This window comes from Plantibacter sp. lyk4-40-MEA-4 (assembly GCF_030209415.1).
Taxonomy (GTDB): Bacteria; Actinomycetota; Actinomycetes; order Actinomycetales; family Microbacteriaceae; genus Plantibacter; species Plantibacter flavus_A.
This window is the reverse complement of sequence record NZ_JARVSA010000004.1, coordinates 287,144-343,839: the sequence shown is the minus strand read 5'-3', so window position 1 is coordinate 343,839 and position 56,696 is coordinate 287,144. Positions and strand designations below refer to the sequence as shown.

Genomic DNA, 56,696 nt, shown 5'->3' with positions numbered 1-56,696 from the left:
CGAGCTTCGTCTCGCTGAGCGTCGAGAGGTCGTCGCCGGCGAGGGAGATGCTGCCGGCGGTCGGTCGGTCCAGCGCGCCGAGCATCTGGAGGAGCGTCGACTTGCCGCCGCCGGTCGGGCCCTGGATGGCGACGAGCTGTCCATCGGGGATCTCGAGGTCGACGCCGTCGAGCGCCGTGACGGAGCGCTTCGCCTGGCGGTACTGCTTGGTGAGGCCGGTGATCGTGTACATGGGGTCCTTCGTTCTGCTGGTCGGAGTGAGAAGTCGGACCGCCGGGTGGTCGCGGGGGAGACCGCCACCCGGCGGCGTCTGGTGCGTCGTCTAGGCGACGGAGCGGAGTGCCTCGGCCGGGCGCAGTCGTGAGGCGCGCCACCCGCCGATCGCACCGGCGAGCAGCCCGCCGAGGATGGCGATCCCGACGGCGATGACGATGATCCACGCGGTCACGGGAGCCTGGAGGACGATGTCGGTGGTGGTCGCGGCCGCAGCGCCCGGGGCACCGCCGAACCCACCGGCCGCTCCCGCCGCCGCATCCGACGGCATGCCCGCGGCACCGCCGGGGCCGCCGAGTCCGCCGCCGGCGGATGTCGTCGCCGCTGCACTGAGGGTCGGAGCGACGAGGTTCACCACGAGGATGCCGATGAGGCCGACCGCGACACCGACGGCGCCGCCGATGAGCGACTGGACGACGGACTCACCCGCGACCTGGCCGACGATGCGCCGGTCGCTCCAGCCGATCGCCTTGAGCGTGCCGAACTCGCGGGTCCGGCGCGTGACGCCGGAGATCGTGAAGAGGATCGCGATGAGGAACGCGGCGGCGAGCACGATGAGCGACAGCCAGGTGCCGAGGTTCGACACCAGCGTCGACGCCGAGGCGAGCGAGCCGGACACGGTGGACGCGAGGTCCTCCTGGGTGCTCACGGTCGCGTCGGGCAGTGCCGCCTCGATGTCCGTCTGCACCTGCGTGATGTCGGTCGACGAGGCGGCCTGCACGTACAGGTCGCTGACCTGGCCGTCGAGCCCGGCGAGGGACTGCGCGACGTCGAGGGGGATGTAGACGTTCGATGCGGACGTCGAGTCGGCCCCGGAGGCGGTCACCGTGCCGACCACGCTGAACGTGGTGCCCGCGATGTCGATCGTGTCGCCGGTGGCGATCCCCGCCTCGGTGGCGTAGGAGGCGTCGAGGACGGCGACGTCCGTGCCCGCGTCGTCGGCTGCGAGCGAGCGACCGTCGCTGAGGGAGACGGCCGAGAGCGGACCCACGGCGTCGCCCGAGGGGTCGAGACCGAGGACCGTGAAGGAGTCGACGCCGAAGGAACTCCCGCCTGCGCCGTCCGGACCACCCTGCGGCGGGGTCGCGCCGCTCGCGTCACCGCCCGGGACGCCTGCCGCCCCGTCGGACCCCTGTGCCTGCGAGAAGTCGGGCAGCTCGCCCGTGAAGGTCGTGTTCGTGAGCGACAGGGTGGCTGCGGCGGCCTCGACGTTGGCGACGTCGGTGACCGTGCCGAGGGCCGTCGCGTCGAAGGTCGACGTGCCACGCGCCGCCTCCAACCGCGACTGGTTGACGGTCGTCGTCCCGTCACTCGTCGACCCGTCGCCCGAGCCGAAGTCGAAGTTCTGGCCGGGGCCGCCGCCGTCCGTCGGCGCCTCGGCCGCCTGACTCACCGTGATGTCCGTTCCGACCCCGTAGACGGATTCCAGCACCGACGCCTGCGCCGTCTTCACGCCGGCGGCGACCGAGTTGACGATGATCACGAGGGCGATGGCGAGCGCCATCCCGATGGCGATGATGATGGTCTGTTTGCGGCGACCGACGAGTTCCCGCCGGAGATAGGTTCCGAACATGTCTGCGTTTCCTTCTGCTCTGGTGCACGTGCCGGCGTCCCCGTTGCGCGACGCCGACGATCCGCACGTCGCGGATGACTTGGACCGGACGCTACGGAGGCTCGCTTGGCCTGCGCCTCGGTGACGCTATGAATCGGCCCAGGCCGCTGCGGGCGCTCCGCCGGCTCGGGGAGGGCACAGCATCCGTCTGGCCGGTTCATAGACAGCTCATAGGGCGGAGGCGAATACTGAACGCGTGAACATCCCGACCCAGGCGCCCGGTGCCGCGCGAAGCGCACTCAAACGGGCCGACGGCACCGCCGTCCGTGTGCTCGTCGTCGACGACGAGGCGACGCTCACGGACCTCCTGCAGATGGCCCTGCGCTACGAGGGCTGGGAGATCCGGACCGCCGCCGACGGCCGTGAGGCCCTCACGATCGCCCGCGACTTCCGACCGGACGCCATCGTGCTCGACATCATGCTGCCCGACCTGGACGGACTGCAGGTGCTGAACCGCCTGCGGACCTCGGGGAGCGACGTCCCCGTGCTGTTCCTCACCGCCAAGGACTCGCTCGACGATCGCATCGCCGGCCTCACCGCCGGCGGCGACGACTACGTGACGAAGCCCTTCAGTCTCGAAGAGGTCGTCGCGCGGCTGCGCGGGCTCATCCGCCGGTCGACCCTGCTGGCCGCCGACGAGTCCGGCCCGGACATCGTGGTCGGCGACCTCGTGCTCAACGAGGACAGCCACGAGGTGATGCGCGACGGCGAACCCATCGAGCTCACCGCGACCGAGTTCGAGCTGCTGCGGTTCCTCATGCGGAACCCGCGCCGGGTGCTGAGCAAGGCCCAGATCCTCGACCGGGTGTGGAGCTACGACTTCGGCGGTCGTGCGAGCGTCGTCGAGATCTACATCTCCTATCTCCGCAAGAAGATCGACGCCGGGCGCGAGCCCATGATCCACACCGTGCGCGGTGCCGGCTACATGTTGAAGATCCCGACGGTCGGTTCGTGACCACGAGACCTCCCGTCACCGACCCGACAGCGACGACCGTCGACTCCACCCGCCCCAAGCGCGCTCCGTGGACGCTCCGTCGACGCCTCATGGTCGTCGTCGTCGGCCTCCTCGCCCTCGGCAGCGCCATCGTCGGCGTCGCGAGCGCGGTCGCGGTGAGCGGCCTCCTCACCGAGGGCGTCGACAACCAGCTCACGAAGGCCGCCGAGCGGATCGTCGACTACGGCCGCAACGGCCAGCTCCCCGCACCGGAATCCCTGCCGGACTCCGGCATCCCCGACGGCTACGGCGGTGGTTCGGGCACGCGTGAGCCGCCCGCCTTCATCGGCGCTCCGGGCCTCGGGCCCGGCGCACTCGGGGCGATCGTCGTCGACGGCACCATCGTCAACGCCGGATACCTCAGCGCCGACGGCAGCACGGTCCCGTGCACCGAGAGCCAGGACGCCATGATCCTCACGGTGTCGGCCGGTGACCGACCGTCGACCATCAACCTCGGGGAGCACCTCGGCGACTACCGCGTCGTCGCCGTCACCGACGCGAGCGGCGCGACGAGGATCATCGGGCTTCCGCTCGCCGAGGTCGCGTCGACGGTCATGCAGCTCGTCACCCTCATCGCGATCATGAGCGTCGTGGTCCTGTTGCTCGCCGGACTGGCGGCGTTCGCGATCGTGCGGTACTCGCTCCGCCCGCTCGACCGCGTCGTCGCGACGGCCGCGGTCGTCGCCGAGCTTCCCCTCGACCGCGGTGAGGTGGCGCTCGCCGTCCGGGTACCGGAGTCCGACACCGACCCGCGGACCGAGGTCGGACGCGTCGGATCGGCGATCAACCGCATGCTCGGGCACGTCTCGTCCGCACTGAACGCCCGGCAGGCGAGCGAGAACAAGGTGCGCCGGTTCGTCTCGGACGCGAGCCACGAGCTCCGGACCCCGCTGGCTTCCATCGCCGGATACTCGGAACTCGCCGCGCGGAAGTCGGACGCGCTGCCGGAGGACGTCACCCACTCCCTCGGCCGGATCCGCTCCGAGGCCGGTCGCATGACCACGATCGTCGAGGACCTGCTGCTGCTGGCGCGGTTGGACGAGGGACGCGAACTCGCGAAGCGCCCCGTCGACCTCACCGAACTCGTCATCCACACCGTCGGCGACGCCCATGTCGCCGGCCCGGACCACGTGTTCGAACTGGACTTCCCCGAGGAGCCCGTCCTCGTCACGGGAGACGCGTCCCGGCTGCAACAGGTGATCGTGAACCTGCTGGCGAACGCGCGGACCCACACGCCCGCCGGGACGATCGTGCGGACGGGGCTGGCGGTCGAGAGCGGTCCTGCGGGCGAGATCGCCGTGCTGACCGTGTCGGACGACGGTCCCGGCATTGACCCTACGCTGCAACCCAACCTCTTCGAGCGCTTCGTCCGCGGTGACGACTCCCGCTCACGCGCCACGGGGAGCACCGGCCTCGGGCTCGCGATCGTGCACGCCGTCGTGACCGCGCACCACGGCACCGTCCGATGCGAGAGCGCACCAGGACGGACGGTGTTCCGCGTCGAGCTACCGGCCGTCGCCACCCCGGACGTCCTCGTCCCGTCGGCGGAGTGATCCGTGCGGCCGGGTAGCGTGGTCCCCATGTGGGTGAAGGTGTGCGGTCTGTCCGAGGCGTCCGACGTCGCTGCGGCGGTGGACGCCGGAGTCGACGCGATCGGCTTCGTGTTCGCGCCGGGGTCGCCCCGGACCGTCGAGCCCGAACGGGTCGCCTCGCTGCTCGCCGACGTCCCAGAGTCGGTGCTGACGGTCGGCGTCTTCCGGCGCCAGTCGGTCGAGGAGGTCTCACGGATCGCCGGTGCTGCGGGGGTGCAGGCCGTCCAGCTCCACGGCGACGAACCACCCGAGGCGTTCCACGAGCTGCAGGCCATGGGGTGGCGGACGCTCCGGGCGACCTCGGCGGTGCGCTACGCCTCCGAGAACGCCGCCGAGCGCGCCGCCTACGCCGAAGAGCTGCTGCTGCTCGACGCACCGGACCCGGGAGCCGGGAAGACCTTCGACACGATCGCCCTGGTGGCGAACCCACCCACCCGCACCTGGATCCTCGCCGGAGGGCTCACGCCGGAGAACGTCCAGGGCCTCGTCGCCGAGCTCCGCCCCTGGGGGGTCGACGTGTCCAGCGGGGTCGAGTCCTCGCGCGGGGTGAAATCACCGGAGCTCATCCGGTCGTTCGTGCACGCCGCCCGCACCGCCCGGGCGGTCTGAGCGTCAGCGGGACACCCGCTGGTCCGCGGTGTGACCCGCACGCTACATTCGTCGGATGAGGCGGTCGGCCGACCGCGACGACGACAAGGAGCGCCACCACCGTGTTCGACACCATCCTGCTCGCCGCGGACGACAACGGTCGGGCCGCCATCGAGTTCATGAACGCCCCCGCCAACGTCTTCGGCGGCATCATCGGCTACGCCCTGTTCGTCGCCTCCGTGTGGGGCATGTTCGAGAAGTCGGGCCGCTCCGGCTGGACCGCGATCATCCCGATCTACAACTGGTACGTCGTCGTCAAACTCGCCGGCTTCACGGGCGCGGCGACCATCCTCTACTTCATCCCGCTCGTGAACATCGTGTTCGGCTGGATCGTCGGTTGGCACATCGGCAAGCAGTTCGACAAGAGCACGGTGTTCCGGATCTTCGGGCTCATCCTGTTCCAGCTGATCGGCTTCTTCATCCTCAGCTACGGCTCGGACCGCTACCTGGGCAAGCAGGTCGACCGCGCCTAGCCGGCGGTCACCTGGGCCGGACGCTCACCGCGACGGCCAGGTCCACGGGGGCGTCGACAGCAGGCCCTGATCCTCGACGGTCGTCTCGCCGAGTCGCTTCACCAGCCGGTGCTCATGCACCTCGCCGGCTTCGAGCATGGCCTCGATGAGTGGGCGGGCGTGGGAGACGACCACGAGCTGCGTGTCGGCGCTCGCCGCGGTGATGAGCCGAGCGAGCTGCGGGAGGAGGTCGCCGTGCAGGCTCGTCTCCGGCTCGTTCAGCACCATGAGCTCGGGCGGGCGAGGGGTCAGGAGTGCCGCGACGAGCAACAGGTAGCGGAGCGTGCCGTCGGACAGCTCGCCGGCCGAGAGCGGACGGAGCATGCCGGGCTGTTCGAGCTCCAGCCGGAACACCCCGTCGTCGGCACGCACGCGCAGCACGCTGCCGGGGAACGCGTCGTCGACGGCGGCGTCGAGGCGGTCCCGGGCGCCGGATTCGATGATCGTCTGCACCGCGGCGGCGAGGTCGGCACCGTCGTGTCCGAGCACGGGCGTCCGCGTGCCGACCTGCGGCGCACGTGCCGGGGCCTCGCGGTCGGTCCGGAACTGGTCGTAGAACCGCCAGCCGCGCACCTGGCCGCGCATGCGGAGGACCTCGGGCGTCGCGTCGGCGTCCGAGAACTCGGTGAGGATGCTCTCCGAGGTGCCGAGCGTTCGGCCGATCGGACGCCACGACCCGTCGCGGACCCGGACCGCCGGACCGTGCCGGTCGACGAGCAGGCTGCTCGGTTTGGCCAGTGCGCCGGCGAAGATCTGCTCCCGCTTGATCTCGGGGTCGCGGCCGAACAGGGTCGTGGACGGCTGCGGGATCCCGAGGTCGATGAGATACCCCAGCGTGTCCGTCGCGAACCCGAGTCGCAGGCTGATCGGCCCCGAGCGGCGCGTGCCCTGGACCGGGACGGAGCCGTCGACCATGGCGTGACTCACGTGTTCGGGGCCGGCCCAGAGCGTCGAGGAGAGCCCGCCGTCGCGGGCGAGTGATCCGACGACATCGCCGTCGCCCGCACTCGCGAGGAGTCGGAGTGCCCGGTAGAGGTTGGACTTGCCGGTGCCGTTCGCGCCGGTCACGACGTCGAGGCCGTGCAGCGGCAGCACGGTGTCTCGGATGGACCGGTAGCCGGAGATGGCGAGCGTCTGGATCATGGCTCCATGGTGCCGGTCGCCTCGGACATCCGGGCGGGCGGTCGTGAGCGCCCGGAGCACGCCTGTCGGAGCGGGGTCGGGGGTGTGTTATGGTTGTGGAAACCAAAGACCGCCGGTCACTGTCGCGTGCAAACGAGACAGTCGAAGGTTCTCGTGACGAGACGTCCAGCGCAGGTGTATGAAGATCTGATCGAGGCTCGCCTCTCCCCAGCTCCGTGCGCTTGCGCCGGAGCTTTTTTCATGCCCGAATCCTTCACCGGTCCGGCGGTTGGTGTGTGCGGCCTCCGCTGCATGCATTCAAGATTCGAAAAGGAGTGGCCATGGCGAACAAGGAAGCCTCGGTTGCCGAACTCACGGAGAAGTTCCAGAGCTCGACCGCCGTTCTGCTGACCGAGTACCGCGGCCTCACTGTTGCTCAGCTCAAGACCCTGCGCAAGAGCATCAGTGCGGACGCAACCTACGCCGTGGTGAAGAACACGCTGACCAAGATCGCGGCGAACAACGCCGGCATCTCGTCGTTCGACGACGAGCTCGCCGGTCCGTCCGCGATCGCATTCGTGCACGGTGACCCGGTCACCGTCGCGAAGGCTCTTCGTGACTTCGCCAAGGCAAACCCTCTCCTCGTGGTCAAGGGCGGTTACTTCGACGGTAACCCGCTGACCGCTGACGAGGTGCGCAAGCTCGCCGACCTCGAGTCCCGTGAAGTGCTGCTGGCGAAGCTCGCCGGCGCCGTCAAGGCCTCGCTGTTCGGAGCTGCCTACCTCTTCAACGCACCGCTCTCGAAGGCCGTTCGCACGGTCGAGGCGCTGCGCGAGAAGCAGGAGTCCGCGGCCGAGTAATTCGGTTCCGCGAACCATCAACCCCGTACCTGTGCGCCGCGTGATGCGGTTGCAGGGCATGAAACAAGGAGAACAATCATGGCAAAGCTGTCAAACGAAGAACTGATCAACGCGTTCAAGGAGCTCACGCTCATCGAGCTCAGCGAGTTCGTCAAGCTGTTCGAGGAGACCTTCGAGGTCACCGCTGCTGCTCCCGTCGCCGTTGCCGGCCCGGCTGCTGCCGGCGGCGCTGCTGCTGAAGAGGTCGAGGAGAAGTCCGACTTCGACGTCATCCTCGAGGCTGCTGGCGACAAGAAGATCCAGGTCATCAAGACGGTCCGCGAGCTCACCTCGCTCGGCCTCGGCGAGGCCAAGGCTCTCGTCGACGGCGCTCCGGCTGCCGTCCTCGAAGGCGCCAACAAGGAAGCCGCTGACAAGGCGAAGGAAGCCCTCGAGGCTGCCGGCGCCACCGTCACGCTCAAGTAGTCGGTCCCCTACGGGGGACAACCACTGGGCTGGCGACCGACTCCGGTCGGTCGCCGCTGACGATCGCGGATCTTCCTGAGACGAGTGCTGTGTGCACTCGGCAGAGACATCCGTGATCGGAGGGCATCGCCCCCGATTCGTTCGGGAGCGGTGCCCTCCGTCGATTAACCGGGGGGCCTGCGATTCGTCGCGCCCCTCCATGCACGCGGATGCTCTGCACCCCGTCGACGACGTTCGTCGACGGTTCACGCAGGCATCCGCGTCGTCGTTCCGCTCCCGGTGAGCGTGGGCTGTCGGTGCGGTGCCCGAATCGGGAGAACCCACCACCATGAACACCCACGCACGCTGGCGTGCAACCATCACCTGGATCCGAGCCCAGCTCGCATCCGCCTTCACCGAGTCGGAGCGGGCGAGCGACGCCCACCCGCCCGATCCGCGGGTCAGCCAGTCCTTCACCACCTGGATGCGCTGACCTGGTTTGCCCCCCGGCCCCAACTCAGGAGTGGCTCGGCGTGCCGCGGCCATTGAGGCCCGCCACGCCGACGAACTCCTGAGTCGGGGACGGGCCGGGTGGATATGCATAGCCAGGCTATGTATACTGGTCACATCATGACCGAGAACCGTACGCATTCACCCCTGCACACCATCCTCGGCGACCTCATCACGGCATCGCACCGGCTCACCCGCCTTGCCGCCCAGGCCACCGGATCCTCCGAATCGCCCGCCGTCTGGCGCACGCTCTCCGTGCTCACCACGGTCGGCCCCGTCCGGGTCGGCGAACTGGCCCGCCAGAGCCGGGTGTCCCAACCCACGATGACCAAGCTCGTGCAGAGCCTCGACGAGCGCGACTGGATCAAGCGGATCGCCGACGTCGACGACCACCGCGCGTGGCTCATCGCCATCGCCCCCAAGGGGACGGCCGCTCTCCTCGCCTGGCGCGACGAGCTCACCGACGCCCTGGAGCCGGCTTTCACCGACCTCGAGGACGACGACCTCGCCGCGATCGCCAGGACCGTCGAGATCATCCAGGCCCGCGTGGCCGTCGAGGTCGCCTCGGAGCTGACGGCATGAGCGCCGACACCAGCGCACACACGTCCTCCACGCCCACCCCCACAGCGTCGAGCCACGGCCACGCCGCAGGCCACAGTGCCGGCCTCGGCGGCATCCTGCACCAGCCGAAGGCCGTCTGGGCGGTCGCCTTCGCGAGCGTCATCGCCTTCATGGGCATTGGCCTCGTCGACCCGATCCTGCCCGCGATCGCCGAAGACCTCCAGGCGACGCCGACCCAGGCCGAGATGCTCTTCACGAGCTACCTGCTCGTCACCGGCGTGGCGATGCTGTTCACGAGCTGGCTGTCGAGCCGGATCGGTGCCAAGCGCACGCTCCTCATCGGACTCGCGCTCGTCGTCCTGTTCGCGCTCCTCGCGGGCCTCTCCGACTCCGTCGGTGCCGTCATCGGCTTCCGGGCCGGCTGGGGCCTCGGCAACGCGCTCTTCATCTCGACGGCACTCGCCACCATCGTCGGAGCCGCGGCGGGCGGACGCGCCAACGCGATCATCCTGTACGAGGCCGCCCTCGGGCTCGGCATCGCGATCGGTCCGCTGCTCGGGGGTCTCCTCGGCGGCATCGGCTGGAAGTGGCCGTTCTTCGGCACCGCGACGCTCATGGCCGTCGGGTTCATCGCGATCGTCACCCTGTTGAAGACCGAGGGCCCGAAGCCCGCGCCGCTCAAGCTGTCCGCACCGTTCAAGGCGCTGGCGATCCCGTCGCTGGGCATCCTCGCGGCAGCCGCACTGTTCTACAACATCGGCTTCTTCACGCTCCTCGCGTACTCGCCGTTCCCGCTCGGCCTCGATGCGATGGGTCTTGGGTTCACCTTCTTCGGGTGGGGTGTCGCGCTGGCGATCACGAGCGTGTTCGTCGCACCGCTGCTCACGGCCCGGATGCGTCGCACCTCCGTGATCAAGCTCGTCCTGCCGTTGCTGGCACTCGACCTCGTCGCGGCCGGACTCCTCGTGCAGTCCACCGTCGGCCTCATCGTCTGCATCGTCGTCGGCGGGCTGCTGCTCGGCGTCATGAACACGGTGCTGACCGAGGCGGTCATGGAGGCGACGGACCTGCCGAGCAACGTCGCATCCTCGGCCTACTCGTCGGTGCGGTTCCTCGGTGGGGCCATCGCGCCACCGGCCGCCGCGGAGATCGCGAAGCTCATCTCGCCCGCCGCGCCCTACTATGTGGCCGCCGGCTCGCTCATCGTCGCGGTCCTCATCGTGGTCCTCGGACGCAAGCACCTCGCCCGGGTCGACGGCCCGGTGGAGAGCGAGCTCGACGAGGCCATCGCGATCACCGCAGCCGACGCGAGCTGATCCGACCGCTCACCGCGCCCCACCGACGCGAGCGCGACCCTCCGGGGGCCCGTGCTCACGTCGGTGGGGCGCGCTCGTGCCAGCGCACCGCGCTCAGACCGCAGCCGGGTCGTCTAGTCGACGGGCTCGGGGCGGGTCGTGGTCTGTCGGATCACCAGGCGGGTCGGCCAGCGCACCTCGGAGACCGTTGTGCCCGGGTCCCCGGAGTCCGGAGCCTGCGCGCGCTGCTCGTCCTCCAGGTCCTGGAGGAGGATCTCGACGGCATGCCGTCCCTGCGCGCGGGGCTCCTGCTCGAAGGTGGTGAGCGCGAACATCTCCGCGTAGGAGTGCCCGTCGATCCCGATGACCGACAGCTCCGCCGGAACGGTGATCCCGAGGCGACGTGCCGCGATGATGATGCCGATCGCCACCTCGTCCGTCGAGGCGAACACCGCCGTCGGCCGGATCCTCGCGTCCCGCAGCAACTGCGCCGCGGCCTCGTACCCGCCCGGTAACGAATGGACGGCGGGCAGGACGTGCACGGCTGAGGTGAGTCCGGCATCCTCCATCGCCGCGAGGTAGCCGGCCAGGCGCCTCCCGTGCACGGTGTCCGTCTGCAGTTCCGCGTCGTGCCCGGTGATGTGGGCGATGCGCGTGTGCCCGAGGGTGATGAGGTGTTCCGTCGCCTCACGGCCGAGTGCCTGGTCGTCGATGTTGATGGAGTGACCGCCACGGATGTTGCCGCCGATCGACACCAGTGGACGGGGATTGGCGAGCAGTCGCGCGATCTCGTCCTGCGAGGCCTCGATCCCGATCGAGATCATGCCGTCGAAGCGCTTGTTCGTCAGGTAGGCGTCGAAGATGCGATCGCGCTCCGGGGAGTCGGGCGGCAGATGGTGGAGCGTCAGGTCGTAGCCCCGCGCACGGAGGGCGCCCTCGGCGCCTTCCAGGACCTCCCCGAAGTACCAGCGGTTGAGGAACGAGGTGAGGACGCCGATGGCCAGCGTGCGTCCGGTGGACAGACTCGCGGCGATGGGCGAGGCGACGTACCCGATCGTGGCCGCGGCCTGCACGACCCGTTCCCGGGTCTCGGCCGACACGTATCCGCGCCCGGTGAGCGCTCGCGAGGCCGTCGCTTTCGAGACGCCGGCGAGGGCCGCGACATCGCTGATGGCACCACTCATGCCGACTCCCTCCGTTGGGTAGCACCACCATAGCGAATCTGGAACGGACCTGGAACTGCCGACTGGAACTGATCCATAACAACTGGAGCACGAATGGTCCGCCCGACCTCGTGATTTCGGTGGGAGCGCTCTCACTGTCTATTTCGTTATGTTCTCGTGCTTGCATCCTGTCGCCGGGTGAAGTACTTTGGCGCATGGAAACGGTTCCGCATCCGGACCGATTCCGCACCAGTGCATCATCGGAACGGCTCGACCCTGGAGACGTTCGAACCTGCAGCACTCAATGAGGAGGACACAGATGAGTTTCATTCGGACCCGCCGGACGGCCCTGCCGCTGGCCGTCCTGGCCGTCGCGGGCGTCGCGCTCACCGCTTGTTCAGGCGGATCGGGTAGCAGCGGCGGTGGCGACGACGACAAGACCGTCACCATCTACGGGACGATCGCCGACACCGAGGCGAAGCTGCTCGAGGAGAGCTGGGCCGACTTCGAGAAGGAGAGCGGCATCACGATCAAGTACGAGTCCTCCAAGGAGTTCGAGTCGCAGATCGGCATCCGCGCCCAGGGTGGTAACCCGCCCGACCTCGCGATCTTCCCGCAGCCCGGCCTCCTGGCCGACCTCGCCAAGCGCGACTACCTGAAGCCCGCGCCCGACAGCGTCAAGGCGAACATCGAGAAGTACTGGTCGAAGGACTGGGCCGCCTACGGCACCGTCAACGACACCGTCTACGGCGCTCCGCTCATGGCGAGCGTCAAGGGCCTCGTCTGGTACCAGCCGGCCAAGTTCAAGGAGTGGGGCGTCGAGGTCCCGAAGACCTGGGACGAGCTGCTCACGCTGACCAAGACCATCCAGGAGAAGACGGGTTCCGCACCGTGGTGCGCCGGCTTCGGCTCCGGCGACGCCTCGGGCTGGCCCGGCACCGACTGGATCGAAGACCTCGTCCTGCGCCAGCAGGGCCCGGACGTCTACGACGACTGGGTGGCCAACAAGGTCAAGTTCACCGACCCGAAGATCAAGGAAGCGTTCGACTCGGTCGGCGAGATCCTCAAGAACCCGGAGTACGTGAACGCGAGCTTCGGCGACGTGTCCTCGATCAACTCGACCGAGTTCGGTGACGTCGCTCCGGCGCTCGCCTCCGGCGCCTGCGCCCTCCACCACCAGGCATCGTTCTTCTCCGGCTTCCTCGAGGACGCCGGCGCGACCGTCGCCCCCGACGGCGACGTGTGGGCCTTCGTGACCCCCGGCATCAAGGAGGGCGAGACCGCTGTCACCGGTGGTGGCGAGATCGTCGGCGCGTTCAGCGACGACGAGAGCACCGTCAAGGTCCAGGAGTACCTCTCGAGCCCTGAGTGGGCGAACAAGCGGGTCAAGCTCGGCGGCGTCATCTCCGCCAACAACGGCCTCGACCCGGCGAACGCCTCGACCCCGATCCTCAGCCAGGCGATCGAGATCCTGCAGGACGAGAAGACCACGTTCCGCTTCGACGCCTCCGACCTGATGCCCGGTGCCGTCGGTGCCGGAACCTTCTGGAAGGGCCTCGTGAACTGGATCAACGGCGACGAGACCGACCAGGTCCTCAAGGACATCGAAGCCGGCTGGCCCTCCAGCGAGTAATCGATATCCGGAACTGCTGCTCGTGAGCGGGAGCGCCGGAGGGTGATCACCACCCTCCGGCGCTTCCGCCTCGGCAGTGGAACCCCCTAGGGTTCACTCAGGGTCCAACGCCGTACTCGAAAGGCCAGCTATGTCAGGTTTCCTCAACTGGTTGGGCGGACTGCCTCCGCTCGCCCAGATCCCGATCGTCGTCATCGCCTTCGGCGCGGTGGTGGCCCTCCTCCTCTTCTTCGTGGACATCGCGCCACGCAAGGGCACCCTGTACACGGTCATCCGTCTGGCGTTCTGCGTCCTGGTGCCCGTCGTCGTCGTCCTCTTCTTCGGCTCGTTCCTCTGGGCCGCGGCCGTCGCCGCCGTCCTCGGCGGCGTGCTCTTCCTCCTCGACTACCGCTCGAAGAAGGGCGTCGGGTACCTCGTCCAGCTCGTCGGCTTCCTCGCACCGGCGTTCCTGCTGCTGCTGATCGGCCTGATCCTGCCGTCGATCAACACGACGATCGCCGCGTTCATGTCGGCGTCCGGCAAGAACTTCGTGGGCCTGAACAACTTCATCTGGCTGTTCACACAGCCGAGCGCCATTCGTACCGTGATCAACACGATCATCTGGGTGCTGCTCGTCCCGGCGTTGTCGACGGCCTTCGGACTCGCCTACGCCGTGTTCATCGACAAGTCCCGCGGTGAGAAGTACTTCAAGATCCTCGTCTTCATGCCGATGGCGATCTCCTTCGTCGGTGCGTCGATCATCTGGCGCTTCATCTACGCCTACCGCGAGGCCGACGCGACCCAGATCGGTCTGCTCAACCAGATCGTCGTGTGGTTCGGCGGCACTCCGGTGCAGTGGCTGCAGAACGAGCCGTGGAACACGCTGTTCCTCATCGTCGTGCTCATCTGGGTCCAGACCGGTTTCGCGATGGTCGTCCTGTCCGCCGCGATCAAGGGTGTCCCCACCGAGCAGATCGAGGCCGCTGAGCTCGACGGCACCAACGCCTGGCAGCGCTTCATCAACGTCATCGTCCCCGGCATCCGCTCCTCGCTCGTCGTGGTCGTCACGACGATCTCGATCGCCTCGCTGAAGGTCTTCGACATCGTCCGCACGATGACCGCCGGCAACAACGGCACCTCGGTCATCGCGAACGAGATGTACACCCAGTTCAAGAACTTCGAGAACGGCCGGAGTGCGGCGTTCGCCGTGGTCTTGTTCGTCCTCGTGCTGCCGATCGTCATCTACAACGCACGGCAGATCAAGAAGCAGAGGGAGATCCGATGAGTGCTGTGCAGCCGATCGAACTACCGATCGACGAATCCACCAAGGAACAGCTCGCCCAGGGGGAACGCGGCATCGAGGCCGCGAGCCGCCGGACGAAGAAGCGGCTCACCAGCCGCGGGGCGACCATCGCGGCCGTCATCATCGCGGTGCTGTGGACGGTCCCGACCTTCGGTCTGTTCGTCTCCTCGTTCCGACCTGAGCAGCAGGTGAAGACCACCGGTTGGTGGACGATCTTCTCCGACTTCCAGGTCACCATCGACAACTACGTGCAGGTGCTGCAGGCCGGCAACTCGACGCTCAACCTCGCGGGCTCGTGGGTCAACTCGATCGCCATCGCGGTCCCGGCGACCCTGATCCCGCTGGTGGTGGCGAGCCTCGCGGCGTACGCGTTCGCGTGGATCGACTTCCGCGGCAAGAACTTCCTGTTCATCCTCGTGTTCGCGCTGCAGGTGGTGCCCATCCAGATGGCGCTCGTGCCACTGCTGTCGACCTTCTCCCGCGGGCTGAACATCTTCGGCCTGCAGGTCGGTGAGGGACTGGATGCGAGCGGCACCTTCGCCCAGGTGTGGATCGCGCACACCATGTTCGCGCTGCCGCTGGCGATCTTCCTGCTGCACAACTTCGTCGCGGAGATCCCCGCCGAGGTCATCGAAGCGGCACGCGTGGACGGTGCCGGTCACGGTCAGATCTTCTTCCGGATCGTGCTGCCGCTGACCATGCCCGCCATCGCGTCGTTCGCGATCTTCCAGTTCCTGTGGGTGTGGAACGACCTTCTGGTCGCGCTCATCTTCGCGGACGGCGAGGTCGCGCCGATCACGAAGCTGCTGGCGGAGATCACCGGTACGCGAGGCAACGAGTGGCACCTGCTCACGGCCGGCGCGTTCATCTCGATCCTCGTCCCGCTCGTGGTGTTCTTCGCCCTGCAGCGCTACTTCGTCCGCGGGCTCCTGGCCGGTTCGACGAAGGGCTGACCCGACACGCGGTTCGATCCTCCGATCGACAGCGTCGTCGGTGCGCGGACGCCCCGGGAGCTCATGCTCCCGGGGCGTCCGTGCGTCTGCGGGTCGTCTGGTCTGGTTCACAATTCAGGAGAGCCTCGGCGTGTCGGACCTGCCGCCGGGAAACTCAGTCAGGCTCGCCGAATTCGTCCTGAATTGTGAACAAGGAGACCGGTGTGGGAGTTCGACGGCAGTGTTCACAATTCAGGAGAGCCTCGGCGTGCCCCGCCCGACTGACCGGGTTCTCGGCGCGACACCCCGTGGACATCCTGAGTTGTGGACCGAGAGCAACGGCACATCGAACGACCAGTCGAGGTCACGATTCGGCGAGAGCCGAACGAATGGCTCCTTCGACGGCGTACCAGTCGTCCATGACCATCCGGTAGGTGAATCGGAGGACACGGTACCCGCGGATCGCCAGCATCGCGTCCCGCCAGCGGTCGTGCTCGTGAGCATCTGGCGTGTCGTGGAACTCACGTCCGTCCCATTCGATCACGATCCGTCCAGCCAGGACGAGGTCGACCCGTCCTACCCCATCGATGAGTACCTGGTGGACTCCGCGGATGCCCGCACGCTCGAGGCGGATCCGGCCGATGGTCTCGAGGAAGCTGTGGCAGCCGCTCTCTCGCCGGGGGAGGGCGTCGAAGAACCGGCGGGGGAGTTCCCGCAGCCAGTCCTCGAGATGAGCCGCGCCGCGTGGATCGACGTTGATGAAGGAGTCGAACGCGGCGACGGCGAGGTCGGGATGCTGGCAGGCTGCAATCTGCAGGGTGGTCTCGTACGGCGAGGTCAGGAGCTTCGGTCGGTCATCTCTGGAGAGGGGCGAGTGCCAGTGCAGAACGAGACCTCGCAGGTCGCGGAACTCCTCACCACTGGGGTAGGTCGTCCGGTCATCGGGATGGCGGAGTCGTGAGGCGTTCTCGGTGAGGCTCACATGCACCTCACCTCTCCGAGCAACGGCCCAGCCGTAACGCTCCGCGGCTGAAACGCAGCCCAGGCGCCCGCCCACCCGGACGGCCCGGATCAAGGCGGGATCTGCGGCGGATGCCGCGTACCAGCCACGGCGTGGTCGGATAAGCAGTCCTGTCGCCACCGCAAAGGTCAGTTGTCGCCCCGTGAAACCGTGGTCGATCAGTTCACGCCGAGTCGCCACCTGTCCCAGGTGCTCTACGGCGGTCGCGAGTCCGATCATGGCTCCAGCGTCCTCGAGTCGCAGCTGCTGTGATGACGCACGCCTGCGCCGATGCGCACCGATGACCCGTTCGACCGGTTGTGGAGCACGCTCGTGTCGGTTCACAACTCAGGATCAGGGACGGCGTGTCGGCTAGCAGGCGCACAAAGGGAGGCGAAACGCCGAGCCGCTCCTGAGTTGTGAACCGCGGGACGGGGACAGGGGCGGGGAGGACGGTGGGCGGGGATAGGGTGGCGGGATGAGCATGCACGGTGGACGGGGCGGGCCACGCGGTGGTGCACCCGGGGGCGGCGGACCCCGTGCCGGGAGTCGGGTGAGCGGCGGCGACATGGCGGCTCAGAAGGCGCTCAACGCCGAGGCGCCGAAGATCCCGAACCTCGGCAAGCGCATCGTCGCGCTGTTCGTGCCCTTCCGCGCCAAGATCATCCTCACGATGGTGCTCGTCGTCATCGGTGCCGCCCTCGCGGTACTCCCACCGCTGCTCGTCAAGCAGGCGTTCGACGTCGGCCTGTTCCCGACCGACGGGGGCAGCCCGAACCTCGTCGCCCTCGCGGAGATCGTCGGCGCGATGGTGGCGCTGTTCATCATCGCGGCGCTGCTCGGCGTCTGGCAGACCTACCTCACGGCGACCGTCGGCAACAGTGTCATGGGCGCCCTGCGCATCAAGCTGTTCTCGCAATTGCAGGCGATGGAGCTGAGCTTCTTCACCCGCACGAAGACGGGCATCATCCAGTCGCGCCTGCAGAACGACGTCGGTGGCGTCGCGAACGTCCTCACCAACACCGTCTCGAGCGTGCTCGGCAACACCGTGACGGTCATCTCCGCGCTCGTCGCCATGCTCATCCTCAACTGGCAGCTGACGATCGTCGCCCTCATCCTCATGCCGATCCTCGTGATCGCGCAGCGCCGCGTCGGTCAGGTCCGGGCGCGGATCGCGACGAAGACGCAGGAGTCGTTGTCGGAGATGACCGCGATCACCCAGGAGGCCTTGAGCGTCTCCGGCGTGCTCCTCGCGAAGAGCTTCAACCGCCAGGACACCGAGGTCGAGCGCTACAGCGCCGAGAACCGCACCCAGATCCGCCTCCAGGTCAGCCAGGCGATGAGCGGACAGTGGTTCTTCGCGATGGTGAACATCTTCCTGTCGTCCATCCCCGCGATCGTCTACCTCGTGGCCGGCTGGCTCATCACCGGTGGGGCCGCGGACGTCACCGCCGGCTCGATCGTCGCCTTCACCACCATCCAGGCCCGCCTGCTGTTCCCGCTCATGGGCGTCATGCGCGTCGCCCTCGACCTGCAGACCTCCGGAGCCCTCTTCGCGCGGATCTTCGAGTACTTGGACCTCAAGCCCGCGATCGCCGACCGCCCCGGGGCCGCACCGCTCCCGAGCGTCGCACCGCAGATCCGCTTCGACGACGTCACCTTCCGCTACGCCGACGCCCAGGACGACTCGACCCCCACCCTCGACGGTGTCTCCTTCACGATCGAACCCGGACAGTTCGCCGCGTTCGTCGGACCCTCGGGAGCGGGCAAGACGACCATCTCCTACCTCATCCCGCGCTTCCAAGAGGTGTCGGGCGGCCGGGTCATGGTGGCGGGGGCCGACGTCCGCGACGTCACCCAGGAGTCCCTCGTCTCCCGCATCGGCATCGTCAGCCAGGAGACCTACCTCTTCCACGCGACGATCGCTGAGAACCTCCGCTACGCGAAGCCCGACGCGACCCTCGACGAGCTCGAGGCCGCCTGCCGCGCCGCGAACATCCACGAGACGATCGCTCGGTTCGAGGACGGCTACGACACGCTCGTCGGGGAACGCGGCTACCGCTTGTCCGGCGGTGAGAAGCAGCGCATCGCCATCGCGCGCGTGCTGCTGAAGGACCCCGAGGTGCTCATCCTCGACGAGGCGACGAGCGCCCTCGACACGATCTCCGAACGGGTCGTCCAGGTCGCCCTCGACGACGCGACCCGCGGACGCACGACGGTGTCGATCGCACACCGCCTGTCGACCATCGTGCACGCCGACGTCATCTTCGTGCTCGATCGCGGGCGCATCGTGGAGCGTGGCACCCACCAGGAGCTGCTCGCCGTCGGCGGCGTGTACGCGACGCTCTACGCGCAGCAGGCCGTCACCGCCTGAGCGGTCCAGCCCATTGTGGGCGCGTGACACGTGTGGCTAGAGTGAGCGCCATCGTGACCCCCGAAGGAGGGGGACGCCCGCGCACCGCCGGATCGAGTAGGGGACTCGTCGATGACCGCAGCTGTGAACGCACCATCCGCACCCCCGCCAGGTGACGGCACTCCGCCCGTGGACGCCTCCACGACGGGTCCCCCGATCCCTCCAGCGCCGTCCTCGGTCGCGCGGTCCCGGAGGCTCGGGCGTCGTCGCTTCGGCCGCCCCGGCTTCAGCATCCAGTCGAAACTCCTGGTGATGCTGCTGCTGGTCAGCGTGGGGGCGTCGGTGGTGACCGGCATCGTCGGGTACCTCTCCGGCAGCGAATCCCTCCGACAGGCGTCGTTCGAGCGGCTGACCGAGTTGCGCGAGTCGCGTGCCCGCGAGATCACCAACTACTACCGCCAGACGGCGGACTCGCTCGTCGTCTACACCCGCGGCACGACCGTCGTCGATGCGATGAACCGGTACCACGACGCGTTCCAGGAGCTCGAGGAGCAGCCGGTCGAGCCGGCGCGAGCTGCGGAGGTCGACCGTTTCTACACGGACACCTTCGTCCCGGCGCTCAACGAACGGACCGGCGATACGGCGGATCCAGAGGCCTTCATCCCGACGAACCCGGCCCAGACCTACCTGCAGTCGGTCTACACGCCCACCGATCTCGACTACGACCAGGCGATCACGGTCGACGACGCCGGTGACGGGAGCACGTGGTCGGCCGTCAACGCGACCTACAACGACTACTTCCGCGAGATCATCAACCGGTTCGGCTACGAGGACGCCCTCCTCATCGACGACGAGGGTGACGTCGTCTACAGCGCGTTCAAGGGACCGGACCTCGGGACCAACGTTCTGACGGGCCCGTACCAGGGCGGCGTCCTCGGCGACGGGTTCACGAAGGCCCTGCGGTCCAACGCGGTCGACTACACGGGCATCACCGACTTCGAGCGGTATCAGCCCTCGCTCAACGTCCCCACGCAGTGGATCTTCTCGCCGGTCGGGCAGGATGGCCGCATCGACGGTGTCCTGGCGCTGCAGGTGCCCATCGAGCAGATCAACTCGATCATGACGAGCGGCGGGGAATGGAAGCAGGACGGCCTGGGCGAGACCGGCGAGACCTACCTCGCCGGACCCGATCAGCTGATGCGCTCGACGTCCCGACTGCTCATCGAGGACCCGAAGGCGTATCTCAAGCAGTCCGTCGCGGCCGGCACGCCACCGCAGGACGCGCAGCGCGCGGTCGACGTCAAGGGCACGATCGAGATCCAGCCGACCCGCACCCAGTCCGTGGAGCGGGCGCTCGCCGGGGAGACCGGCACGCTCATCGGTCGTGGTTACCTCGGTGGGGAGAACCTCACGGCGTACACACCACTCGACATCGACGGGCTCCAGTGGGTGCTCGTCGCGCGGATCGACGCGTCGGAGGCCTTCGCGCCGGTCACCGACTTCACGCGCAACCTCATCATCTCCGTGCTGGCGATCGTGGTCGTCGTGTCGTTGCTCTCGCTGTTGTTGGCGCAGGTCTTCGCACGCCCGGTGCGATCCCTCGTCGGCGCGGTGCGGCGCGTGGCCGCCGGTGACTACAGCGTCGAGGTGCCGGTCAACAGGCGTGACGAGTTCGGCGACCTGGGCGCGGCCTTCAACGACATGAGTCGCAGCCTCCGGGTGAAGCAGGAACTCATCGACGAGCAGCGCGCCGAGAACGAGAAGCTCCTGCTGACGCTCATGCCGGCGACGGTGGCGAAACGCTACAAGGAGGGCGAGGAGACCATCTCCGAGGTCCACCAGGACGTGTCGGTCATCTTCGCGGACCTCGTCGGATTCGACGACCTCACCCGAGGCCTCGACCCGGAGCGCGAGCTGTCGATGCTCAACGCCCTGGTCCGCAGCTTCGACGAGGCGGCGGAACGACTCGGGATCGAGCAGGTGCGGACGCTGCGGGAGGGCTACCTCGCGAGCTGCGGCCTCATCGTGCCCCGCGTCGACAACGTCCGCAGGACCCTCGACTTCGCGCTGGAGATGCGGACGATCGTCGAACGCTTCAACGCCCAGCACCAGGCCGAACTGACGCTCCGGATCGGCGTGGACACGGGTGTCGTGACGAGTGGCCTCGTCGGTCGCACGAGTCTCGCCTACGACATGTGGGGTGACGCGGTCAGTCTCGCCAACCAGGTCCAGTCGGTCTCCGGTCGGGCCGGGATCTTCGTCAGCCAGCGGGTGCGCGACCGCATGCAGGACACCGTCACCTTCGAGGCCGCCGGCACCGTGGAGACGCGCGGGGGTCCGCAGGCCGTCTGGCAGGTCGTGGCAGGGACGACGTCATGACGCAGGTGTGGCAGGAGGCGTGGTTCCCCTGGGCCATCGCGCTCGCGGTCGGTGTCCCGGTCCTCCTCATCGTCCTCACCGAGGTGCTGGGCGCACTGACCCGGCGCGGGAACGCCGCGGCCAAGCCGGTACGACTCATGCGGAACTACGTCGTGCCGGTCGGCGCGGTGTTCGCGCTCCTGGTGTTCGCTTCGCTGCGGGCGGACGACCTCATCTGGGTCCGGATCGTCGGAACGGTCCTCGGTTTCCTCGTGATCCTGCTCATCCTGTCGGCGTTCAACGTGGCGCTGTTCGCCAACGCGGAGGAGGGCTCGTGGCGTGACCGCATCCCGTCGATCTTCGTGGACCTCGCTCGGCTCGCGCTGATCCTCATCGGACTCGCCATCCTGTTCTCGTGGGTGTGGGGCGCCGACATCGGCGGCCTGGTCACCGCGCTCGGCGTCACCTCGATCGTGATCGGCCTCGCCCTCCAGAACGCGGTCGGCGGGGTCATCTCCGGACTGCTGCTGCTGTTCGAACAGCCCTTCAAACTGGGGGACTGGTTGGACACCGGGAATGTCCGTGGTCGCGTGGTCGAGGTCAATTGGCGTGCGGTGCACCTCGACACCGGCAACGGTATCCAGATCGTGCCGAACTCGTCGCTCGCCGGGTCGTCGTTCACGAACCTGAGTCAGCCCGTCGGTGCCTACACCGCGAGCGTCGAAGTGACCTTCTCCACCGACGACCCGCCGGACGACGTGCTCCGGCTGCTCCGCGAGGTCGGCTCGGGCCTCCCGATGCTCGAGCCGGGGGACGTGGTGTCCGCGTCCTACCTCGGTGCCGCGCGGTTCGCCGTCACCCTCCCCGTGTCCGGGCCGTCCACGGCCGACTCGGCTGTCGCCCTGTTCCGCGCCTGGCTCTGGTACGCCGCGCGGCGTCGTGGTCTCGCGCTCGACGGGGACAGCACCGACCCCATTGCGACGCCGGAGCGCTTGCGGAGTGCCATCGCCGCACTGGCCCCCACGCTCCACGCGCGTGAGGAGGACTACGACGACCTCGCCCGGACGTGCACGCTCGAACGGTACGGGCCGGGGGAGACCATCCAGCAGGCGGGAACCATCCCCGGAGCGATGCGGTTCCTCGTCGAGGGCGGCGTCCATCTCGCCGTGCCGACGACGGACGGGCTCATCACCTTCCAACGACTCGGCGTCGGCGACTTCATCGGCCAGACGGCGCTGACGAGGGAGGTCGCCATGGCCGCCGCGATCGCCGACGGCTCGACCCTGGTCCTGCGGATGCCGCTGTCCACCATCGACCAGCTCGTGCGGAGCAAGCCCCGCCTGGCCCAGGAGATCGGCGCCTCCATCGACAACAAGCATCGGCAGGCGCAGGCGGCGCTCGCCGAGGCGGGGATCGTCCGCGGTACGATCGGCCGGTAGCCAGCAGCCGTCCCCAGCCGAGCGAGGAACCGATGCCGAACCCCGATGGGCCGTCCGGATCGCGGCCGTCTCCTACGGGCGAGTCCGTGACCGAACGGATCCGCACCGCGATCTACGACGGGACGCTCGCCTCCGGTGAGCTGCTCATCGAGGAGGAGCTGCGGGTGTGGCTCGACGCTCCGAGCGAGGAGATCGCCGCAGCACTCCGGGAACTCGAGCGCGTCGGACTGGTCGAGACGGCACCGCAGCGGCACACCCGTGTCGCGCAGCCACGGGCTGAGGACCGGACAGCCGTGCTGCAGACCCTCGGAGCGCTCGTCAGCGGCGTCGTCCGGGTCACCGTCCCGACCTTGACCCCGGGGCAACGGGCCGAGCTCCTGGCGTTCGTCGAGCACACCATGACGACCGTGGCGGCGGAGGACGCGGATGCGCACGGCCGCTGCGTCTGGGGGCTCGTGGACCGGTTCCTGAAGCATTGCGAGAACCCGGTCCTCGTCTCCGCGACGAAGGACGTGATCGGCGCACTGATCTACCGCGTCGTGGCGACGCGGTCGGCTGAGACGGTCGACTGGTCGGATCTGCGCGTCGGGTACCCGCACCTCCGATCCGCGATCGCCTCGGGCGACGCCGTCGGCGCGGAGCTCGCGATCGAGCACGTCTTCCGGCTCCAGGTCCCGCTCCAGGACCTGGAGGTGCACTGACGGACGGCGACATGCGGACCGCGGGCTGTCGCCGGTGGGACGCCTGGCAATAGTCTGCTGGTGACGCGGTGGCCGCGAGCCGACCGCGTCCACGTCGTCACCTCGATCGAGAAGAGCCCAGATGTCCTCCCCGGAAGTCCCACCCTCCGTCGAACCGACCACCGCGTCGCAACTCCTCGCAGAGCTGGCCGGCACCTTCCTGCTGGTCTTCGGTCTCGTCGGGACGGCGACCTTCTCCGCCTTCTTCGGCGAGGAGACCTCCAACCCCCTGGGCGTCGGCTTCCTCGGAGTGGCGATCGCCCTCGGCCTCTCGGTGACCATCGCCGCCTACGCGTTCGGCCCCGTCTCCGGCGGGCACTTCAACCCGGCGGTGACGCTCGGGCTGGCCGCCGCCGGTCGGTTCCCCTGGCGTGCGACGTGGACGTTCATCCTCGCGCAGCTCGTCGGAGCGTTCCTCGGAGCACTGGCGGTCTTCGGCCTCGCGGCCGGCGGCCCGGCAGGATTCCTCGACAAGGCCGTCGCGAGCGGCTTCGTCTCGAACGGCTTCGGTGAGCTCTCGCCCGGCGGATTCGGACTCGTGTCGGCGATCGTCATCGAGGTCGTCATCACCGCCCTCTTCCTGTACGTCATCCTGGGCGTCACGCACACGCGGGCCGCCGCAGGCTTCGCGCCGATCGCCATCGGCGGCACCCTCACCCTGTTCCTGTTGATCGCCATCCCGATCGACAACGGCTCGATCAACCCGGCGCGCTCCATCGCGACCGCCATCTTCGGCGGGGGCGACTGGCTCGCGCAGGTCTGGGTGTTCATCGTGTTCCCGATCATCGGCGCGCTGATCGCCGGATTCAGCTACCGGATCCTGTTCGAGGGGACCCGCCCGGCGGGTTCCCGACCGGTCGCGAACCGCAGTTGAGTCGTCTCCGGATCGCCCGCACCCCGTCCGCTCTGGCTGGACGGGGTGCGTCGTTTCGGGCCGGCACCCCGCGAACGCGGGCAACCCGCATTGGGGGACGCGCTTTCCACGGGCACCGAGCATGCTTGAGGTTCGAGCGCCGGAACCTTGGAGGGGCGATGACGATGACCGAACGCGACGCCCCCACGACCGCGTGGGTGGGTCCGCTGCAGGATGGCGGCAGCATGCCCGATGCGCCGCTCCCACCGGACGTCGCCTGGGAGCTCCTCCGGGAGGCGCTGGTCGAGGACTTCATCGACGACCTCCCGCGTCCGGTCCGGACGGCGGAACTCGCGGCGCGGCTCCATGTGAGCCGCGCGTCCCTCATGACCAACATCCGTCGTGGCAATGTCGTCGCGAACCGTCGCGCCGGCCGATGGGAGATCGACACCGTCGCCAGCCGCACCTACCTGCGGTCGGCCATCCTCAGCCTCGGTGAACGTCGTCGCGCGCTGAGCGGTGTCGATGAGGACCGCTCCGCGACCGTGCAACTGACGCTCAGCGGGCGCGCGTCAGAAGTGCTCTCGGACCTCATGCAGGACACGCACCTGTCCGCTCCGGAACTCGTGGCCATCGCGCTCGACCGGTTCCGGAGCAACCCCGTCGACGGCGGCGTCGAGGGCAGCTGACCGGCACGGAGTGACGATCGACCGCTGACCGCCGCAGACGCGAACGGCCGGGCTCCCGTCGGGACCCGGCCGTCACGCGTCTCGACCTGAGGGACTACTCGTTCCCGACGGCCTTGTCCGCGGCGTCGCGAGCGCTGTCGATCTGCCCGTCGAACTTGCCGCCGGTGACCTTCTTGGCCGCGTCGGCCACGGTGCCGAGGAGCTTGTCGCTGATGTCCTCGGCCTGCTCGCTCTTCAGGGCGTCCTTGACCTTGTTGTCGTTCAGGAATTCCTGAGCCTTCTTGGTGATGTCGTCCAGTGCCATCCGTCGCTCCTGTTCATCGGGCCCGTTCGGGCGTCGGGATCATTCTTCGCCGTCAGTCGGTGTTCTGGCTAGCCCCTTGTCGGAGCCCGCAGGTCGTCCAGGCGGTCGACGGGGCGTCAGCCGGCGAGGTCGACCGGTCCGCCCCGGTCGTCGAGCATGCCGGTCATGAGCTCGATCTCCGCCTGCTGGCTCGCGATCACCGCGCGCGTGAAGGCCAGCGCGGTCGCGTTCGTGGTCCGCGGCTGCAACGCCTCGGCCATCTCGACCGCGCCGCGGTGATGGGCGATCATCAGGGTCAGGAACACCCGCTCGGCCTGGACCCCGGACGCCGCCGTCAGCTGGTCGATCTGGGCGGGTGTGGCGAGGCCCGGCATCGGATCGTCCGGGGTGTGGGTGGACCCGGGGGTCGCCGAGTCGCCGCCGTGCGCATGGCCGCTCGCACCCGAGAGCGTGGGGAGCGTCATCCACGTCATGTCCGGCTGCCGTGAGCCCTGCGGCAGGTTCCACTGGACGAGCCAGTCGTACAACTGCCCGGACTGCTGGGCCTGGGTGGTCGCGATGTCGTACGCGAGGGTGCGAACGTCGACCGCGTCCGTCCGGTCGCGGATGAGCATGGCGAGTTCCACGCCCTGGTTGTGGTGCACCTGCATGTCGCGCGAGAAGCCCGCCTCGGCGCTCGTCGTGGTGGGTGTCGGGTCGGCGAGCGTGCTGAGCCGACCGACCGAGAAGCCGATCGCCGCGGCGACCATGATCGCGACGACGGCCATCGCGGCGATGACGACGCGGGTCCGGCTGGAGCCGTCGGGGGAGCCCTGCGCCTCCCAGGCGGCGAGTTCCTCGTCGGTCACACCGCCGTCGGCCGGTTCACCGGTCGCCGGGGCGTCGTGGGTGCTCGCCGGGGTCAACGGATCAGACCTTGCCGGGACCGTCGATCGCGCCCGTGCAGGCCGCGCCGGGCTCCGGGACGTTGTTGCTCTTCCAGAACTCCTCGAAGAAGTCGGCGATGCGCGCGTCGCTCGCGTTGTTGACCTGCAGCTGGGAGTTCCAGCCGCTCAGCACGATCGGGGAGGGGAGGTCGGACTTCGGCGACAGGATGACGTACGTGGTGGGGAGCAACTCCTTGAGCTTCGTGAGCTCCGCGTCGCTGAGGGACGGGTCGTAGGTGACCCAGATCGCACCGTGCTCGAGGGAGTGGACCGCGTTCTCGTTGGTCTGCTCCTCGGTGTAGACGCCGCAGTTCAGCCAGTACTGGTTGTGCGGACCACCTGCCGGCGGGTTCTGCGGGTAGTCGACCGTGCCCTCGACGTGCTCCGAAGTGTTCTGGAACAGTTGTACGCCCGCGATGTCCTGGCCCGTGCCGGTGCCGCCGCCGGGGTAGCTGGCGTTCTTGGGCAGGGTGAGGACGACACTCGTGATGAGGACGGCGATGACGGCCACGCCGCCGACGACAGCGGCCCAGATCCCGATGCGGCGGTTGCGGTTCTTCCGCTTCTGCGCCTGCTTGAACGCCGCGACCTTGGCCTGACGCTGGGCTTCGCGCTCCTGCTTCACGCTCTGCTGCTTGACGGCGGGCGGGACGGGGGTGTTCTTGGGGCGATCTGCTGCAGGGGTCACGGGGGCCTCTCGAAAAGTTGTATGCGTAACTATCGAACCAGATGTGCTTCCGGGGGCCGTTCCGGCGCCTGGCGATGCGCAGTCGATTCTCAGCCTCATCCAAGCAGACGGCGGGTGAAACCGAGAGTTAGCCTCATCTAACAAATGTAGCTCGGTCTTGCTAACATGGCCGACGTGACCACCGACCTCGCTGCTCCGGCGACCCGCGCGCCCCGCGGACCGCGGCTCCTGTTCCTGCTCGGACCCGCCTTCGTGGCGGCGATCGCCTACGTCGATCCCGGGAACGTCGCGGCGAACCTCACGGCGGGAGCCCAGTACGGCTACCTGCTGGTGTGGGTGCTCGTCGCCGCGAACGCGATGGCCGTGCTCGTCCAGTACCTCTCCGCCAAGCTCGGCCTCGTCACCGGGCAGAGCCTGCCCGAGTTGCTCGGCTCGCGACTGCGAACCGGGCCGCGTCGGCTCTACTGGGTGCAGGCGGAGCTCGTCGCCGCCGCGACCGACCTCGCCGAGGTGATCGGCGGTGCCGTGGCGCTCCACCTGCTGTTCGGCATCCCGCTCGTGCTCGGCGGCGTCATCGTCGGGGTCTTCTCGATCGTGCTCCTCGCCGTGCAGAACTGGTACGGTCAGCGGCACTTCGAGTTCGCGATCCTGACGCTCCTCGCCGTCATCGCCGTCGGCTTCCTCGCCGGCCTGTTCGTCAGTCCCGTCGACTGGGGTGCCGCGGCCGGAGGCCTCGTGCCGCGGTTCGAGGGCACGGCGACGGTCCTGCTCGCCGCGAGCATGCTCGGCGCGACGGTCATGCCGCACGCGATCTACCTCCACTCCTCGCTCAGCAGGGACCGGCACGGCGTCCAGACGAGTGACGGTGCCATCCGTCGGCTCATCGTGGCGACCCGCTGGGACGTCGCGGCGGCACTCGTCCTCGCCGGAGCGGTGAACATCGCGATGCTGCTGCTCGCGGCCGCATCGCTCGGCGGTGTCGACGGGACGGACTCGATCGAGGGCGCGCACGCGGCGATCACCGCCGCGCTCGGGCCCGTCATCGGCGTGATCTTCGCCATCGGCCTGCTCGCCTCCGGGCTCGCCTCGACCTCGGTGGGCGCCTACGCGGGGGCGGCGATCATGGGCGGGCTCCTCAAGGTGCGCATCCCGTTGCTCGCCCGACGGGTGATCACCCTCATCCCGGCGCTCGCCATCCTGGCGGCGGGCATCGACCCGACCACCGCGCTCGTGCTGAGCCAGGTGTTCCTCAGCCTCGGCATCCCCTTCGCGCTCATCCCGCTCGTGCGCTACACGGGCGACCGGCGGATCATGGGTGTCCATGTCGACCAGCTCGCCACCCGGGTGTTCGCCTGGGTCGTGGTCGCACTCATCGTCTCGCTGAACGTCGCGCTCATCGTGCTGACCTTCTTCGGGTGATCCGCCCGGCGGTTCATCCGCCCGAAGACGGGCGAACGAGCGCTCATCCGCCCGAAGACGGGCGAGTGGAGCTGCCGGCGATCAGGCGACGACCGTCACCCAGACGGCATCGGCGGCGAGGCGGCCGAGCGTGAGGCGCGTGCCGGTCGCGGTGAGCCGGAGTTCGAGTTCGCCCGCGAACGCACGGTGGTCGTCGACGCTCAGTTCGGTGTCGAGGACGATGCCGAGGCTGCTCAGGTGTCGGAGGGTCTCCGGGTCGGCGTCCGAGATGCGGCACACCGTCAACGGGCTGTCGGACGGAGCCTCGTTCAACCGGACCGCGTCCGGGCGGTGCGGGGTGCCGTCGGCGGAGGGGATCGGGTCGCCGTGCGGATCGCGGATCGGGTGGCCGAGCGCGGCGTCGATGCGCTCGATCATCGTGTCGCTCGCCGCGTGCTCGAGGATCTCCGCCTCGTCGTGGACCTCGTCCCAGCCGTAGCCGAGCATCTCGACGAGGAAGGTCTCGATGAGTCGGTGCCGCCGCACCATCGCGACCGCGTGCGCCTGCCCGGCGGGGGTGAGCTCGATGCTGCCGTAGGGCTCGTGCACGACGAGTCCCTGGGCGGCGAGTCGCTTCACGGCGTCGGAGGCGGTCGCGGGACGGACACCCATGCGATCCGCGAGCAGCTTGACGGTGGCCGACTCGTCGGCCCACTCGGAGGTCGTCCAGATCGTCTTGAGGTAGTCCTGGGAGACGGTGGAGAGGCCGGAGACGGTCATGCCTCCAGTCTAGGGAGCGCGGTGCGCGTCCATCATGCGTCCTTCGGCAGGCCACCGGGTGTTCACGCCCGCCTGGCAGAATGGGCACCGGCACCCCCGAACGGGGCACCCGACTGCTACGGTCGAGTCCTCGCACCCGCGAACACCGATCCATCCGACGAGAAGGGCCACGTGATGTCCCAGGCGCTGCGCACCTCGACCGCACGGCTCGGGTCCGGCGCGCGTGCCACGCTCGAACTCGTCGCCGCCGCCATGGCGGGCGAAGGCCACCTGGAGGCACCCGGGGCGGACGGGACACCCCGTCGTCGCCCGGTCGAGCTCGTGTTGCGCCGGCTCCCGGCGCTCCTCGCGGTGCTGCTGCTCGCCGCGGTCGTGCTCGCGGTCATCGGTGTCCTCATGGTGCTGACCCTCGCCGTCCGGCTGGTGGTCTCGGCTGTCTCGGCACTCGGTCCGCGGCAGCGACTCGTCGCGATCCACTGACGCCGGATCGGCCCCGTCATCCGGCTGCGTTCCCTGCACTCGCCGGGTAGGGTGGTCTGCATGCGTCTCCGCCTGTCGTGTTCCTGCTGTCCCCGCTGAACCGTCCCTGCCGGGATGCCGCCTCAGCCGCCCCAGCCATCCGGTGACGCACGCGAGAGTCGTGCGGTGACGCACCACAGGAACAGATTGCAGACATGAACTACGCAGACTCCGTCCTCGATCTCATCGGGAACACGCCCCTCGTCAAGCTCAACCGGGTCACCGAGGGCATCGCGGCCACCGTGCTCGTCAAGGTGGAGTACCTCAACCCGGGCGGCTCCTCGAAGGACCGCATCGCGACGCGTATCATCGACGCCGCCGAGGCGTCGGGCGACCTCAAGCCGGGCGGCACGATCGTCGAGCCCACCTCCGGCAACACCGGCGTCGGCCTCGCCCTCGTCGCCCAGCAGCGCGGGTACCGCTGCGTGTTCGTCCTGCCCGACAAGGTCGGCGAGGACAAGCGGAACGTGCTCACCGCCTACGGTGCGGAGATCGTCGTGACGCCGACCTCGGTCGCTCCCGACAGCCCCGACTCCTACTACAGCGTGTCCGACCGCCTCACCGCCGAGATCCCGGGGGCGTTCAAGCCCAACCAGTACGCGAACCCGAACGGGCCGCGCAGCCACTACGAGTCGACCGGTCCCGAGATCTGGCGCGACACCGAGGGCGAGATCACCCACTTCGTCGCGGGCGTCGGCACCGGAGGCACCATCTCCGGGACGGGCAAGTACCTCAAGGAGGTCTCCGAGGGCGGCGTGCGCATCATCGGTGCAGACCCGGAGGGCTCGGTCTACTCCGGCGGCACCGGTCGCCCGTACCTCGTCGAGGGCGTCGGCGAGGACTTCTGGCCGACCGCCTACGACCCGTCCATCCCCGACGAGATCATCGCCGTCACCGACGCCGAGTCGTTCGCGATGACGCGTCGCCTCGCCCGCGAGGAGGGACTGCTCGTGGGCGGCTCCAGCGGCATGGCGGTCCAGGCCGCCCTCGTCGCGGCGCGCGACCTCCCGGCGTCGGCCGTGGTCGTCGTCCTCCTGCCCGACGGCGGGCGTGGCTACCTCGGCAAGATCTTCAACGACTCCTGGCTGCAGTCCTACGGCTTCAGCGAGGTCGCCGACGACCGCACCGTGGGCGACATCCTCCGCGGCAAGGGCTCGGAGATGCCGGACCTCGTGCACGTGCACCCGAGCGACACCGTCCGCGACGTCGTCGACATCATGACCGAGTACGGCGTCTCCCAGCTCCCGGTGCTGAGCGCCGAGCCGCCCGTGGTGATGGGCGAGGTCGTCGGTGCGATCGACGAGGCGAGCCTCATGGACGCCGTCTTCAGCGGCGCGGCCAAGATGAACGACGCCGCGAGCGCGTTCGTCGGTGACCCGCTGCCGCTCATCGGCCTCGGTGAGTCCATCCCGGCGGCGCGCGCGGCGCTCGGTTCCGCCCCGGCGTTCCTCGTCACCGACGGCGGCAAGCCGATCGGCGTCATCACGCGGCACGACCTCCTCACCTACCTGGCGGGTTGAGCGTGGGCGGCATGCAGGTCGTGTGGGCGGAGTCGGGGCGATGTCCCGACCACGCCCGACCCCGGTGACCGGGCCAGTCCGACCGGTCGCCCACCCGACACCTCCCCGAATCCTGAACCGAAAGAGTCACCCATGAGCAAGCACGACCACGGCTTCGCCACCCGCAGCATCCACGCCGGACAGGAGTTCGACCCCACCACCGGGGCGATCATCCCGCCGATCTACCAGACGTCGACCTTCGTCCAGGACGGCGTGGGTGGGCTCCGCGGCGGCTACGAGTACAGCCGCTCCGCCAACCCGACCCGCACGGCGCTCGAGACGCAGCTCGCCGCCCTCGAAGGCGCGAAGCACGGCTTCTCCTTCGCCTCCGGCCTCGCCGCCGAGGACGCGCTCATCCGCACGGCGCTCCGCCCCGGCGACCACATCGTCATCGGCAACGACGTCTACGGCGGCACCTACCGGTTGATCAACCGGGTGCACGGCGCCTGGGGGATCGAGCACACGGTCGTGGACCTCGGCGACCTCGCGGCCGTCGAGGCGGCGATCATCCCGGGCCGCACGAAGCTGCTGTGGGTGGAGACGCCGAGCAACCCGCTCATGAAGATCAGCGACATCGCGGCCCTCGCGGCCCTCGCGCACCGCCACGAGGTGCTCTCCGTGGTGGACAACACCTTCGCCTCGCCGGCGTTGCAGCAGCCGCTCTCGCTCGGGGCCGACATCGTCGTGCACTCGACGACCAAGTACCTCGGCGGACACTCCGACGTCCTCGGTGGCGCCATCATCATGAACGACGACGAGCTCGCCGAGCAGCTCGGCTTCGTCCAGTTCGCCGCCGGCGCGGTCTCGGCCCCGCTCGACGCGTGGCTCACGACGCGTGGCATCAAGACCCTCGCGGTGCGCATGCGTCAGCACAGCGCGAACGCGCAGGCGATCGCGGAGTTCCTCGACGGCCACGCCGCTGTCGAGCGCGTCTACTACCCGGGCCTCGAGAGCCACCCCGGTCACGAGCTCGCCGCCCGCCAGATGTCCGGCTTCGGCGGCATGCTGTCGCTCGCGCTCGTCGGTGGCCAGGCTGCAGCCACGCGCCTGGTCGAGAAGACGAAGCTGTTCGCGCTCGCCGAGTCGCTCGGCGGCGTCGAGTCGCTCATCGGCCTGCCGGCGCAGATGACGCACGCCTCGGTGAAGGGCACGGAGCTGGCTGTCCCCGAGAATGTCGTCCGGCTGTCGGTCGGCATCGAGGACGTCGCCGACCTCATCGCCGACCTCGACCGCGCGCTCGCGAAGGTCCTGAAGGCGAGCGCCAAGCACTAGCGGGCCGTTCCGGCCCGTTCGCAATTCAGGAGGCCTGCGGCGCGTCCTGCGCCGAACCCGTCGATCGGCGACGGCGCGCCGGGCGCGTCCTGAATGGTGAACGGGCAGGGGTTCGTCAGCGCTTGACCTCAAGTCACGTTGAGGTTCTAGGCTCGGACTCGTGACCACAGCGACGACCCCCGAGCCCGCGACCGGAGCCGACCCGACGCCCCGCGACCGCGGGATCTTCAGCCGCCGGTTCGTCCTCGTCACCATCGGTGCGTGCGCGCTCGTGTTCCTCGGCGCCTTCGAGTCCCTCGCCGTCACGACGATCATGCCGCTCGTGAGTGGCGAGCTCGGCGGTGAGCAGCTCTACGCGCTCGCCTTCGCCGGCCCGCTCGCCGTCAGTGTCATCGGCATGGTCGCCGCGGGCTCGGTCGCCGACCGCCTCGGTCCGGTCCAGCCGCTGCTCGCCTCCGTCGTCCTGTTCCTCGTCGGACTCCTCCTGGCCGGAACCGCGACCACCATGTGGGCCGTCGTCGCCGGACGCCTCGTCCAGAGCCTCGGTTCGGGAGCGATGACCGTCGCCCTGTACGTCCTCGTCGCCCGCATCTACCCACCGGCCCTGCACCCGCGGATCTTCGCCGGGTTCGCGGCCGCCTGGGTCGTCCCCTCCCTGATCGGGCCGTTCCTCGCCGGCATGGTCGCCGAGCGGTTCAGCTGGCACTGGGTCTTCCTCGGCGTGGTCGGGCTCGTGGTCGTGGCGACGCTCCTCCTCCTGCCGGCGCTCCGGATGCTGCGCGCATCCGCAACCGAACGCGCCGAGCGGCAGGCCGCCGAGCTGCAGTCGGCGGAGGACGGTGGCGAGGCGGCCGCCGTCGCGCGGACGGGCGCGGAGCTGCGTCGGCTCGGGTGGGCGGTGCTCGTCGCGGCCGCGGTCCTCGCGGTCAACCTCTCGACGGAGTTCTCGGGATGGACCGCGTGGGCGCTGCCGATCGTCGGCGCGGTCGTCGCGATCCTCGCCCTCCGACCACTCATCCCGCTCGGCACGCTCACCGCACGCCGAGGGCTCCCGACGGTCATCCTCGTGCGCGGACTGACCTCCGCCGCGTTCTTCGGCGCCGAGGTGTACGTGCCCTACCTGCTGACCCGCGAGCACGGGCTCACGCCGGCGCTCGCTGGACTCGCGCTCACCGGTGGAGCGATCGCGTGGTCGCTGTCGTCCTGGTTGCAGGGGCGCCTCGGGGACCGGCTGTCGAATGCGAACGCCGTGCAGATCGGGTCGTCACTCGTCACGGTCGCCGTCGCGATCGCCCTGTCCGCCGCCCTCGTCGGCCTGCCGCCGGTGGTACCGATCGTCGCCTGGGTGGTGAGCGGTGGCGGGATGGGCCTCATGTTCCCGCGACTCAGCGTGATGACGCTCGCCTACTCCGACGAGCGCTCGCAGGGGTTCAACAGCGCGGCGATGTCGATTGGCGACGCGATCGGCGGTGCCCTCGCGCTCGCGGCGACCGGACTGGCGTTCACCGCGCTCGACGGCTCGGGGGCGTTCGCCGGGCTGAGCTGGATCGCTCCCGGCGGGGTCGCGTTCGCCGGGTGCTTCGCGATCGCGCTGGTCGCCGGTGTCGCGGCGGTCGTCGTCGCGCGTCGGGTGAGCCGACCAGCGGAGCCAGGCGCGACCGGGTGAGCCGAGACACCGTCGCCTGGGTAGTGCTGCGGTGCGTGGGGGGTAGCGTCGCCCACGCATCGCTGCAGTGTCCAGGCGGCGTCGCGAGACGCGGGGACAGGCGTGCTGGGTATCGTTGATGACGATATGCCGGAACGCCGGGCGTCGGTGGCAGGTGCACCGAGGGGGCCTCGTGCGGATGAGGAGGATCGTGCAGGACCCGATGACCGCCTCCGCGGAACAGCCCGTTCGGCGGCCGCCGGTCTGGCCGCATCTCGTCGCACTCGTCATCGTCGCGGCGACGCTGGTCGTCGGCCTGGTGGTGTATCCGTCTGCTCCTGATCCCATGCCCGTGCACGTCGACGCCGCGCTCCGGCCGGACGCCTGGGCGGACAAGCGTCTCGGCGGGTTCCTGCTCCCGGTCATCATCGGGGCCGCGGTCGTGGCGATCTTCTGGATCGTCGCCGCCTGCCTGCCGCTCGCCGGAACGACCCGATCGGACGACGGCCCCCACCCACCGGCCACCACATCCTCGTGGTCGACGCAACTGTCGCCTCGTCCGGAGGTGACGGCTGCCACGCTGGACGCCACCGTGCGACTGTTGGGGAATCTGACGGTCGCGACCGCCGCGCTCATCGCCGTCGTCGCACTCACCACCTGGCTCGGCGTGCCCGCGTGGATGGCGCCCTGGCTGCTCCCGGTGCTGATGGCGGCGTTCTTCGGCTCGCTCGCCGTCTCGTGCGTCCGGGTGTTCCGGGCGCAGCGCGGCCTCGTTTGACGGCTCCCGCGTGCGTGAGGGGTGCCGAAGCCGCGTACCCTTGATGCGTACGTCTCGGCTCGTCCCCCCAGTGACCCGCTCCTCGTGTCTCGGAGCCGGACTGCAGAAGGACTCTCTTGAGCGACGAATGCAAACACGGTTTCGACAACGGCCTCTGCGCGACCTGCTTCCCGCCGCCGCCCCGCGAGGTGCCGGTCGCTGAACCACCCGCTCCCAAGGTCCGCCGGTCGACGGTCGCGCCCTCGCTCCGCGAGCCGGCGCCGACCCGCGTGCGGACCGCGCCCACCGCGAAGACGGTGACGAAGGCGGCGGCCGCCCTGCCCGTCGTGCGCGTCGGCGAGCAGCGGCTGTACCACGTCACCCACATCCGCAACCTCGAGCGCATCCTCGAGACCGGCAGCATCCTGCCGGTGGCGTCACCGGCGCTCCCCGACGGGCCGGTCGTCGACATCGCCGCCGCGAGCCACCGCGAAGCGAGACGCACGATGGTCCTCGCCGGCACCGACGACCTCACGCCGGCCGACTTCGTCCCGTTCTTCCTGACCCCGGACGCCGACCTCTGGGCGGGCATCCGCGCGGGTGAGCACGACGTCCGTCTGTCCGCCGAGGCGCTCGCGTCATCGGTCAACGACTACGTGGTCCTCGTCACCACCATCGACGGCGCAGCCGTGCACCCGGGCGAGTTCGACGCCGACACCGGTCGGCCCTCCCGCGCGCGGGTCGTGGTCGCCGACGGTGACGCCTCCCATGTGCTCACGAGCATCGGCGCGAACGCGATGACCGCCGACCGCATGGTGCAGCGCTTCGCGACCGACGAGGACCCCGCGGCCCTCCGACGTGCCGAGGTGCTCGTCGCCGACGCCGTGCCGTTCGACCGCGTCACCGTGATCGGCGTCGCGACGGTCAACGTCCGCGAGCACGTCAAGCGACTCGTCGCCGGCGCCGGCCACCGCACCAAGGTCGCCGCCTACACCCCCTGGTTCCAGGAGCACGTCGCCGACTAGGCGAAGCCTCACCGCGTTCACAATTCAGGACGCACCCGGCGAGCCGACCCCACCTCCACACCGGTTGCGGGCGGCTCGCCGTGGCGTTCCTGAATTGCGAACAGGACAGGACCGGACGGGTCAGGTGCGCGGCGGGGTGCTCTCGCGGAGGAGGACCGTCGCGCCGACGGGCTCCGTCGTCGAGCTGTCCGTCGCCGGGTCCAACGCCAGCCGCACCGCGTGCTCGCCGACCGCCTCGAGCGGCACGGCGACCGTGGTGAGCGCCGGGGTGACGTCGCGGGACGTCGCGATGTCGTCGTACCCGGCGACCGCGAGATCCTCGGGAAGTCGGAGTCCGGCCGCGCGGAACGCCGACATCGCGCCGATCGCCATCACGTCGTTGACGGCGAAGACCAGGTCGACGTCGTCGAGTCCCAGCTGCAGGAGCTCGGCCGCCCCCTGGCGCCCACCGTCGCGGGTGAACTCGGCTCGGACGATCCTCGACGGGTGGATCGCGATGCCGTGTTCGGCCAAGCCCTCGGCGAACCCGCTCACGCGCTCCCGGGAGGTGAGCAGGCGATCGTCGCCGGCGATGACGGCGAAGCGGCGGTACCCGGCACCGACGAGCTCCCGGGCGAGCTCGCGGGCACCGGTCGCGTTGCCGAGCTGCACCGTGGCGAACGGGAGCGTCCGCTGCGAGACGAGGACGACGCGTCCGCCCGTGGACTCGTAGGCCGCGAGCTCATCCGACAGCCGGTGCTCCGAAGCGACCCCGTCCCAGCGACTACCCGTCAGGATGATCGCGCGTGGCCGTTGTCCGCGGAGCACCCGCACGAGTTCGAGTTCGCGCTCGTGGTCGCGGTGCGTGACGGCCATGGTCGTGGCGATGCGTTGCTCGTCGGCCGCGCGGATGGCACCGGCCGCGATGGACGAGAAGTACGGGTCGGCGATGTCGCTGACGAGCAGTGAGATCGTCGACGACAGGCCCTTCGCGACCGCCTGAGCCGACAGGTTCGGCGTGTAGTTCAGCCGGAGCGCGGCGTCGAGGACCCGCCGACGGAACGTCTCGTTGACCGTCCGGGTGCTCCCGTTGAGCGCACGCGACGCGGTGGCGAGGGAGACCCCCGCCTCACGGGCGACGTCGTGCAGCGTCGGTGGGACCGGCGTCGACCGGTGCTCGTCGACCGACATGGCGCTCCTTCGTACTGGCGGCTGCTGAGACACACTCTGCCACAGGGCGGCCGCGGCGATCAGGGGTGGTGGATCGCGTCGTCGTCGTGGTCGAGGTGCGGGACGACCGTCGCCTGGAACGCGTCGACGGTGCGATCCACCACCTGCTGGAACGGGCAGTCCCAGATGTCCTGGTTGAAGAGCTCGACCTCGATGTCACCCGTGTACCCCGCCGCCTCGACGGCACGGGTGAGCGAGCCGAAGTCGACGACGCCGTCACCCGGATAGTGCCGGGAGAGGAGGACGTCCGCAGCGAGCGGTGTCGCCCAGTCGCACGCCTGGTAGCTGGAGATCCGACCGGTCGCACCAGCGCGGGCGATCTGCTCGAGCACCTGCGGGTCCCACCAGATGTGGAAGGTGTCGACGACCACCCCGACGGCCTCCGGAGCGAACTGCTCGGCGATGTCGAGGGCCTGACCGAGGGTCGAGACGACCGCGCGGTCCGAGGCGTACATCGGATGCAACGGCTCGATGGCCAGCTGCACGCCGGACTCGAGGGCGTGGTCGGTGAGCTCACCGATCGCGTCGCGGACGAGTTCGCGGGCGCCGAGGAGGTCGCGGGACCCGGCCGGGAGGCCGCCGACCACGAGGACGAGGGCCGGAGCGCCGAGGGCGGCGGCCTCGTCGATCGCGGTCCGGTTGTCATCGATCGACGTCCGGCGGTCCGGACCCTCGGGCATGGTGAAGAAGCCACCACGGCACAGGCTGGAGACACGCAGGCCGCTGTCCGTCAGGAGGCTCGCCGAGGCGGCGACGCCGTACTCCTGCACCGGCTCGCGCCAGGCGCCGAAGCTCGTGACCCCGGCCGCGGTAACGGCCGCGACCGCCTCCGGGAGGGTGGCGTACTTGATCGTGGCCTGGTTGACCGAGAGTCGCGGGTGCGGGGTGGTGCGCCCCTCGACAGGCTCGGGGACCGGGGTGCGGGCGGTGGTGCTCATCGGGTTCCTCCCGCAGCGGTCAGCGTGCCGACGACACCGGCCGTGCGCAGCAGGCCCGTCCAGCGCTCGGCGGCGAGTTCCGGGTGTTCGAGCGCGCCGGCCGCGTCGGCGAGGCGCACGATCTCCGACAGGTGCGGCAGGCTCCGGGCGGCGTGCAGGCCGCCGACCATCGAGAACGCCGGCTGGTGACCGTTCAACCAGCTGAGGAAGGCGATACCCGTCTTGTAGTAGTAGGTCGGCGCGGCGAAGATCTGGCGCGACAGGGCCTCGGTCGGTCGGAGGATCCGCTCGTAGGCGGCCGGGTCGCCGGCGTCGAGCGCCTGGATCGCGGCGGAGGCGGCCGGGGCAATCGCGGTGAACGCCCCGAGCAGGGCGTCGGAGTGTCCGACCGCGTCACCGGCGATGAGGTCGACGTAGTTGAAGTCGTCACCGGTGAACATCGTCGTGCCGGCCGGGAGGCGACGCCGGACGGCGATCTCCGCGTCGGCGTCGAGGAGGCTCATCTTGACTCCGGCGACGTGGTCGACGTGGTCGGTCATGATGCGCAGCAGGGTGTCCGAGGCTTCGGCGACGTCGCTTGCGCCGAAGTAGCCCTCGAGGCTCGGGTCGAACGCCGTGCCGAGCCAGTGCAGGACCACGGGCGCCTGCGCCGCCGACAGGACCCGGTCGTAGACGCGACGGTAGTCGTCGGCGGACTGTGCGGCCCTCGCAAGGTGTCGGCTGGCCATGATCACGGTCCCGGCGCCCGCGTCCTCCGCGAACGCGAGTTGTCCGAGGTAGGCGTCGGCGACCGTGTCGAGTGAGACGGTCTCGTCGCTGAGGTGGTCGGTGTTGACACCGACGACGAGCGCACCGCCGACGGAGGCGGCCTCCGCGGCGCTCCGGGTGATCAGCTCGCGCGTGGCGGTGGTGTCGAGTCCCATGTTCCGCTGGGCGGTGTCCATCGCGTCCGCCACGCCGAGGCCGTACGACCACACGTGGTGGCGGTAGGCGAGCGTCGCGTCCCAGTCGAGCTCGGCCGGCGCACCCGGCACGTTCTCCGCCCAAGGCTTCGGGACGACGTGCGCGGCGGCGTAGGCGGTGCGGCTCGTCAGGGGAGTGGTCGGGCGCTCGGCCACGACGGGCTCGCGGAGCTCCAGCGCGGTGACCGTGCCGTCGGTCGAGAGCAGCGGGACGGACGTCATCGTGCGACCGAGGCCTCGAGCGACGCCAGCTCCTCGTCCGCGCCGGGGGTGTCGCTCGTGCCTCCGAGCCTCACCTCGGGCAGGTCGAGGCGGCGGCCGGTGCGCGAGCTCTCGAGGCCGAGCTCGGCGAGCAGGACGCCGCGCGCACCGGCGAGCAGGTCGTACTCGTAGGGGCCGTCCTCGACGACGTGGCGCAGGAACTCCTCCCACTGCGTCTTGAACCCGTTCTCGAACACGTCGTTCGTCGGTATGTCCTGCCAGTCGCCCGCGTAGTCGTGGTCGTCGGCGAGGTCGGGGTTCCACACCGGCTTCGGGGTGACGTTCCGCGGCTGCACCTTGCAGCCGAAGAGGCCCGCCACCGCGGAGCCATGCGTGCCGTCGACCTGGAACTGCACGAGCTCGTCGCGGTCGACGCGGACCGTCCAGCTGGAGTTGAGCTGGGCGATCACGCCGCCCTCGAGCTCGAAGACCCCGTAGGCGGCGTCGTCCGCGGTGGCCGCGTAGGCCTCGCCCCGCTCGTCGAAGCGCTCGGGGATGTGCGTCGTGGCCTTCGCGTACACGGACTCGACCCGACCGAAGAGGTTCTCGAGCACGTAGCTCCAGTGCGGGAACATGTCGACGACGATGCCGCCGCCGTCCTCGGCCCGGTAGTTCCAGCTCGGGCGCTGCGCCGGCTGCCAGTCGCCCTCGAACACCCAGTAGCCGAACTCGCCACGGACGGAGAGGATCCGGCCGAAGAAGCCCGAGTCGATGAGGCGCTTGAGCTTGCGCAGCCCCGGCAGGTAGAGCTTGTCGTGCACGACGCCGTTCTTCACGCCCGCCTCGGCGGCGAGACGCGCGAGTTCCAACGCCTCCTCGAAGGACTCCGCCGTCGGCTTCTCCGTGTAGATGGTCTTGCCGGCCGCGATCGCCTTGCGCAGCGCTGTCGCGCGGGCCTTCGTGACGAGGAAGTCGGCGTAGACGTCCCAGCGGGGGTCGGCGAGGACCGCGTCGAGGTCGGTCGAGGTGTGCTCGATGCCGTGGCGCGTGGCGAGCTCGTCCAGGGTCGCCTGGTTGCGGCCGACGAGGATCAATTCGATCTGGCGGCGCGTGCCGTCGGACAGCTGCACGCCGCCCTGCTCCTGGATGGCCAGCAGCGACCGCACGAGGTGCTGCCGGTAGCCCATGCGCCCGGTGGCGCCGTTGACGATGATCCCGATGGTCTGCTCTGACACGGTGGCTCTTCCTCTGGTTCGTGTTCCGGTCCCGGCGGCCGCGGCTCGTCCGGAAAGCGTTTACCGAGTCACTGTAGAACGGCGTGCGGGGCCAAGGCAAGGGTTCGAACCGATTCGGTCACAGGTGATCACGGATCGAACACGGATGCGGATTGAATCGTTGCATCGTCCGATGAGGCCGTGATAGAACTTGATGCAGCTCAGCCGGGAAACGCTTTCCGGGAAGTCATCAACGACGATCGACAAGGAGGTCCGACGTGGTCCGTGCAACTCCAGGAGCGCCCAGGACGACACTCGCGAGGGGTGTTCGGTGAGCGCGCTCGGCGAGCTCCGCAAGCTCAGCGCCGGCAAACGCCCCCAGACGGCGGCCGAGAAGGCCTTCATCAAGAAGGACAACCGCCGCGACAACAAGGCCGCCTACCTGTTCCTCCTCCCGTGGCTCATCGGACTCGCCGTCATCACCGTCGGCCCGATGGTCGCCTCGCTCGCGCTGTCCTTCACGAAGTACAACCTCCTGCAGGCGCCGAAGTTCATCGGCGTCGACAACTTCATCCGCATGATGGGCGACGAGCGGCTTCACAACTCGCTCGGCGTCACCTTCGTGTACGTCTTCGTCTCGGTGCCGCTCCAACTCGCCGCGGCCCTGGCCCTGGCCGCCCTGCTCGACCGCGGTCTCCGTGGCCTCGCGATCTACCGGTCCGTGTACTACCTGCCGTCGCTCCTCGGCTCCTCCGTCGCCATCGCGGTGCTGTGGAAGCAGGTGTTCGGCGGCGAAGGCCTCGTGAACCAGTTCATCGCGATCTTCGGGATCGAGGGGCGCAGCTGGATCGCCGACCCGTCGACCGCCCTCTCGACCCTCATCACGCTCAACGTGTGGACCTTCGGCGCACCGATGGTGATCTTCCTCGCCGGTCTCCGCCAGATCCCCGTCATGTACCACGAGGCGGCGCAGATGGACGGCGCGACGAAGTGGCAGCGCTTCACCAAGATCACCCTGCCGCTGCTCACCCCGATCATCTTCTTCAACCTCGTGCTGCAGATCATCCACGCGTTCCAGGCCTTCACGCAGGCCTTCATCGTGTCGGGCGGAACGGGCGGCCCGGCCGACTCGACGCTGTTCTACACGCTGTACCTCTACAACCGCGGCTTCTCGAACTTCGACATGGGCTACGCCTCGGCCATGGCCTGGTTCCTGCTCCTCATCATCGGAGTCTTCACCGCGATCAACTTCTGGGCCTCGAAATACTGGGTGAACTACGATGACTGACACGCTGACCACACGGTCCATCACGACGGACAGCAAGAACCGCAGTCGCGAGGCCAAGGAGGCTGAACGCCAGTACCGCCGCGCTCGGGGCTGGTCGCCCTGGAAGTCGGTCCTGAAGCACATCGGCCTGATCCTCGTCGGCTTCATCATGCTCTACCCGGTGATCTGGCTCGTCGTCTCCTCGCTCCGCCCGACGGAGGAGATCTTCCGGAACCCCGGCATCGTCCTCGACAGCTTCGAGGTGAGCAACTACAGCGAGGGCTGGAACACCCTCTCGGAGCCGTTCCACGTCTTCCTGCTGAACTCCGTGCTCATCGTCCTCGGCTGCATCGTCGGCAACCTCGTGTCCTGCTCGATGGCCGCCTACGCCTTCGCCCGGCTGAAGTTCAGCGGTAAGCGCTGGTGGTTCGCGGCGATGCTCATGACGCTCATGCTGCCGATCCACGTCATCATCGTGCCGCAGTACATCATGTTCTCCCAGCTCGGCTTCGTGAACACGTACCTGCCGCTGATCCTGCCGAAGATCCTCGCGACCGACGCGTTCTTCGTCTTCCTCATGGTGCAGTTCATCCGCGGCATCCCGAAGGAACTCGACGAGGCGGCCCGCATCGACGGCTGCGGCCACCCCCGCATCTTCGGGGTCATCATCCTGCCGCTCATGGTGCCGGCGCTCGCGACGACCGCCATCTTCACCTTCATCTGGACGTGGAACGACTTCTTCAGTCAGCTCCTGTACCTGACGAAACCGGAGATGTACACGGTGCCGCTCGCACTCCGGGCGTTCATGGACGCGCAATCGTCCACCTCGTGGGGGCCGATGTTCGCCATGAGTGTCGTCTCGCTCCTGCCGATCTTCCTCGTCTTCCTGTTCGGTCAGCGGTTCCTCTTGAAGGGCATCGCGACGACCGGCGGCAAGTGAGGCCCGACCCACCGACCAGCACCACCGCAGCACCTGCACCAGACCACCAGCAGCAGACCCAGCACCACCGGATCCAGCAGCTCCGGATCCGGATCGATCGATTCGAAAGGGAACAGCATGAGCATCAGCAAGCACGGCAGAGCCGCCGGCTTCATCGCGACGGGAGCCGTCGCCGCCCTCCTCCTCGCCGGCTGCAGCGCCGGAGGCGACGCCGCCACCGAACTGTCCGACGAGCCCGTCACCCTCCGCTTCACCTGGTGGGGCAACGACGCCCGCACGGCGGCCACCCAGGAGGTCATCGCGGCCTTCGAGAAGGAACACCCGAACATCACCATCGAGCCGCAGTTCACAGACTGGGCCGGCTACTGGGACAAGCTCGCCACCGAGACAGCGGCGAACGACACCCCCGACATCATCCAGATGGACGAGAAGTACATCGCCACCTACGGCGACCGCGGCGCGCTCCTCGATCTCAACACCGTGACCGACCACCTCGACCTCGGCGACTTCCCCAAGGAGACGCTGACGTCCGGCACGGTCAACGACTCGCTCTACGGCATCCCCTCGGGGATCACGAGCTATTCCATCGTCGTGAACCCGAACCTGCTCGCCGCGGCCGGCATCGAGATGCCCGACGACGAGACCTGGACCTGGGACGACTTCACGGCGCTGAGCGAGCAGGTCTCGGCAGCCGGTGGCGGATCGGTCTACGGCTTCCAGCCCTTCGGCTTCGAGGACGGTGGCCTCAACAACTGGGCCCGTCAGCACGGCGACGAGCTGTACAACGACAAGGGCGAGGTGTCCATCAAGCCGGAGACGCTCGCCTCCTGGTGGACGTACCTGCTCGAGCTCGTGAACGACGGTGCGACGCCGCCGGCGTCCGCGATCGTCGAGAAGCAGGCCGGTGGGCTCGCCGAATCCTTCACCGCGACCAACGCCGCCGCGTTCGCCCCCTGGTGGAACAGCCAGCTGACGGCCCTGACCGAGGCGAGCGGTTCGCCGCTCGAACTCCTCCGGATCCCGACCGTCGACGGTGGGGCCGACGAGTCGGCGTACTACAAGCCGTCGATGTACTGGTCGGCGTCCGCCCGGACCGAGCACCCCGCCGAGGCGGCGCTGTTCATCGACTTCCTCGCCAACAGCGAGACCGCGGCCGACTCGCTCCTCACCGAGCGCGGCGTCCCCGCCAACACGAAGATCCGCGAGTACATCACGCCGAAGCTGGCGGAGACCGACCAGGCGGTCGTCGAGTTCCTCGACGGGCTCGCCGACGACATCGGTGAGCCGCCGACCGTCACGCCCGCCGGTGGCAGCGCGATCGAGGCGCTCGTGAAGCAGTACACCGAGCAGGTCCTCTTCGGGAAGAACACGCCCGACCAGGCCGCCGAGGGGTTCATCAAGGACCTCAAGGCCGCGGTCGCCGCCGGCTGACCCGGCCACAGCCCTCGACCGGCTCGGGGAACGACGTCCGTTCCCCGAGCCGGTCGACCGGCAGCTCCACCACCGCTTCATCCGAGGGGATCCCGTGACGACCGACCACCGCACCCGTCCGACCGGTCTCGCGCTGACGCACGAGGTCGGTTCGGCCGTCACCGTGCACCTCGACGGGATCGACATCCTGCGGTACACCTACCGACCGGACACGGTCCAGCGCGAATCGCCGAAGCCGTACCTCCACCCGGTGCGCACGGCAGGTGGCGCGCTCGTGACGCTGGCCAGACCGCACGATCACGTCTGGCACACCGGGATCGCGTGGGCCCTCCCGCACGTCGGCGACGACAACTTCTGGGGTGGCCCGACCTTCACCGGGACCGCCTACGAACAATTCGCGAACAACGGCCGCTCCGAGCACGTCGCGGTCACGGACGTCCGTGCCGACCCCGGCGAGGTGCGGTTCGCGCACACCCTCGCCTGGATCACGGAGGACGGTCGGCACGTCGTCGACGAGGAGCGCGCGCTCACGGTGCGACCGGCCGCCGGGGACTGGACGCTGACCTTCGAGACCCGGATGCGCAACGTCTCCGGCCGGGACCTGTCGATCGGGTCGCCCACGACGAAGGGTCGGGAGAACGCCGGCTACGGCGGGCTCTTCTGGCGCGGCCCACGATCCTTTACCGGCGGCACCCTCCACACCCCCGACGGGAGCGGCGGCGAGGAGCTGCGCGGCACCCGCCACGCATGGATGGGGTTCACCGGCCTCCACGACGGAACGTCCGCGGCGTCGAGCATCGTCATCGTCGACGACGTCCGGAACCCCGCGCACCCGCCGCAGTGGTTCGCGCGCACCGAGGAGTTCGCCGGACTCTGCCCGGCCCCCTTCTTCAGCGAGGAGCTGCCGTTCGGAGCCGACGAGACCCTCGAGTTCCGCTACGCCGTCGTCGTCGCCGACGGTGCAGCCGGTGACGGCCGGGCTGTGGCGCTCGCCGCATCCGGTCGCGACGCACTCGAACGCTCGCGTTCGGGCCGTTCCGATCCCCACGACAGCGCGTCCATCGCAACGCCCGCCGCACCGACCCGGAAGGACCCACGCGCATGACCACGACCCGCGAACGCTACGCCCTCGTCGGCACCGGACACCGCTCGCAGATGTACCTCGACGCCATCGTCGGCCCGCACGCCGACGTCGCCGAGCTCGTCGCCTGGAGCGACAGCAACCCCGGCCGGCTCGACCACTACGAGGGGGTCCTCGCCGAGCAGGGTGTCCCGCTGCCGGCTCGATACGGCCCGGGCGACGTCGAGCGGATGATCGCCGAGCAGCGCGTCGACCGGGTGATCGTGACGACCCCCGACTTCACGCACGCCGAGATCGTCTCGCGCGCGCTCCTCGCCGGTGCCGACGTCGTCGTCGAGAAGCCGCTCACCATCGACCGCGAGGGCGTCGAGCGCATCGCGGCGGCCGTCGCCGAGAGCGGCCGGAACGTCGTCACGACCTTCAACTACCGCTACAGCCCGCGGAACTCGGAGCTGCGCCGCATCGTGCAGGACGGTGGGATCGGACGGGTGACGGGCGTGCACTTCGAGTGGGTGCTCGACACCGTGCACGGCGCCGACTACTTCCGCCGCTGGCACCGTGAGAAGGAGCATTCCGGCGGGCTCCTCATCCACAAGGCGTCGCACCACTTCGACCTCGTCAACTGGTGGATCGGGGCTCGGCCGGCCTCCGTCTACGCCACCGGCGGCCTCCGCTTCTACGGCGATGCCAACGCGGCCGAACGCGGGCTCGCTGCGCGTCCGGGACGTGGATCGGTACCGGACGACGCCGAGGCGGCGGCTCGCGATCGCCCGAACGACCCGTTCGCCCTCGACCTGCGTGACGACCCGCGGCTCGAGTCGCTCTACCTGCGGGCCGAGCAGCACGACGGATACCTGCGCGACCGCGACGTCTTCTCGCCCGGGATCGACATCGAGGACAACCTGTCCGTCCTCGTCGAGTACGACGGGGGCGCCTCGCTCAGCTACTCCCTGAACGCCCACGCGCCGTGGGAGGGGTACCGCGTCTCCATCAACGGGACGGAGGGCAGGGTCGAGCTCGAGGTCGTGGAGCGCGCCGCCGTGCTCGTGGGGGCCGATGGGCGCGTCGTCCTCGACCCGAGCCTGAGCGGCGACGACGAGACCGCGAACGGCGCCGCGTCCGTCGCGCCGGTGCGTTCGCGCGGAGAACGCCTCGTGCTGCAACGCCACTGGGAGGAGGCCCGCGAGATCGAGATCCCCGAGGGCGTCGGCGGACACGGCGGCGGCGACGCGTTCCTGCTGCGGCACCTGTTCGACCGCGTCACCGAGGACGAACTGGGACGGCCCGCCGGCTACGACGACGGCGTGCGGGCGATCTCCGTCGGCATCGCCGGGAACGAGTCGCTGCTGACCGGGCGTCCGGTCGCGACGATCGCGCCGTGAGCTGCGGCCCGGAGGCCGGCACCGGCGCCGACTCGGACGTCGGGTCGATCCCGGCCGCTGAGCCGGTGACCGGGCCCGCCCTGATCACCGAGTCTGCTTCGGCCGCTGAGTCTGTTCCGGCCACCGAGCCCGTTCCGGTCGCCGGGGCAACCCCGATCACTGAGCCTGTCGAAGTGCGCCCGACGCCCGTGCTGACCGCCGCCCTGTTTCCGGTCGATGGGGCAACCCCGGTCACTGAGCCTGTCGAAGTGCGCCCGACGACCGTGCTGACCGCCGCCCTGTTTCCGGTCGATGGGGCAACCCCGGTCACTGAGCCTGTCGAAGTGCGCCCGACGCCCGTGCCGACCGCCGCCCTGTTTCCGGTCGATGGGGCGACCCCGGTCACTGAGCCTGTCGAAGTGCGCCCGACGACCGCCCCATCTTCGCCCGACGAGGGTGTCAACGTGCGCGCCAGGTCGTTCGCACCTCCACCCGGCCGCGACCCCGGTCTGCGGGCGCTAGCCGCCCGGTTCAGAGAGTCGATCCGGGGCATCAGTACCGCAGACGGATCGCTCGACACCACGCGCACGCGCCTCGCCGAGGTCCTCGGTGTGCTCCCACGACCGGTGCAGCCCGAGCCGCCCCAGGAGCTCGGCCGCTGGACCCGCGACGGCGTCGACGGGGTCGAACTCCGCTGGTCGACCGGGTTCGGTGTGCCGACGTCGGCGTGGCTCCTGCGTCCGGCCGGCGAGACGAGCCCGCTCCCGGGCGCGCTGGCGCTGCACGACCACGGCGGTTTCACGCGCGTCGGGCGGGAGAAGCTCGCGGACGGACCCGACGGTGTCCCTGCCACGACGTCCGTGTCACGGGAGGAGTTGCAGGCGTTCCGCGACCGCTATTACGGAGGCCGCGCCGTCGCGTCCGACCTCGCGCGCGACGGGTTCGCCGTGCTCGTGCACGATGCGTTCGGGTGGGGATCACGGCGGATCCCGGACGAGGCCGTCGCCGAACGCTTCCATCGGACCGTCGACCTGCAGCTCGCCGGTCGTCGGTTCGCGTCGGTGCAGCGCGGGGAGCAGCCCGCGGCGGTGTCGCCCGGGCAGCGGTCCGAGCTTCTCGCGGGGGCCAACGAGCCGCAGCTCGCGAAGGAGCTGGGCGTCCTGAGCACGTCGCTCGCCGGTCTCGTCCTCCGCGACGACCTCATCGCGGTCGACCAGCTGGCGGCCGCGCCCGGGGTCCGTTCCGGAGCCGTCTCGTGCTTCGGTCTCTCCGGCGGCGGTGCCCGGGCCGTTCTGCTCGCAGCCATGGACGACCGGATCCGCGCTGCCGGCGTGGTCGCGATGATGTCGACGTTCGACGGGGTGCTCGACGGGCATGCCGATCAGCACTCGTGGACGTTCCTGTCACCAGGCCTGTCACGGGTCGGCGACTGGCCGGAGCTCGCATCCCTGCGCCCCCGTTTGCCGCTCCTCGTCCAGTACGCCGAGCGCGACGAGCTCTTCGAGCCGGCCGGCATGCGTGATGCCCACGCGATGCTCACTGAGCGGTACCGGTCCGGTGGCGAGCGCTCGGCCTACACGGGCACGTTCCATGACGAACCGCACAGCTGGTCGGCCTCGATGCAGGCCGAGCTGCGCGCCTGGCTTACCGCCGCCCTCGCCTGACCGACCCTGGTCCCGTCCCCGACTCAGGAGATGTCCGGTGTGTCGGGGCTGGGCTGGGGCGGCACGCCGGGAGAGTCCTGAGTTGGGGACGGTGGTCGCGGTGTTCGCAATTCAGGGCGGTTGCGGCGTGTCGGGCCCGGGGCGGGTGCTGTGGTGGGTGGCGCGCCGGGTGCGTCCTGAGTTGTGAACGTGGGTGGGTGTGGGCGGTGGGGTGTCCCCAACTCAGGAGACGTCCGGTGTGTCGGGGCTGGGCTGGGGCGGCACGCCGGCGGAGTCCTGAGTTGGGGACGGTGGTCGCGGTGTTCGCAATTCAGGACGGGTGCGGCGTGTTGGGGTGTGGGACGGGGCTGGGGTGGGTGGCGCGCCGGGTGCGTCCTGAGTTGTGAACGTGGGTGGGTGTGGGTGGTGGGGTGTCCCCTTCTCAGGAGACGTCCGGTGTGTCGGGGCTGGGCTGGGGCGGCACGCCGGGGGAGTCCTGAGTCGGGGACGGACAGGACGGCGGTCAGGCGCGGGCTGGGACGGGCAGCTCCAGGACGCCGTCGACGCGGCGGGGGAGACGCAGTGGGTTCGCCTCGTGCAGGGCCTCGGGGAGCACACGCTCGGGTGCGTCCTGGTAGACGATCGGACGCTGGAAGCGGCGCACCGCCGACGCGCCCACCGAGGTGTGGAGCGAGGTCGTCGCCGGCCACGGTCCGCCGTGGTGCTGCGCCCAGCCGACCGCGACACCCGTCGGCCAGCCCCCGAAGAGCACTCGCCCGGCGATCGGCTCGAGCCGCGACACGAGACCGGCGATGTCCTCACCGGGCGCCGCGTGCACGGTCGCCGTGAGCGCGCCACCGACCTCGGCCAGGACCGCGTGCAGCTCGGCGTCGTCCGCGACCTCGATGACGAGCGTCGCCGGCCCGAAGATCTCCTCGAGCAGGACCTCCAGGGCGTCGAGCACCGTCGCGGCGGTGGTCGCGAGGACGGTCGGAACGCCGGAATCCGCAGCCGCCGTCCCGCCGCCGAGGAGCGTCCGTACCCCGGGATGGCCGGCGGCGCGAGCGGTGCCCGCGGCGTACGACTCGGCGATGCCCGGCGTCAGCATGCGCCCGGCGACGGTGTCCGCCGCGGCCTGCGCGACGAGCTCGGCGAACCCGCTGCCGCTCGGCACGAGCACGAGACCGGGGTTCGTGCAGAACTGCCCCACACCGAGGGTGAACGACGCCGCCAGTCCGCGCGCGAGTTCACCTGCCGCCTCGCCCCGCAGTGCGGCCTCGGTGATGACGACGGGGTTCGTGCTGCCGAGCTCGCCGTAGAACGGGATCGGGGCCGGCCGCTGCGACGCGAGGTCGAACAGAGTGCGCCCGCCGGCGAGTGAGCCGGTGAACCCGACCGCGGTGATCGCCGGGTGCTGCACGAGGGCGGTGCCCTGCTCGCGACCCTCGACGAGCGCGAACGTGCCGTCCGGGGCGCCGGCCGAGCGCAAGGCCTCGGTGACGATCGTCGCGGTCAGTCGCGAAAGCCGCGGGTGGGCGGAGTGCGCCTTCACGATGACCGGACATCCGGCAGCCAGGGCTGACGCCGTGTCGCCACCGGCGACCGAGAACGCGAACGGGAAGTTGGACGCGCTGAAGACCGCGACCGGCCCCGTCGGCCGGAGCATGCGTCGCAGCTCCGGCTTGGGCGGGGTGGCGGAGGCATCGGCGTGGTCGATGACGACCTCGAGGAATGCGCCGTCGTGGAGGACGGCGGCGAACAGCCGCAGCTGGCCCGTCGTCCGCGCGACCTCGCCCGTGAGGCGCGCGGTCCCGAGGTGGGACTCCTCGTCGGCGAGTGCGACGAGCTCGTCGACCCGTCCGTCGAGGGCGTCGGCGACGGCCTCGAGCCAGGCGGCGCGGGTCGAGGGCACGGTGGATGCGAGCTCGGAGGAGGCCGCGCCTGCTGCCGCGGCGACCTCGTCGAGGGTCGGAACGGCGGCACGTCCCGCATCGGACGCGGCGTCGCTAGTGTGACCTGCGGGGGCGACGGTCTCGCCGCCGTGGCCCACGCTGCTGCTGCTGCCGCCGTTGCCGCTGCCGTCGGCGTCGTCGATACGTCCGCGGACGCTGTCCGAATCGTCGGTGCGCGACCTGGCGGGGGTGGTGCGGTCGATCGTGCCGGTGCTGTGGTCGGTGTCGTGCATGGTGATGACTCCTCGGGGATGCGGATGCGGCTGGTGGAGATCGGGCGAGTGGCGGATCGGGCGGCGGACGGGTCAGTGCGCGACAGGAGCGCTCTCGGCGATCCGGTCGCGGATGACGAATCCGAGGCCGGGTCGCTGCTCGACCTGCACCAGTCCGTCCGCGACGGTGACCGGTCCGGGCGGATCGATGGCGCCGATGGCCACGAAGCCCGCGTCCTCGACGTCCTCGACCTCGGTGACCTGCGGGAGGGCGAGGGCGAGCTGCCCGGAGAGGTCGGGGAGCAGATGCGGCGCGAGCGTCAGCCCGGCGTCGTCGACGAGCGCGGCGATCGCGAGAAAGGGGGTGATGCCGCCGACGCGCACCACGTTCGGTTGCAGGACGTCGGCGACGCCACGGTCGACGAGGTCGCGGAACCGGTGGATCGTGTGCACGTTCTCGCCCAGAGCGATCGGGATGTCGGTCGCCTGGCGCAGCCGTTCGTACGCCGCGGTGTCGTCGGAGCGCAGCGGCTCTTCGATCCACGCCGGGTCGACGACGCCGAGCCGTTCCAGGGACGAGACCGCGCGGTCGACGTCCCAGCGCTGGTTCGCGTCGATCATGAGCCGGCGGTCCGGTCCGAGCAGTTCGCGCACCATCGTCACGCGGTCGACGTCCTCGGCGAGGTCTGGCTTACCGACCTTGATCTTGACGGCGTCGTAGCCCGCCGCGATCCACCGCTCGACCTGCGCGGCGAGCGAGGCGGCGTCGAGGTGGAGGTTGACGCCACTGCCGTACGCCCGGACCGTGTCGCGTCGACGGCCGAGGAGGTCGGAGAGCCCGAGACCGGCCCGTCGCCCACGGAGGTCCCAGAGCGCGGTGTCGAGCCCGGCGAGCGCGATCGTGGTGATCCCGCCACCACCGGCCTCGTGCAGATGCGCCCACAGCCGGGGCCAGAGCGCTTCGGGGTCGGTCGTCGCTCCGAGGGCGGCGGCCGTGATGTCGTCGTCGAGCAGCGCGCAGACGGCCGTCGCTCCGATCGTCGGTGTCCACGTGAAGCCCGAGCCGGTCGCCCCCTCGGCGTCGACGACGTCCACGCGGATGAGATGCAGCCACGGCGCCTCGGGCACCCAGGGGCGCGGCATGGTGAACCGGCCGAGCGAGGTGGTGATGGAGGCGATCCCCGGCATCGTCAGCGCCCTGTGGCGAGGGTCGCGTGCTCGGCGACGAGGTCGGCGCCGGTCGCGAGCAGCGCCTCCAGGCGGTCGGTCTGCTCGGGGGTCGGATCGACGAAGGGCGATCGCACGGAACCGACCGGGAGGCCACCGAGCCGGACGCCGGTCTTGATGAGCGACACGGCGAAGCCGGGGGTCTCGTCGCGGAGGCCGACCAGTGGGCGGTAGAACTCGCGCAGCAGGCGTTCTCGGAGCGGCTCGTCGTGCTCGGTGTACGCGCGGTAGAACAGCGTCGCGAGCTCCGGCATCATGGCGAAGACGGCCGAGGAGTAGAGCGGGATGCCGATGCTGCGGTAGGCGGCCTGCGTGAGCTCGGCGGTGAGGAGGCCGTTGAAGAAGGCGAAGTCGTCTCGTCCCTCCTCGTGCACCGCCAGCACGATGTCCTGGGCGGCCGCGACGTCGCCGACGCCGTCCTTGAAGCCGACGACCTGCGGGTTGCGCGCGAGGTGGCGCATCGTCGCCGTCGTGTACCGGGCGTTGTTCCGGTGGTAGACGATCGCCGGGAGGCTCGTCGCCGAGAGGACGTCCTCGACGTACGCCTGCAGTCCGGCCGCCGGCCCGGAGACGAGGTACGGCGGCATGAGCAGGATCGCGTCGGCTCCCGCCTCCTCGGCCGCCACGGCGAGTTCCTTCGCGGTCGCCACGCCTCCTCCGGCGCCACCGATGACCGGGACGGCGCCGTCGACGACCTCGACGGTCCGCCGGACGACGCGGGCGGCCTCCGACGGCGACATCGCGTGCAACTCGCCGGTGCCGCAGGCGGGGAACACTCCACCGGGTCGGTGTTCGAGTCGCGACTCGAGGTGGGTGCCGAGGAGCCTCAGGTCGACCTCGCCCGCGGCGTCGAAGGGGGTGATCGGGAAGTACAGGACGCCGTCGAAGGCGAGCGGTGCTGGCATGGTGGAGGTCCTCGTCATCGTGGGGCTGGGGCTGGAACAGGAATGGTGGCCGGCCGGCCGGTGTCGGCGGCGAGCAGATCGGTGAGCCTGGCCGCCTCGGCGGGGCTGAGCACGGATCGCCAGTCGTGCTCCGGCCGCCACCCGAGGTGGGCGGAGGCCTTCGCGCTGCTGAAGGCGGCGGCTCGGTCGACGAGTCCGTCGGCGAATCCGGCGGTGCTCGGGACGTGAGCGGGCAGCAGGGTGGACAGGGGCGCGAGGGCCAGTGCGTCGTCGGCACCGACGAAGTAGATCTCACCGGAGTGCCGGGCTTCCGCGCGATCGATCCAGGCGGCGACGAAGCGACCTGCGTCGCGCGCGTCCACGTAGTTGTACAGGGACACGGCTGCGAGGGCGGGATCGGCGAGCCGGTCGACGATGGTGTGCCCCTGCTGCGTCGGTGCGCCCTCCCACTCCTCCGGGGAGACGACGAAGCACGGCCGGAAGGTGCCGGTCACGACGGCGTCGCGGTGGGCTCGGGCGAGCATCGCGACCATCGACTCGATCGCGACCTTCGACAGCGCGTAGGCGTTCCACGGGGCGACCCGGTGCTCCTCGGTGATGGGGAGCGCCTCGGGCGTCCACCCGTGCGGGGCGCCGTAGCCGATGACGGTCGGGCTGCTCGCGGCCAGCAGCCGGGTGGCTCCGGCGGCGATCCCCGCGGTGAGGGCGGTGAAGGCGAGCGTCTGGTTGGTCGACAGGATGACGTGCTCCGGCGCGCTGAAGGGCACGGCGATCGCCGCCAGGTGCACGACCGCGTCGGGCCGCAGGGCGGCGAAGAGCTCATGGGTGGCGTCGTGGTCGAGGAGGTCCGCGGTCCGGCCCTCGACGCCGGGGAGCCCGGGGTCGGTCCGATCGACGGAGACGACCTCGTGGCCTGCTTCGGTGAGGGCGCTCGCGACGCTCCGCCCGAGTCGTCCTGCGCCGCCGGTGACGATGATGCGCATCGGTGTCCTCTCTGACCACGTCCGGGTCGACCAGGCCGACCGCGCTGATCAAGAAACCGGTTTCTCGGGGTGAGCCTATAAGATGATTGATGACGGCACCACCCATGATGAGTTGGACGAGGACGTATGAGCAACCGGTTCCCCGCTGCTGGCCCGACGCCGACGATCTCGGACGTCGCCGTGCAGGCGGGCGTCTCGAAGGCCACCGTGTCGCGCGTGCTCAACGGCAAGGCCACCGTCGACGCGGCGATCGCCGACCGCGTCCTCGCCGCGGTCGAGGCCCTCGGCTATCGGCCGAGCATGCTTGCCCGAAGCTTGTCGCTCGGCCGCACGAACACCATCGGGGTGGTCGTGCCCGACCTCGAGAACCCGATGTTCCAGGAGATCCTGCGCGGGGTCACCCGGGCCGCGGCGGCCGACGGCTACCGCGTCCTCGTGACCGACACCGAGGAGGACCCGGCCGACGAGGCGGCGGCGGCCCGCGAAGCCCGTCGTCGCTGCGACGCGATCGTCCTCTGCTCACCCCGCCTGGCCGAGCCGGAGCTTCGAGCGTTACTCGCGGAGCTGCACCCGGTCGTGCTCGTCAACCGCGAGCTCGCCGACTCGCCTGTTCCGTCGGTGTCCATCGACTACGCGAGCGGCATGGAGCAGGTGCTCGCCGAGCTGCACGCACTCGGGCACCGGCACATCCTGTACCTCGCCGGGCCCGCCGCGAGCCAGGGCGATCGCCTCCGACGGGTCGGTATCGCCCGCGCCCGCTCGGACCTCGGCGATCTTTCCGTCGACATCGTGACGGCCGGCTCTGCGCTGGTGGACGGCGCGGCGGTCGTCGAGACGGTGGTGCAGCACGACGCGACCGCCGTCGTCGCCTTCAACGACCTCGTCGCCCTCGGGCTCGTCTCGGCGCTCCGCGGTGCCGGTGTGTCCGTCCCCTCGGCGCTCAGTGTGGTCGGCTTCGACGACATCCCGTTCGCGGCGTTCGCGGTGCCGGCGCTCAGCACGGTGTCCGTCCCGCGGCGCGAGCTCGGTGCCGAGGCGTGGACCAGACTCCGCGACACCATCGGCGGCGCGGACGGTGGACACCCGCTCGTCTTCCGACCGCGGTTCGTCGCCCGGGAGAGCACCGCAGCGCGCCCGGCCGCGAGTCCGCCGGTCTGGCACGGAACCGAGCAGCACCCCACGTCACCGGAGCTGACCGCCCGGCTCGGCGACCGCGAGGTCCTCGTCCTCCACGACGGCAGCGGCCTCGGACCGACCGACGCCCCGCGACCGTTCGCGCACCCCGTCACCTCGCTCGGCGGGACCGTCGTCACGGAATCCGGCCCCGACGACCACCCCCACCATGTCGGGTTCTCGATGGCCGTCGCCGACGTCGACGGCGTTTCCTACTGGGGCGGTCGCACCTACGTCGCCGGGCAGGGGTCGACGATGCTCGACAACCACGGTGTCCAGCGGGTCACCGAGACCGAGGTGCACGCCGGTGTGCTGCGTCAGTCGCTCAACTGGACCGGACGCGACGGGACGACGCAGCTGCGGGAGTCGCGCAGCACGGTCGTCGAGGCGTTCGCCCTGCCCGGATCCGATGTCGGGAGCGGGAGGTCGGCGCTCCGCGTCGCCGTCTCCAGCGTCCTGCAGACGACGGGATCGACGGTGACGATCGGATCGCCGGCGACGAACGGTCGTGAGGGCGCCGGGTATGGCGGATGGTTCTGGCGGCTGCCCGCGGACGCCGGACGGTCCGTCCTCAGCGCGGAGGGGCCAGGGGAGTCGACCGCGCACGGCTCCCGTGCGGCGTGGGTCGCCTTCGTCCTCGACGCCGACGGTAGCGCCGACCCGGAGACGGGTGACGCGGCCGAGTCCGCCCCGACGCCGGCTCGACGCCCCACGACCGTCCTGTTCCGGCAGCCCGCAGCGAACGCCTTCCCCTGGTTCGTCCGTGCGGCCGAGTACCCGGGTGTCGGGGTCTCGCTCGCCGCCATCACCCGCACCGCCATCACCGCCGACACCCCGCTCGTCACCGGTCTGGAGGCGGTCGTCGTCGACGGCGCCCTGGACGCGGAACAGGCGGACGCCATCCACTGCGCGCTCCTCACGGCCGAGGAACGCCGCATCGAACCGCGCAGCACCGAACCGCGCAGCACAGGGAGTGACGCATGACCAGCACCGACCACACCACCGTCCCGACCGTCGTGGTCGTCGGGATCCACGGCCATGGCGCCAGCCACGTGGCGGCAGCCAGGGCGCTCGCCGCGACCGGCGCGATCCGCCTCGTCGGCCTCGTCGACCGGACCTTCACCGAGGAGGACCGCGCCACCGGGGACGCGCCGCTCCGCGGTTCACTCGAGGAGTGCTTCGCCGACGGGCGGGTGGACGTCGTCATCCTCTCGACGCCGATCCACACGCACCTGGACCTCGCCGTCGCCGCCCTCGAGCACGGCGCCGACGTCCTGCTCGAGAAGCCGCCGGTGACCTCGAACGACGAACTCGATCGGTTGCAGGCCACCGCCGCCCGGACCGGCGGGCTCGTGCAGGTCGGGTTCCAGAGCCTCGGGTCCCACGCGATCGGCGAGATCGCGGCCATCGTCGACAGCGGGGAGATCGGGGCCGTGACAGCGCTCGAGGCGAGGGGCACCTGGGTCCGCACCGTCGGGTACTGGACGCGTGCCGCATGGTCGGGCAGGCGCTCGCTCGACGGTGTGCCCGTCGTGGACGGTGTCGTCACCAACCCCCTCGCGCACGCGGTCCAGACCATGCTGCGGCTCGGCGGTACGACCGACCGTGCGGCGATCGCCACCATCGACCTCGATCAGTACCGGGCAAACGACATCGAGGCCGACGACACCTCGGTCGTCCGCATCATCCCACAGCGCGGTCCGGTCATGACGGCGGCGCTCACCCTGTGCGCGCAGGCGACGAACGACCCGGTGGTCACGGTGCGCGGGGAGCTCGGCTCGATCCGGTTCCACTACACGCGCGACGAGGTCGAGGTGGTCGTCGACGGTGTCACCCGGCGACGCTGGACCACAGGCCGGACCGAGCTGCTCCCCGACCTCCTCCGCGCGCGCGAGGCGGTCCGGGCGGGTCAGGACGCCGCACTCGTCAGCTCCCTGGCCGACGCGTCCGCCTTCACCGCCGTCCTCGACGCGGTCCGATCGGCCCCAGCGCCGCACCCCATCCCCGCTGATCTCGTCGAGTGGTTCGGGACGGGCGACGAGCGCCGCCCGGTGATCCCGAGAATCGAGGAGCTCGTGGCCGAAGCGGCCGCCACCGGCAGCACCTTCGCCGAACTCGGGGCCGATTGGGCCCGGCGATGAACGACGAGCGACCCGGGCCGGACGAGGACGACCGCCGGCGCAAGCACGCCCGGCTCGTGTCGCTCCTGGAGGCCCGCGGAGCAGGCACGATCGTGCTGCGGTCCGCCGCCGCGGTCAG

At 70.0% G+C, this 56,696-nt stretch carries 51 protein-coding genes (2 of these 51 running past the window's edge); 34 read left to right on the top strand and 17 right to left on the bottom strand.

Annotated elements, in window-relative coordinates; translation table 11 throughout:
• A protein-coding gene (locus QRN44_RS09665) for an ABC transporter ATP-binding protein (RefSeq protein ID WP_064294539.1) crosses the window boundary here: on the bottom strand, window positions 1–232 show its 5' portion. 449 nt of this gene lie to the left of the window's left edge; 232 of the gene's 681 nt are visible here — the first part of the coding sequence; the start codon lies at window positions 230–232; the stop codon falls past the left edge of the window.
• Between the two features lie 90 nt (window positions 233–322).
• The gene (locus QRN44_RS09660; protein ID WP_285039010.1) at window positions 323–1,846 is read right to left on the bottom strand and encodes an ABC transporter permease; all 1,524 of its coding nucleotides are present in this window, start codon (window positions 1,844–1,846) and stop codon (window positions 323–325) included.
• A 235-nt stretch (window positions 1,847–2,081) separates the two neighbouring features.
• On the opposite strand from QRN44_RS09660, the gene QRN44_RS09655 reads away from it, so the two are divergent.
• From QRN44_RS09655 to QRN44_RS09640, 4 genes are all read left to right on the top strand, one after another.
• A complete protein-coding gene (locus QRN44_RS09655) occupies window positions 2,082–2,840 on the top strand; it encodes a response regulator transcription factor (RefSeq protein WP_285039009.1) in 759 nt (252 codons plus the stop codon).
• Entirely contained in the window at window positions 2,837–4,432 is a 1,596-nt protein-coding gene (locus QRN44_RS09650; RefSeq protein WP_285039008.1) for a sensor histidine kinase, read from the top strand. Before QRN44_RS09655 ends, QRN44_RS09650 begins: the two co-directional genes overlap by 4 nt.
• Window positions 4,433–4,459: 27 nt before the next feature.
• Window positions 4,460–5,080, top strand: coding sequence for a phosphoribosylanthranilate isomerase (locus QRN44_RS09645; protein ID WP_079003250.1), 621 nt, complete (start codon window positions 4,460–4,462; stop codon window positions 5,078–5,080).
• A gap of 101 nt (window positions 5,081–5,181) precedes the next feature.
• Window positions 5,182–5,592 carry a DUF5684 domain-containing protein gene (locus QRN44_RS09640; protein ID WP_121289080.1) on the top strand — a complete coding sequence of 137 codons (411 nt, stop codon included), beginning with the start codon at window positions 5,182–5,184 and terminating at the stop codon, window positions 5,590–5,592.
• A 24-nt stretch (window positions 5,593–5,616) separates the two neighbouring features.
• On the opposite strand, the gene QRN44_RS09635 is transcribed toward QRN44_RS09640, so the two are convergent.
• Window positions 5,617–6,774 carry an AAA family ATPase gene (locus QRN44_RS09635; RefSeq protein ID WP_285039007.1) on the bottom strand — a complete coding sequence of 386 codons (1,158 nt, stop codon included), beginning with the start codon at window positions 6,772–6,774 and terminating at the stop codon, window positions 5,617–5,619.
• A 320-nt stretch (window positions 6,775–7,094) separates the two neighbouring features.
• On the opposite strand from QRN44_RS09635, the gene rplJ reads away from it, so the two are divergent.
• The 5 genes from rplJ to QRN44_RS09610 all read left to right on the top strand — a co-directional run bounded on the left by rplJ (window position 7,095) and on the right by QRN44_RS09610 (window position 10,444).
• Complete coding sequence (rplJ, locus tag QRN44_RS09630) at window positions 7,095–7,613, top strand: 50S ribosomal protein L10 (protein ID WP_064294534.1); 519 nt, start codon at window positions 7,095–7,097, stop codon at window positions 7,611–7,613.
• A gap of 78 nt (window positions 7,614–7,691) precedes the next feature.
• Window positions 7,692–8,078, top strand: coding sequence for a 50S ribosomal protein L7/L12 (rplL, locus tag QRN44_RS09625; RefSeq protein WP_064294533.1), 387 nt, complete (start codon window positions 7,692–7,694; stop codon window positions 8,076–8,078).
• 328 nt (window positions 8,079–8,406) lie between these two features.
• Window positions 8,407–8,550, top strand: coding sequence for a hypothetical protein (locus QRN44_RS09620; protein ID WP_153303516.1), 144 nt, complete (start codon window positions 8,407–8,409; stop codon window positions 8,548–8,550).
• 137 nt (window positions 8,551–8,687) lie between these two features.
• On the top strand, window positions 8,688–9,149 hold the full coding sequence (locus QRN44_RS09615) for a MarR family winged helix-turn-helix transcriptional regulator (RefSeq protein WP_064294532.1): 462 nt from the start codon (window positions 8,688–8,690) through the stop codon (window positions 9,147–9,149).
• Window positions 9,146–10,444, top strand: coding sequence for an MFS transporter (locus tag QRN44_RS09610; RefSeq protein WP_285039006.1), 1,299 nt, complete (start codon window positions 9,146–9,148; stop codon window positions 10,442–10,444). Before QRN44_RS09615 ends, QRN44_RS09610 begins: the two co-directional genes overlap by 4 nt.
• Window positions 10,445–10,557: 113 nt before the next feature.
• On the opposite strand, the gene QRN44_RS09605 is transcribed toward QRN44_RS09610, so the two are convergent.
• Window positions 10,558–11,607 (bottom strand): LacI family DNA-binding transcriptional regulator, encoded by a 1,050-nt coding sequence (locus QRN44_RS09605; RefSeq protein ID WP_175117360.1) that lies wholly within the window; start codon window positions 11,605–11,607, stop codon window positions 10,558–10,560.
• 298 nt (window positions 11,608–11,905) lie between these two features.
• Here QRN44_RS09605 and QRN44_RS09600 point away from each other — a divergent pair, with 298 nt between their 5' ends.
• From QRN44_RS09600 to QRN44_RS09590, 3 genes are all read left to right on the top strand, one after another.
• Window positions 11,906–13,219 (top strand): ABC transporter substrate-binding protein, encoded by a 1,314-nt coding sequence (locus QRN44_RS09600; RefSeq protein WP_064294530.1) that lies wholly within the window; start codon window positions 11,906–11,908, stop codon window positions 13,217–13,219.
• A 130-nt stretch (window positions 13,220–13,349) separates the two neighbouring features.
• Window positions 13,350–14,483 carry a carbohydrate ABC transporter permease gene (locus QRN44_RS09595; RefSeq protein WP_064294529.1) on the top strand — a complete coding sequence of 378 codons (1,134 nt, stop codon included), beginning with the start codon at window positions 13,350–13,352 and terminating at the stop codon, window positions 14,481–14,483.
• Window positions 14,480–15,454 (top strand): carbohydrate ABC transporter permease, encoded by a 975-nt coding sequence (locus QRN44_RS09590; protein ID WP_064294528.1) that lies wholly within the window; start codon window positions 14,480–14,482, stop codon window positions 15,452–15,454. Before QRN44_RS09595 ends, QRN44_RS09590 begins: the two co-directional genes overlap by 4 nt.
• A 343-nt stretch (window positions 15,455–15,797) precedes the next feature.
• On the opposite strand, the gene QRN44_RS09585 is transcribed toward QRN44_RS09590, so the two are convergent.
• The gene (locus QRN44_RS09585) at window positions 15,798–16,415 is read right to left on the bottom strand and encodes an endonuclease domain-containing protein (RefSeq protein WP_285039005.1); all 618 of its coding nucleotides are present in this window, start codon (window positions 16,413–16,415) and stop codon (window positions 15,798–15,800) included.
• A gap of 502 nt (window positions 16,416–16,917) precedes the next feature.
• Here QRN44_RS09585 and QRN44_RS09580 point away from each other — a divergent pair.
• From QRN44_RS09580 to QRN44_RS09555, 6 genes are all read left to right on the top strand, one after another.
• Window positions 16,918–18,807 carry an ABC transporter ATP-binding protein gene (locus QRN44_RS09580; RefSeq protein ID WP_121289138.1) on the top strand — a complete coding sequence of 630 codons (1,890 nt, stop codon included), beginning with the start codon at window positions 16,918–16,920 and terminating at the stop codon, window positions 18,805–18,807.
• 291 nt (window positions 18,808–19,098) lie between these two features.
• Entirely contained in the window at window positions 19,099–21,165 is a 2,067-nt protein-coding gene (locus QRN44_RS09575) for an adenylate/guanylate cyclase domain-containing protein (RefSeq protein ID WP_079004016.1), read from the top strand.
• Window positions 21,162–22,583: a mechanosensitive ion channel domain-containing protein gene (locus tag QRN44_RS09570; protein WP_285039003.1), complete on the top strand. Its 1,422-nt coding sequence runs from the start codon at window positions 21,162–21,164 to the stop codon at window positions 22,581–22,583. The genes QRN44_RS09575 and QRN44_RS09570 overlap by 4 nt, the downstream gene beginning before the upstream one ends.
• Window positions 22,584–22,669: 86 nt before the next feature.
• Entirely contained in the window at window positions 22,670–23,284 is a 615-nt protein-coding gene (locus QRN44_RS09565; RefSeq protein ID WP_285039002.1) for a GntR family transcriptional regulator, read from the top strand.
• A 121-nt stretch (window positions 23,285–23,405) separates the two neighbouring features.
• On the top strand, window positions 23,406–24,197 hold the full coding sequence (locus QRN44_RS09560) for an aquaporin (protein ID WP_121289094.1): 792 nt from the start codon (window positions 23,406–23,408) through the stop codon (window positions 24,195–24,197).
• A gap of 158 nt (window positions 24,198–24,355) precedes the next feature.
• Window positions 24,356–24,865 carry a hypothetical protein gene (locus QRN44_RS09555; RefSeq protein ID WP_071258790.1) on the top strand — a complete coding sequence of 170 codons (510 nt, stop codon included), beginning with the start codon at window positions 24,356–24,358 and terminating at the stop codon, window positions 24,863–24,865.
• A gap of 94 nt (window positions 24,866–24,959) precedes the next feature.
• Here QRN44_RS09555 and QRN44_RS09550 read toward each other — a convergent pair whose 3' ends face one another.
• The 3 genes from QRN44_RS09550 to QRN44_RS09540 form a co-directional block, all read right to left on the bottom strand.
• Window positions 24,960–25,169 (bottom strand): antitoxin, encoded by a 210-nt coding sequence (locus tag QRN44_RS09550; protein WP_064295701.1) that lies wholly within the window; start codon window positions 25,167–25,169, stop codon window positions 24,960–24,962.
• Window positions 25,170–25,285: 116 nt separating this feature from the next.
• The gene (locus QRN44_RS09545; protein ID WP_285039001.1) at window positions 25,286–26,074 is read right to left on the bottom strand and encodes a DUF305 domain-containing protein; all 789 of its coding nucleotides are present in this window, start codon (window positions 26,072–26,074) and stop codon (window positions 25,286–25,288) included.
• Window positions 26,075–26,078: 4 nt separating this feature from the next.
• On the bottom strand, window positions 26,079–26,783 hold the full coding sequence (locus tag QRN44_RS09540) for a thioredoxin-like domain-containing protein (RefSeq protein ID WP_071258792.1): 705 nt from the start codon (window positions 26,781–26,783) through the stop codon (window positions 26,079–26,081).
• 165 nt (window positions 26,784–26,948) lie between these two features.
• Here QRN44_RS09540 and QRN44_RS09535 point away from each other — a divergent pair, with 165 nt between their 5' ends.
• Complete coding sequence (locus QRN44_RS09535) at window positions 26,949–28,202, top strand: Nramp family divalent metal transporter (RefSeq protein WP_175117364.1); 1,254 nt, start codon at window positions 26,949–26,951, stop codon at window positions 28,200–28,202.
• 81 nt (window positions 28,203–28,283) lie between these two features.
• Here the strand turns inward: QRN44_RS09535 and QRN44_RS09530 are convergent, their stop codons facing one another.
• Window positions 28,284–28,961, bottom strand: a complete 678-nt coding sequence (locus QRN44_RS09530; RefSeq protein ID WP_121289102.1) for a metal-dependent transcriptional regulator — start codon at window positions 28,959–28,961, stop codon at window positions 28,284–28,286.
• 171 nt (window positions 28,962–29,132) lie between these two features.
• Between QRN44_RS09530 and QRN44_RS09525 the strand changes: the two genes are divergently transcribed.
• From QRN44_RS09525 to QRN44_RS09500, 6 genes are all read left to right on the top strand, one after another.
• Window positions 29,133–29,441, top strand: a complete 309-nt coding sequence (locus QRN44_RS09525; RefSeq protein WP_285038999.1) for a hypothetical protein — start codon at window positions 29,133–29,135, stop codon at window positions 29,439–29,441.
• A gap of 194 nt (window positions 29,442–29,635) precedes the next feature.
• On the top strand, window positions 29,636–31,000 hold the full coding sequence (locus QRN44_RS09520) for a cystathionine beta-synthase (protein ID WP_064295706.1): 1,365 nt from the start codon (window positions 29,636–29,638) through the stop codon (window positions 30,998–31,000).
• A gap of 132 nt (window positions 31,001–31,132) precedes the next feature.
• Window positions 31,133–32,311, top strand: coding sequence for a cystathionine gamma-synthase (locus QRN44_RS09515; protein ID WP_285038998.1), 1,179 nt, complete (start codon window positions 31,133–31,135; stop codon window positions 32,309–32,311).
• Between the two features lie 160 nt (window positions 32,312–32,471).
• Window positions 32,472–33,977, top strand: coding sequence for an MFS transporter (locus tag QRN44_RS09510; RefSeq protein WP_285038997.1), 1,506 nt, complete (start codon window positions 32,472–32,474; stop codon window positions 33,975–33,977).
• A 202-nt stretch (window positions 33,978–34,179) separates the two neighbouring features.
• Window positions 34,180–34,734, top strand: a complete 555-nt coding sequence (locus QRN44_RS09505) for a DUF1648 domain-containing protein (RefSeq protein WP_285038996.1) — start codon at window positions 34,180–34,182, stop codon at window positions 34,732–34,734.
• A gap of 116 nt (window positions 34,735–34,850) precedes the next feature.
• Window positions 34,851–35,738: a DarT ssDNA thymidine ADP-ribosyltransferase family protein gene (locus tag QRN44_RS09500; protein WP_285038995.1), complete on the top strand. Its 888-nt coding sequence runs from the start codon at window positions 34,851–34,853 to the stop codon at window positions 35,736–35,738.
• 120 nt (window positions 35,739–35,858) lie between these two features.
• Here the strand turns inward: QRN44_RS09500 and QRN44_RS09495 are convergent, their stop codons facing one another.
• Genes QRN44_RS09495 through QRN44_RS09480 form a run of 4 tightly spaced genes read right to left on the bottom strand, consistent with a single transcriptional unit; the run spans window position 35,859 to window position 40,235 of the window.
• Window positions 35,859–36,908, bottom strand: a complete 1,050-nt coding sequence (locus QRN44_RS09495; RefSeq protein WP_121289112.1) for a LacI family DNA-binding transcriptional regulator — start codon at window positions 36,906–36,908, stop codon at window positions 35,859–35,861.
• A gap of 59 nt (window positions 36,909–36,967) precedes the next feature.
• Entirely contained in the window at window positions 36,968–37,885 is a 918-nt protein-coding gene (locus QRN44_RS09490) for a sugar phosphate isomerase/epimerase family protein (protein ID WP_285038994.1), read from the bottom strand.
• The gene (locus tag QRN44_RS09485; protein WP_285038993.1) at window positions 37,882–39,069 is read right to left on the bottom strand and encodes a dihydrodipicolinate synthase family protein; all 1,188 of its coding nucleotides are present in this window, start codon (window positions 39,067–39,069) and stop codon (window positions 37,882–37,884) included. Before QRN44_RS09485 ends, QRN44_RS09490 begins: the two co-directional genes overlap by 4 nt.
• On the bottom strand, window positions 39,066–40,235 hold the full coding sequence (locus QRN44_RS09480; RefSeq protein WP_285039046.1) for a Gfo/Idh/MocA family protein: 1,170 nt from the start codon (window positions 40,233–40,235) through the stop codon (window positions 39,066–39,068). Before QRN44_RS09480 ends, QRN44_RS09485 begins: the two co-directional genes overlap by 4 nt.
• 358 nt (window positions 40,236–40,593) lie before the next feature.
• Between QRN44_RS09480 and QRN44_RS09475 the strand changes: the two genes are divergently transcribed.
• The 6 genes from QRN44_RS09475 (at window position 40,594) to QRN44_RS09450 (ending at window position 48,006) form a co-directional block, all read left to right on the top strand.
• The gene (locus tag QRN44_RS09475; protein WP_064295713.1) at window positions 40,594–41,550 is read left to right on the top strand and encodes a carbohydrate ABC transporter permease; all 957 of its coding nucleotides are present in this window, start codon (window positions 40,594–40,596) and stop codon (window positions 41,548–41,550) included.
• On the top strand, window positions 41,543–42,469 hold the full coding sequence (locus QRN44_RS09470) for a carbohydrate ABC transporter permease (RefSeq protein WP_079003233.1): 927 nt from the start codon (window positions 41,543–41,545) through the stop codon (window positions 42,467–42,469). Before QRN44_RS09475 ends, QRN44_RS09470 begins: the two co-directional genes overlap by 8 nt.
• A gap of 117 nt (window positions 42,470–42,586) precedes the next feature.
• A complete protein-coding gene (locus QRN44_RS09465) occupies window positions 42,587–43,900 on the top strand; it encodes an ABC transporter substrate-binding protein (RefSeq protein WP_083397120.1) in 1,314 nt (437 codons plus the stop codon).
• 94 nt (window positions 43,901–43,994) lie between these two features.
• Window positions 43,995–45,005, top strand: coding sequence for a DUF6807 domain-containing protein (locus QRN44_RS09460; protein ID WP_285038992.1), 1,011 nt, complete (start codon window positions 43,995–43,997; stop codon window positions 45,003–45,005).
• A complete protein-coding gene (locus tag QRN44_RS09455; RefSeq protein ID WP_285038991.1) occupies window positions 45,002–46,363 on the top strand; it encodes a Gfo/Idh/MocA family protein in 1,362 nt (453 codons plus the stop codon). The genes QRN44_RS09460 and QRN44_RS09455 overlap by 4 nt, the downstream gene beginning before the upstream one ends.
• Window positions 46,364–46,806: 443 nt before the next feature.
• A complete protein-coding gene (locus QRN44_RS09450; protein WP_285038990.1) occupies window positions 46,807–48,006 on the top strand; it encodes a dienelactone hydrolase family protein in 1,200 nt (399 codons plus the stop codon).
• 502 nt (window positions 48,007–48,508) lie between these two features.
• On the opposite strand, the gene QRN44_RS09445 is transcribed toward QRN44_RS09450, so the two are convergent.
• From QRN44_RS09445 to QRN44_RS09430, 4 genes are all read right to left on the bottom strand, one after another.
• Window positions 48,509–50,170, bottom strand: coding sequence for an aldehyde dehydrogenase (NADP(+)) (locus QRN44_RS09445; RefSeq protein ID WP_285038989.1), 1,662 nt, complete (start codon window positions 50,168–50,170; stop codon window positions 48,509–48,511).
• 72 nt (window positions 50,171–50,242) lie between these two features.
• Window positions 50,243–51,337: a mandelate racemase/muconate lactonizing enzyme family protein gene (locus QRN44_RS09440; RefSeq protein ID WP_285038988.1), complete on the bottom strand. Its 1,095-nt coding sequence runs from the start codon at window positions 51,335–51,337 to the stop codon at window positions 50,243–50,245.
• A 2-nt stretch (window positions 51,338–51,339) separates the two neighbouring features.
• Window positions 51,340–52,281 carry a 5-dehydro-4-deoxyglucarate dehydratase gene (locus tag QRN44_RS09435; protein ID WP_285038987.1) on the bottom strand — a complete coding sequence of 314 codons (942 nt, stop codon included), beginning with the start codon at window positions 52,279–52,281 and terminating at the stop codon, window positions 51,340–51,342.
• A gap of 14 nt (window positions 52,282–52,295) precedes the next feature.
• A complete protein-coding gene (locus tag QRN44_RS09430) occupies window positions 52,296–53,264 on the bottom strand; it encodes an NAD-dependent epimerase/dehydratase family protein (RefSeq protein ID WP_285038986.1) in 969 nt (322 codons plus the stop codon).
• A 126-nt stretch (window positions 53,265–53,390) separates the two neighbouring features.
• On the opposite strand from QRN44_RS09430, the gene QRN44_RS09425 reads away from it, so the two are divergent.
• The 3 genes in view from QRN44_RS09425 to QRN44_RS09415 are tightly spaced (each overlapping or abutting the next) and all read left to right on the top strand, a layout consistent with a single transcriptional unit that may run on beyond the window.
• On the top strand, window positions 53,391–55,421 hold the full coding sequence (locus tag QRN44_RS09425) for a DUF6807 family protein (RefSeq protein ID WP_285038985.1): 2,031 nt from the start codon (window positions 53,391–53,393) through the stop codon (window positions 55,419–55,421).
• Window positions 55,418–56,578, top strand: coding sequence for a Gfo/Idh/MocA family protein (locus QRN44_RS09420; RefSeq protein ID WP_285038984.1), 1,161 nt, complete (start codon window positions 55,418–55,420; stop codon window positions 56,576–56,578). The genes QRN44_RS09425 and QRN44_RS09420 overlap by 4 nt, the downstream gene beginning before the upstream one ends.
• A protein-coding gene (locus tag QRN44_RS09415; protein ID WP_121293753.1) for a M24 family metallopeptidase crosses the window boundary here: on the top strand, window positions 56,575–56,696 show its start. It continues 931 nt past the right edge of the window; 122 of the gene's 1,053 nt are visible here — the first part of the coding sequence; the start codon lies at window positions 56,575–56,577; its stop codon lies beyond the right edge, outside the window. Before QRN44_RS09420 ends, QRN44_RS09415 begins: the two co-directional genes overlap by 4 nt.

Excerpts from the sequence above, each read along its gene's own strand:
- QRN44_RS09645 (WP_079003250.1), top strand. The coding sequence starts at position 4,460 with ATGTGGGTGAAGGTGTGCGGTCTGTCCGAGGCGTCCGACGTCGCTGCG.
- QRN44_RS09470 (WP_079003233.1), top strand. The coding sequence starts at position 41,543 with ATGACTGACACGCTGACCACACGGTCCATCACGACGGACAGCAAGAAC.
- QRN44_RS09485 (WP_285038993.1), bottom strand. The coding sequence starts at position 39,069 with ATGACGTCCGTCCCGCTGCTCTCGACCGACGGCACGGTCACCGCGCTG.
- rplJ (WP_064294534.1), top strand. The coding sequence starts at position 7,095 with ATGGCGAACAAGGAAGCCTCGGTTGCCGAACTCACGGAGAAGTTCCAG.
- QRN44_RS09555 (WP_071258790.1), top strand. The coding sequence starts at position 24,356 with ATGACGATGACCGAACGCGACGCCCCCACGACCGCGTGGGTGGGTCCG.
- QRN44_RS09570 (WP_285039003.1), top strand. The coding sequence starts at position 21,162 with ATGACGCAGGTGTGGCAGGAGGCGTGGTTCCCCTGGGCCATCGCGCTC.
- QRN44_RS09490 (WP_285038994.1), bottom strand. The coding sequence starts at position 37,885 with ATGAGCACCACCGCCCGCACCCCGGTCCCCGAGCCTGTCGAGGGGCGC.
- QRN44_RS09435 (WP_285038987.1), bottom strand. The coding sequence starts at position 52,281 with ATGCCAGCACCGCTCGCCTTCGACGGCGTCCTGTACTTCCCGATCACC.
- QRN44_RS09590 (WP_064294528.1), top strand. The coding sequence starts at position 14,480 with ATGAGTGCTGTGCAGCCGATCGAACTACCGATCGACGAATCCACCAAG.
- QRN44_RS09610 (WP_285039006.1), top strand. The coding sequence starts at position 9,146 with ATGAGCGCCGACACCAGCGCACACACGTCCTCCACGCCCACCCCCACA.
- QRN44_RS09550 (WP_064295701.1), bottom strand. The coding sequence starts at position 25,169 with ATGGCACTGGACGACATCACCAAGAAGGCTCAGGAATTCCTGAACGAC.
- QRN44_RS09635 (WP_285039007.1), bottom strand. The coding sequence starts at position 6,774 with ATGATCCAGACGCTCGCCATCTCCGGCTACCGGTCCATCCGAGACACC.
- QRN44_RS09660 (WP_285039010.1), bottom strand. The coding sequence starts at position 1,846 with ATGTTCGGAACCTATCTCCGGCGGGAACTCGTCGGTCGCCGCAAACAG.
- QRN44_RS09495 (WP_121289112.1), bottom strand. The coding sequence starts at position 36,908 with ATGTCGGTCGACGAGCACCGGTCGACGCCGGTCCCACCGACGCTGCAC.
- QRN44_RS09520 (WP_064295706.1), top strand. The coding sequence starts at position 29,636 with ATGAACTACGCAGACTCCGTCCTCGATCTCATCGGGAACACGCCCCTC.
- QRN44_RS09595 (WP_064294529.1), top strand. The coding sequence starts at position 13,350 with ATGTCAGGTTTCCTCAACTGGTTGGGCGGACTGCCTCCGCTCGCCCAG.
- QRN44_RS09425 (WP_285038985.1), top strand. The coding sequence starts at position 53,391 with ATGAGCAACCGGTTCCCCGCTGCTGGCCCGACGCCGACGATCTCGGAC.
- QRN44_RS09530 (WP_121289102.1), bottom strand. The coding sequence starts at position 28,961 with ATGACCGTCTCCGGCCTCTCCACCGTCTCCCAGGACTACCTCAAGACG.
- QRN44_RS09505 (WP_285038996.1), top strand. The coding sequence starts at position 34,180 with ATGACCGCCTCCGCGGAACAGCCCGTTCGGCGGCCGCCGGTCTGGCCG.
- QRN44_RS09515 (WP_285038998.1), top strand. The coding sequence starts at position 31,133 with ATGAGCAAGCACGACCACGGCTTCGCCACCCGCAGCATCCACGCCGGA.
- QRN44_RS09455 (WP_285038991.1), top strand. The coding sequence starts at position 45,002 with ATGACCACGACCCGCGAACGCTACGCCCTCGTCGGCACCGGACACCGC.
- rplL (WP_064294533.1), top strand. The coding sequence starts at position 7,692 with ATGGCAAAGCTGTCAAACGAAGAACTGATCAACGCGTTCAAGGAGCTC.
- QRN44_RS09535 (WP_175117364.1), top strand. The coding sequence starts at position 26,949 with ATGGCCGACGTGACCACCGACCTCGCTGCTCCGGCGACCCGCGCGCCC.
- QRN44_RS09615 (WP_064294532.1), top strand. The coding sequence starts at position 8,688 with ATGACCGAGAACCGTACGCATTCACCCCTGCACACCATCCTCGGCGAC.
- QRN44_RS09440 (WP_285038988.1), bottom strand. The coding sequence starts at position 51,337 with ATGCCGGGGATCGCCTCCATCACCACCTCGCTCGGCCGGTTCACCATG.
- QRN44_RS09600 (WP_064294530.1), top strand. The coding sequence starts at position 11,906 with ATGAGTTTCATTCGGACCCGCCGGACGGCCCTGCCGCTGGCCGTCCTG.
- QRN44_RS09575 (WP_079004016.1), top strand. The coding sequence starts at position 19,099 with ATGCTGCTGCTGGTCAGCGTGGGGGCGTCGGTGGTGACCGGCATCGTC.
- QRN44_RS09430 (WP_285038986.1), bottom strand. The coding sequence starts at position 53,264 with ATGCGCATCATCGTCACCGGCGGCGCAGGACGACTCGGGCGGAGCGTC.
- QRN44_RS09465 (WP_083397120.1), top strand. The coding sequence starts at position 42,587 with ATGAGCATCAGCAAGCACGGCAGAGCCGCCGGCTTCATCGCGACGGGA.
- QRN44_RS09480 (WP_285039046.1), bottom strand. The coding sequence starts at position 40,235 with ATGGGCTACCGGCAGCACCTCGTGCGGTCGCTGCTGGCCATCCAGGAG.
- QRN44_RS09580 (WP_121289138.1), top strand. The coding sequence starts at position 16,918 with ATGCACGGTGGACGGGGCGGGCCACGCGGTGGTGCACCCGGGGGCGGC.
- QRN44_RS09420 (WP_285038984.1), top strand. The coding sequence starts at position 55,418 with ATGACCAGCACCGACCACACCACCGTCCCGACCGTCGTGGTCGTCGGG.
- QRN44_RS09560 (WP_121289094.1), top strand. The coding sequence starts at position 23,406 with ATGTCCTCCCCGGAAGTCCCACCCTCCGTCGAACCGACCACCGCGTCG.
- QRN44_RS09445 (WP_285038989.1), bottom strand. The coding sequence starts at position 50,170 with ATGCACGACACCGACCACAGCACCGGCACGATCGACCGCACCACCCCC.
- QRN44_RS09620 (WP_153303516.1), top strand. The coding sequence starts at position 8,407 with ATGAACACCCACGCACGCTGGCGTGCAACCATCACCTGGATCCGAGCC.
- QRN44_RS09605 (WP_175117360.1), bottom strand. The coding sequence starts at position 11,607 with ATGAGTGGTGCCATCAGCGATGTCGCGGCCCTCGCCGGCGTCTCGAAA.